The 57,671-nt window shown below is 52.3% G+C and carries 49 protein-coding genes, 4 tRNA genes, 2 rRNA genes and 1 other annotated feature (1 of these 56 running past the window's edge); of the genes, 27 read left to right on the top strand and 28 right to left on the bottom strand.

All coding sequences use genetic code 11. The features are described from left to right. The 5 genes from BH714_RS00280 to BH714_RS00260 all read right to left on the bottom strand — a co-directional run. Nucleotides 1-408, bottom strand: partial view of an ABC transporter ATP-binding protein gene (locus tag BH714_RS00280; RefSeq protein ID WP_040016759.1) — the beginning only. Its footprint begins 675 nt before the window's first position; 408 of the gene's 1,083 nt are visible here — the first part of the coding sequence; it begins with the start codon at nt 406-408; the stop codon falls past the left edge of the window. Beyond that, nucleotides 405-1,418, bottom strand: a complete 1,014-nt coding sequence (locus tag BH714_RS00275) for an ABC transporter ATP-binding protein (protein ID WP_040016758.1) — start codon at nt 1,416-1,418, stop codon at nt 405-407. Before BH714_RS00275 ends, BH714_RS00280 begins: the two co-directional genes overlap by 4 nt. Further along, entirely contained in the window at nt 1,415-2,134 is a 720-nt protein-coding gene (locus BH714_RS00270) for a FadR/GntR family transcriptional regulator (protein WP_014168746.1), read from the bottom strand. The genes BH714_RS00275 and BH714_RS00270 overlap by 4 nt, the downstream gene beginning before the upstream one ends. 339 nt (nt 2,135-2,473) lie before the next feature. Continuing rightward, nucleotides 2,474-2,845 (bottom strand): hypothetical protein, encoded by a 372-nt coding sequence (locus BH714_RS00265; protein WP_040016757.1) that lies wholly within the window; start codon nt 2,843-2,845, stop codon nt 2,474-2,476. A gap of 47 nt (nt 2,846-2,892) precedes the next feature. Continuing rightward, nucleotides 2,893-4,722, bottom strand: coding sequence for a glycosyl hydrolase family 18 protein (locus tag BH714_RS00260; RefSeq protein ID WP_040016756.1), 1,830 nt, complete (start codon nt 4,720-4,722; stop codon nt 2,893-2,895). A 387-nt stretch (nt 4,723-5,109) separates the two neighbouring features. Between BH714_RS00260 and gspG the strand changes: the two genes are divergently transcribed. From gspG to BH714_RS00195, 13 genes are all read left to right on the top strand, one after another. After that, a complete protein-coding gene (gspG, locus tag BH714_RS00255; RefSeq protein ID WP_040016754.1) occupies nt 5,110-5,529 on the top strand; it encodes a type II secretion system major pseudopilin GspG in 420 nt (139 codons plus the stop codon). A gap of 2 nt (nt 5,530-5,531) precedes the next feature. Further along, nucleotides 5,532-5,996, top strand: a complete 465-nt coding sequence (locus tag BH714_RS00250; RefSeq protein ID WP_040016753.1) for a lytic transglycosylase domain-containing protein — start codon at nt 5,532-5,534, stop codon at nt 5,994-5,996. Beyond that, nucleotides 5,993-7,162 (top strand): type II secretion system F family protein, encoded by a 1,170-nt coding sequence (locus tag BH714_RS00245; RefSeq protein WP_040016752.1) that lies wholly within the window; start codon nt 5,993-5,995, stop codon nt 7,160-7,162. The genes BH714_RS00250 and BH714_RS00245 overlap by 4 nt, the downstream gene beginning before the upstream one ends. Further along, the gene (locus BH714_RS00240; RefSeq protein WP_040016751.1) at nt 7,162-8,781 is read left to right on the top strand and encodes a GspE/PulE family protein; all 1,620 of its coding nucleotides are present in this window, start codon (nt 7,162-7,164) and stop codon (nt 8,779-8,781) included. The genes BH714_RS00245 and BH714_RS00240 overlap by 1 nt, the downstream gene beginning before the upstream one ends. After that, entirely contained in the window at nt 8,765-9,481 is a 717-nt protein-coding gene (locus BH714_RS00235; protein WP_040016750.1) for a hypothetical protein, read from the top strand. Before BH714_RS00240 ends, BH714_RS00235 begins: the two co-directional genes overlap by 17 nt. Continuing rightward, nucleotides 9,459-9,974 carry a hypothetical protein gene (locus BH714_RS00230; protein WP_040016749.1) on the top strand — a complete coding sequence of 172 codons (516 nt, stop codon included), beginning with the start codon at nt 9,459-9,461 and terminating at the stop codon, nt 9,972-9,974. The genes BH714_RS00235 and BH714_RS00230 overlap by 23 nt, the downstream gene beginning before the upstream one ends. Next, nucleotides 9,958-10,476 carry a hypothetical protein gene (locus BH714_RS00225; protein WP_040016748.1) on the top strand — a complete coding sequence of 173 codons (519 nt, stop codon included), beginning with the start codon at nt 9,958-9,960 and terminating at the stop codon, nt 10,474-10,476. The genes BH714_RS00230 and BH714_RS00225 overlap by 17 nt, the downstream gene beginning before the upstream one ends. Then, a complete protein-coding gene (locus BH714_RS00220) occupies nt 10,473-10,985 on the top strand; it encodes a hypothetical protein (RefSeq protein ID WP_040016747.1) in 513 nt (170 codons plus the stop codon). Before BH714_RS00225 ends, BH714_RS00220 begins: the two co-directional genes overlap by 4 nt. A 2-nt stretch (nt 10,986-10,987) precedes the next feature. After that, nucleotides 10,988-12,871, top strand: a complete 1,884-nt coding sequence (locus BH714_RS00215; protein ID WP_040016746.1) for a secretin N-terminal domain-containing protein — start codon at nt 10,988-10,990, stop codon at nt 12,869-12,871. After that, nucleotides 12,871-13,347, top strand: a complete 477-nt coding sequence (locus BH714_RS00210; protein ID WP_040016745.1) for a type II secretion system protein — start codon at nt 12,871-12,873, stop codon at nt 13,345-13,347. Before BH714_RS00215 ends, BH714_RS00210 begins: the two co-directional genes overlap by 1 nt. Further along, entirely contained in the window at nt 13,334-13,696 is a 363-nt protein-coding gene (locus BH714_RS00205) for a type II secretion system protein (protein ID WP_080765193.1), read from the top strand. The genes BH714_RS00210 and BH714_RS00205 overlap by 14 nt, the downstream gene beginning before the upstream one ends. Next, nucleotides 13,680-14,171 (top strand): type II secretion system protein, encoded by a 492-nt coding sequence (locus BH714_RS00200; protein WP_155397199.1) that lies wholly within the window; start codon nt 13,680-13,682, stop codon nt 14,169-14,171. The genes BH714_RS00205 and BH714_RS00200 overlap by 17 nt, the downstream gene beginning before the upstream one ends. A gap of 127 nt (nt 14,172-14,298) precedes the next feature. After that, nucleotides 14,299-15,852, top strand: a complete 1,554-nt coding sequence (locus BH714_RS00195; RefSeq protein ID WP_140418751.1) for a hypothetical protein — start codon at nt 14,299-14,301, stop codon at nt 15,850-15,852. Between the two features lie 80 nt (nt 15,853-15,932). On the opposite strand, the gene BH714_RS00190 is transcribed toward BH714_RS00195, so the two are convergent. Beyond that, entirely contained in the window at nt 15,933-16,847 is a 915-nt protein-coding gene (locus BH714_RS00190; protein ID WP_140418752.1) for a hypothetical protein, read from the bottom strand. A gap of 268 nt (nt 16,848-17,115) precedes the next feature. Between BH714_RS00190 and BH714_RS00185 the strand changes: the two genes are divergently transcribed. Continuing rightward, the gene (locus BH714_RS00185) at nt 17,116-17,535 is read left to right on the top strand and encodes a hypothetical protein (RefSeq protein ID WP_040016741.1); all 420 of its coding nucleotides are present in this window, start codon (nt 17,116-17,118) and stop codon (nt 17,533-17,535) included. After that, nucleotides 17,519-17,710 (top strand): hypothetical protein, encoded by a 192-nt coding sequence (locus BH714_RS00180; protein ID WP_040016740.1) that lies wholly within the window; start codon nt 17,519-17,521, stop codon nt 17,708-17,710. Before BH714_RS00185 ends, BH714_RS00180 begins: the two co-directional genes overlap by 17 nt. A gap of 12 nt (nt 17,711-17,722) precedes the next feature. Here BH714_RS00180 and BH714_RS00175 read toward each other — a convergent pair whose 3' ends face one another. Next, complete coding sequence (locus BH714_RS00175) at nt 17,723-17,983, bottom strand: hypothetical protein (RefSeq protein WP_040016739.1); 261 nt, start codon at nt 17,981-17,983, stop codon at nt 17,723-17,725. A gap of 287 nt (nt 17,984-18,270) precedes the next feature. Further along, on the bottom strand, nt 18,271-23,967 hold the full coding sequence (locus tag BH714_RS00170; protein WP_040016738.1) for an inverse autotransporter beta-barrel domain-containing protein: 5,697 nt from the start codon (nt 23,965-23,967) through the stop codon (nt 18,271-18,273). 639 nt (nt 23,968-24,606) lie between these two features. On the opposite strand from BH714_RS00170, the gene BH714_RS00165 reads away from it, so the two are divergent. The 3 genes from BH714_RS00165 (at nt 24,607) to BH714_RS00155 (ending at nt 28,861) form a co-directional block, all read left to right on the top strand. Continuing rightward, nucleotides 24,607-26,289 (top strand): endonuclease, encoded by a 1,683-nt coding sequence (locus BH714_RS00165; protein ID WP_052445436.1) that lies wholly within the window; start codon nt 24,607-24,609, stop codon nt 26,287-26,289. Between the two features lie 354 nt (nt 26,290-26,643). Then, nucleotides 26,644-27,081, top strand: coding sequence for a hypothetical protein (locus BH714_RS00160; protein WP_040016737.1), 438 nt, complete (start codon nt 26,644-26,646; stop codon nt 27,079-27,081). Nucleotides 27,082-27,097: 16 nt separating this feature from the next. Beyond that, entirely contained in the window at nt 27,098-28,861 is a 1,764-nt protein-coding gene (locus BH714_RS00155; protein ID WP_140418756.1) for a lytic polysaccharide monooxygenase, read from the top strand. Between the two features lie 117 nt (nt 28,862-28,978). Here the strand turns inward: BH714_RS00155 and BH714_RS24415 are convergent, their stop codons facing one another. After that, entirely contained in the window at nt 28,979-29,728 is a 750-nt protein-coding gene (locus BH714_RS24415; protein ID WP_052445435.1) for a prepilin peptidase, read from the bottom strand. 45 nt (nt 29,729-29,773) lie between these two features. Then, nucleotides 29,774-29,992 carry an ANR family transcriptional regulator gene (locus BH714_RS00145; RefSeq protein WP_040016735.1) on the bottom strand — a complete coding sequence of 73 codons (219 nt, stop codon included), beginning with the start codon at nt 29,990-29,992 and terminating at the stop codon, nt 29,774-29,776. Nucleotides 29,993-30,297: 305 nt separating this feature from the next. Here BH714_RS00145 and BH714_RS00140 point away from each other — a divergent pair, with 305 nt between their 5' ends. Beyond that, nucleotides 30,298-31,356 (top strand): hypothetical protein, encoded by a 1,059-nt coding sequence (locus BH714_RS00140; protein ID WP_040016734.1) that lies wholly within the window; start codon nt 30,298-30,300, stop codon nt 31,354-31,356. On the opposite strand, the gene BH714_RS00135 is transcribed toward BH714_RS00140, so the two are convergent. From BH714_RS00135 to BH714_RS00120, 4 genes are all read right to left on the bottom strand, one after another. Next, on the bottom strand, nt 31,319-31,846 hold the full coding sequence (locus BH714_RS00135; RefSeq protein ID WP_040016733.1) for a cytochrome b: 528 nt from the start codon (nt 31,844-31,846) through the stop codon (nt 31,319-31,321). The genes BH714_RS00140 and BH714_RS00135 overlap by 38 nt on opposite strands. A gap of 63 nt (nt 31,847-31,909) precedes the next feature. Further along, nucleotides 31,910-33,511 (bottom strand): glycosyl hydrolase family 18 protein, encoded by a 1,602-nt coding sequence (locus tag BH714_RS00130; protein ID WP_418251695.1) that lies wholly within the window; start codon nt 33,509-33,511, stop codon nt 31,910-31,912. 149 nt (nt 33,512-33,660) lie between these two features. Beyond that, nucleotides 33,661-34,140: a hypothetical protein gene (locus BH714_RS00125; RefSeq protein ID WP_140418757.1), complete on the bottom strand. Its 480-nt coding sequence runs from the start codon at nt 34,138-34,140 to the stop codon at nt 33,661-33,663. Further along, nucleotides 34,110-34,847, bottom strand: coding sequence for a winged helix-turn-helix domain-containing protein (locus tag BH714_RS00120; protein ID WP_040016731.1), 738 nt, complete (start codon nt 34,845-34,847; stop codon nt 34,110-34,112). Before BH714_RS00120 ends, BH714_RS00125 begins: the two co-directional genes overlap by 31 nt. A 596-nt stretch (nt 34,848-35,443) precedes the next feature. Between BH714_RS00120 and BH714_RS00115 the strand changes: the two genes are divergently transcribed. From BH714_RS00115 to BH714_RS00105, 3 genes are all read left to right on the top strand, one after another. Further along, complete coding sequence (locus BH714_RS00115) at nt 35,444-36,040, top strand: response regulator (RefSeq protein ID WP_040016730.1); 597 nt, start codon at nt 35,444-35,446, stop codon at nt 36,038-36,040. Between the two features lie 2 nt (nt 36,041-36,042). Continuing rightward, a complete protein-coding gene (locus BH714_RS00110; protein ID WP_040016729.1) occupies nt 36,043-39,375 on the top strand; it encodes an ATP-binding protein in 3,333 nt (1,110 codons plus the stop codon). An 84-nt stretch (nt 39,376-39,459) separates the two neighbouring features. Next, on the top strand, nt 39,460-40,146 hold the full coding sequence (locus BH714_RS00105) for a LuxR C-terminal-related transcriptional regulator (protein ID WP_040016728.1): 687 nt from the start codon (nt 39,460-39,462) through the stop codon (nt 40,144-40,146). A 78-nt stretch (nt 40,147-40,224) separates the two neighbouring features. Here the strand turns inward: BH714_RS00105 and BH714_RS00100 are convergent, their stop codons facing one another. Both BH714_RS00100 and BH714_RS00095 read right to left on the bottom strand, forming a co-directional pair. Continuing rightward, the gene (locus BH714_RS00100; protein WP_072040308.1) at nt 40,225-42,171 is read right to left on the bottom strand and encodes a TonB-dependent copper receptor; all 1,947 of its coding nucleotides are present in this window, start codon (nt 42,169-42,171) and stop codon (nt 40,225-40,227) included. A 151-nt stretch (nt 42,172-42,322) separates the two neighbouring features. Continuing rightward, entirely contained in the window at nt 42,323-43,231 is a 909-nt protein-coding gene (locus BH714_RS00095; RefSeq protein WP_040016726.1) for a LysR family transcriptional regulator, read from the bottom strand. 101 nt (nt 43,232-43,332) lie between these two features. Between BH714_RS00095 and BH714_RS00090 the strand changes: the two genes are divergently transcribed. After that, complete coding sequence (locus tag BH714_RS00090; RefSeq protein WP_040016725.1) at nt 43,333-44,265, top strand: DMT family transporter; 933 nt, start codon at nt 43,333-43,335, stop codon at nt 44,263-44,265. Nucleotides 44,266-44,302: 37 nt separating this feature from the next. On the opposite strand, the gene BH714_RS00085 is transcribed toward BH714_RS00090, so the two are convergent. Continuing rightward, nucleotides 44,303-44,379, bottom strand: a tRNA-Asp gene (locus BH714_RS00085). 132 nt (nt 44,380-44,511) lie between these two features. Continuing rightward, nucleotides 44,512-45,243: a DNA polymerase III subunit epsilon gene (dnaQ, locus tag BH714_RS00080; protein ID WP_032677465.1), complete on the bottom strand. Its 732-nt coding sequence runs from the start codon at nt 45,241-45,243 to the stop codon at nt 44,512-44,514. A gap of 64 nt (nt 45,244-45,307) precedes the next feature. Here dnaQ and rnhA point away from each other — a divergent pair, with 64 nt between their 5' ends. After that, nucleotides 45,308-45,775 carry a ribonuclease HI gene (rnhA, locus tag BH714_RS00075; RefSeq protein ID WP_014168741.1) on the top strand — a complete coding sequence of 156 codons (468 nt, stop codon included), beginning with the start codon at nt 45,308-45,310 and terminating at the stop codon, nt 45,773-45,775. Here the strand turns inward: rnhA and BH714_RS00070 are convergent, their stop codons facing one another. After that, on the bottom strand, nt 45,776-46,492 hold the full coding sequence (locus BH714_RS00070) for a class I SAM-dependent methyltransferase (protein WP_032681618.1): 717 nt from the start codon (nt 46,490-46,492) through the stop codon (nt 45,776-45,778). 32 nt (nt 46,493-46,524) lie between these two features. Between BH714_RS00070 and gloB the strand changes: the two genes are divergently transcribed. Together gloB and mltD are read left to right on the top strand one after the other, a co-directional pair. After that, nucleotides 46,525-47,283 (top strand): hydroxyacylglutathione hydrolase, encoded by a 759-nt coding sequence (gene gloB, locus BH714_RS00065; RefSeq protein ID WP_040016724.1) that lies wholly within the window; start codon nt 46,525-46,527, stop codon nt 47,281-47,283. 68 nt (nt 47,284-47,351) lie between these two features. Further along, nucleotides 47,352-48,716 (top strand): murein transglycosylase D, encoded by a 1,365-nt coding sequence (mltD, locus tag BH714_RS00060; RefSeq protein WP_014168738.1) that lies wholly within the window; start codon nt 47,352-47,354, stop codon nt 48,714-48,716. A 52-nt stretch (nt 48,717-48,768) separates the two neighbouring features. On the opposite strand, the gene BH714_RS00055 is transcribed toward mltD, so the two are convergent. The 3 genes from BH714_RS00055 to BH714_RS00045 form a co-directional block, all read right to left on the bottom strand. Next, nucleotides 48,769-49,542 (bottom strand): class I SAM-dependent methyltransferase, encoded by a 774-nt coding sequence (locus BH714_RS00055; protein WP_025205127.1) that lies wholly within the window; start codon nt 49,540-49,542, stop codon nt 48,769-48,771. A gap of 74 nt (nt 49,543-49,616) precedes the next feature. Continuing rightward, nucleotides 49,617-50,417, bottom strand: a complete 801-nt coding sequence (locus tag BH714_RS00050) for an endonuclease/exonuclease/phosphatase family protein (protein ID WP_025205128.1) — start codon at nt 50,415-50,417, stop codon at nt 49,617-49,619. Between the two features lie 136 nt (nt 50,418-50,553). Next, on the bottom strand, nt 50,554-51,729 hold the full coding sequence (locus BH714_RS00045) for an MFS transporter (protein WP_040016722.1): 1,176 nt from the start codon (nt 51,727-51,729) through the stop codon (nt 50,554-50,556). 104 nt (nt 51,730-51,833) lie between these two features. Between BH714_RS00045 and yafC the strand changes: the two genes are divergently transcribed. Beyond that, on the top strand, nt 51,834-52,739 hold the full coding sequence (gene yafC, locus BH714_RS00040) for a DNA-binding transcriptional regulator YafC (RefSeq protein WP_040016721.1): 906 nt from the start codon (nt 51,834-51,836) through the stop codon (nt 52,737-52,739). Between the two features lie 31 nt (nt 52,740-52,770). On the opposite strand, the gene dkgB is transcribed toward yafC, so the two are convergent. The 6 genes from dkgB to BH714_RS00010 all read right to left on the bottom strand — a co-directional run bounded on the left by dkgB (nt 52,771) and on the right by BH714_RS00010 (nt 57,325). Beyond that, nucleotides 52,771-53,574, bottom strand: coding sequence for a 2,5-didehydrogluconate reductase DkgB (gene dkgB / locus BH714_RS00035; protein WP_032679648.1), 804 nt, complete (start codon nt 53,572-53,574; stop codon nt 52,771-52,773). 162 nt (nt 53,575-53,736) lie between these two features. Beyond that, nucleotides 53,737-53,813, bottom strand: a tRNA-Asp gene (locus BH714_RS00030). Between the two features lie 55 nt (nt 53,814-53,868). Beyond that, nucleotides 53,869-53,984, bottom strand: a 5S ribosomal RNA gene (gene rrf / locus BH714_RS00025). Nucleotides 53,985-54,047: 63 nt separating this feature from the next. Beyond that, nucleotides 54,048-56,954: ribosomal RNA gene (locus BH714_RS00020) — 23S ribosomal RNA — on the bottom strand. Nucleotides 56,955-57,134: 180 nt separating this feature from the next. Further along, nucleotides 57,135-57,210: transfer RNA gene (locus BH714_RS00015), tRNA-Ala, on the bottom strand. 38 nt (nt 57,211-57,248) lie between these two features. Further along, a tRNA-Ile gene (locus BH714_RS00010) sits at nt 57,249-57,325 on the bottom strand. A gap of 70 nt (nt 57,326-57,395) precedes the next feature. Further along, nucleotides 57,396-57,671: a sequence feature (16S ribosomal RNA rRNA prediction is too short), on the bottom strand.

The following is a 57,671-nucleotide window of genomic DNA, read 5'->3' as shown; positions in this document are numbered from 1 at the left end:
TTCCGCCACCCGATATTGCCTGTCGGCTTTCTTCATCGACTGGTGTAGCCACAGCGGCTCACCGACGATCTGCTCGACTGTCATGCGCGGGTTTAACGATGCGAAAGGATCCTGAAAGATGATCTGCAGCTCCCGCCGCAGCTGGTTCAGACGCGCTCCCGAGGCATGAGTGATCTCTTCACCCTGATAAAATACGCGTCCTTCGCTGGCCGCCAGCAGCCGCAGAAGAAGACGGCCCAGCGTCGATTTTCCGGATCCGGACTCGCCCACAATCGCCAGCGTTTCACCAGGCATGACGGAGAGGGAGACGCGATCGACCGCGGTGACAAAACGTGCTGGGGTAAACAGTTTTTTAGGGCCGGGAAAAAGCTTGCTCAGGTCCCGGGCTTCAAGAATGGGCGTCGTCATGCAATTTCTCCCAGCGCAATATGTTGTTCCAGCGGCACGCGGAAGCAGGCCACCTGATGGTCGGTCCCCATCGCCGTCAGCGACGGCTTTTCGTCATGACACCGCGTTTGCGCGAAGGGGCAGCGGGTAGCGAACCGGCACCCTTTGGGCATGGATTCCGGCAGCGGAACGGCACCGGGAATAGTGGAAAGCGCGCTTTTACGTGCGCCGAGGGACGGAATCGAGCCCATCAGTCCTATGGTGTACGGGTGTTGCGGGTCGGCAAAAATGGCCTCCACGCTCCCCTGCTCTACCACCTGTCCGGCATACATTACCGCCACCTGCTGCGCGACTTCCGCCACCACGCCCAGATCGTGGGTGATCATTAACACCGCCGTACCGGTCTCTTCTTTGAGGGTATTAAGCAGCGCGAGGATCTGCGCCTGAATGGTCACATCCAGCGCGGTTGTCGGCTCGTCGGCAATCAGCAAACGTGGATGGTTAATCAGCGCCATCGCAATCATCACGCGCTGACGCATCCCCCCGGAAAGCTGGTGCGGATACGCTTTCAGGCGCATTTCTGCTGCCGGGATCTGCACCTTCTCCAGAATCTGCAGCGCAACCTTCATCGCCTCTGCACGAGAAAGTTTCTGATGGCGCATCACCGCTTCACTGAGCTGGTCTCCCAGCGTGAAGGCAGGGTTGAGCGAGGTCATTGGCTCCTGGAAAATCATTGCCAGTTCGCTGCCGCGAAGATCGGCATATTCCCGCGGTGAAAGCTTTCGTAAGTCGTGACGACGGAACTGCATCTCGCCGCTGACGATCTGTGCGCTGGCGGGCAGTAAGCCCATCAGCGCTAATGAGGTGATACTTTTCCCGCAGCCGGATTCCCCCACCAGCGCCAGCGTTTCTCCCGCGTTGACCGTCAGTGAAATACCATCAAGCACGCTCACCGGAGAGCCGGCGAACGTTACGTTAAGATTTTGCAGCCGCAGTACAGGCGTGGGGTCCTTAAACGGGATCGTCGTCATAGCGTGAAGTCGTCCTCAAGGTGAATAGCCTGAATCAGGGCTGACTGCAGGCTAAGCAGGTGTTCGCGCATGGCGGCCGCTGCTTCATTAGGCTGGCGATGGATAATCGCAGACATGATTTTTTGATGGTGGTCGTTGTAGTGATCAACCCGCTCGGGTGTACGGGCTAATTCGCGCAAATGCTGCCAGCCCGGTTCACGTCTGACGGCATCAATGGCATCAAACAGGCCAAGCATCAGGCGATTACCGGCAGCCTCGGCAATGGCGCGGTGAAATGCGCTATCCCAGAGTTCGTTGAGATCGCGGTCGTCCGGGCTGACCTTATCAATGCGTTCCAGCATGCGCTGCATAAGCGCGAGGTTTTCCCTGGTGGCACGCAGTGCCGCAAGCCGGGCTAAGCCGGGTTCGAGCTGTAGACGAGCTTCCATGACTTCCAGAAGGTTGGTTTGCTGAACCAATCCCTGAAGGGCCAGAGGTTCAACAGGTGCAGACGGGCCTATAAAGGTCCCTTTGCCCTGTTTACGCCAGATCCGCCCCTCCTCTTCCAGCACATCCAGCGCACGACGTACTTCACGTCGTCCTACGCCGAGAGTCTCCGACAGCTCACGTTCAGTGGGCAGCGGAGTGCCTGGTGTTGACTCATGCTGGTTGATCAGTCCGCGCAGCTGCTCAAGCGCGGTGCTGGAATTGGCCAGAAACCGTGACGGTTTTTCCATATTGGTTCGCTCGCTATCATCATTACTTTATTTTTATTAACGATAAGTTATTGATATGACGTGCTACTTACCGTGCTAATGATTAAGCAATAAACGAACCAATTATTTATTGGTTCATGAAATTTTCGGAAAAACGATAAGAAATGAAGGGGTTACCGTAATGAATTGTTACAGCCACAGTCGGCACACGAGGACGATCGCCAACAGAAAAGAACACAAAACGCACAACAACAGTGCAAATAATGCACCAAATTGGTTAATTTGTTAATTATTTGCACCTTTTATGATATATCAATGTTAACCAAAAGCAATAAACATTCTGTAATAAGTCGTACTCACTTAGTGATTCAATACCAGCCTGTGCGGTTCATCCGACGATTGCAGGTAAATGATGACCTCTTTCTGTAACGGCAAATGATGCGGACACGCCCCGAAGATCGGTAACGTTTCGCCCGGTAAAATGGTCTCCGTTTGCAGCATTAACGCCATTTCATCGGGCATCAGCATGATTGACTTTTTAAGGTGGACAGCGGTTGTTCCGGTGTTGGTGACCGTCAGTTTGTCCCCTTTTGCCAGCCATACCAGCGCCTTCCAGTTCTGTTTTTCTGCGGTATGCTGTTGCGCAATCTGCACAGCCTGCGCATTCGCCATCTGCGTTAGCGGGGCGGAAAAAAGCACAATCAGCGGCACGGTAATCAGTGTCCTTAACATTTCACTTTAGCTCCTGGAAATGGCCCCCTTGCGAGGGCCGCGAAAGATTAAGGAACAAGCTGCCATAGCGCCGGAACCTCAGAAGGTGCCCAGTGAGCCATAGAAGGATGTGCCTGCAGACAACGATACTGCTTGCCGTTATAGGTCACCACCTCTCCTGTTTTGTAGTTCACGCCGACCTTCCACTCGCCTTCCGGCTCAGGTGTCACAGACCCCTTGTCCGTCGTTGCCTTGAATGGCGTACTTGCCAGCGACTGCTGACCTTTGGCATTTTCTGCAATCACCTGGTAGGTGTAGGTTGTTCCCGCGCGAAGTCCCGTGTCGGTAATCTCTGTTCCGCTCACGGTGAGTAACTCGGCTCCATTGCGCAGTACGTGGTATTTCACTGCCTTATCTACCGCCCCCCATTTCACCTTCAGGCTGTTTTCCGTTGAAGAAACCAGGGTCAGATCGGTTGGCGTGCCCGGACGCCCTTCTTCAACCTGCACGGTTTCCACCTCAACCACATTGCTGCTTTCAGAGATATTCTCCGCTGCATCGAATGCCTTCACGCTGTAGCGATAAACCACACCGCCGGTTTCTACCGCATTATCGGTCCACTGAGTGTCCACTGAGGAGCCAACCTTGTCGTTATTGCGGTAAATTTCATATCGATCGACACCGACGTTATCGGTAGAGGGCTGCCAGGCGAGGGTGATCGTCAAACCATTGTTCAGAACTTTCAGGCCTGCTGGCGCGGTTGGTGCAACAGTATCTGTCGGGCGATCGGGCGACATCAGGTCCGCGCGCTCTTTCATCTCATTGAAATAGTCAACCTGCTGCGGCATGGACAGCTGTTGGTCGTTTGAACCCAATGTCCAGATAAAGAAGCCGCCGTAGCCATTCTGCGCCTGCCAGCCTGCACGGTTTACGTTGTTATGTCGGCTCTCAACAAAGCGACCTTCTGGTCCCCACTGGGAGTTAATGGTTTGACCGAGAACGATTTTGCTTTTATCACCCACCGCGCGGGCGTAGTTGGTCATCGCCACGTCATACTTAAAGCGCGGGCCGGCGTCATAGGCCATGACGTTGAAGAAATCGAAAACGTCTTTCCCCTGTTTCAGCAGCGGCAGAACTTCGCCGTGGTGTGAGGAGCGGGCAGACTCAACAAAGGAGCAATTTTCCGTTACCGCACTACTGGCGCAGTTCTCAGGATCCGCGCCAACGTGATAGGTGGTCAGACTCAGCAGCTTTTTGCTGCCGGACGCATTGAGCTTGCTACGTACCCGTTGAGCCAGATCCAGTAAGTTTTCATTTTCCTGCGGCGTGACGCGCTCTGGTTTTTCAAAGTCAAAATCAATGCCATCAAGCTGAACGGTACCGGCCTTCTGATAGTGCGCCATATTACACTTGCCGTCAGTGATAATACATTCGCCGACCATCTCGTCAGGCTTCATGTTCTTCTTATACACCGGGAAGTTTGTGTTCAGCAGATTCACCAGATTCTGCGCCAGCGTTTCTCGCGTTTGCGCGTTATTCAGATAAGACCACATGGATGAGTACGCCTCACCGCCAAGCGCCAGCATCATTTTTTTCTCAGGATGGGCCAGCTTCAACTGACTCCAGACCACATAAACTGGCGCATTGATGTAATACGGATCATATTGAGGTATCGCGACAATACTATTATTGTCTGAGCTGAAAATTTTACCGTTCTCATCCCAGCCACCAAATGAAAGCAGGAACGTATCCGCTTTTACTTCTTTCATATCCTCAACGGAATCGGCTGAAACGCCCCAGGAGGTCAGATACGTAACCGCTCGCGGTGCCTGCGCCGCAAAAGCCGACTGCGCCATTAATGCACTACCAATTAATAGAGATAATGTAAGTTTTTTCATCGAAGTTCCTTATTACTTTGTGATGATAGTCCTGTGGATTACCTCTCAAATTGTCTTTTTTTTTAGCACTGAGATCGTTGGGGATAAAGAGAAAAGGATCAGGAAACCATCCGCATTACATAAGAAATATCTTTTAATAAAAAAACACACTACTTACACCTATTACAGCACTTTCAAAATAGAAAATTTCGTTCAGAAATATCTCCTGTATTTATAATAAGTCCCTCAACGACAACCCAGGAAAATTCCCGCATCCTGTAAGACGCTTCTTTATTTAACCTTCCCATCTTCACTAATTAAAAAAGATGGCATACCTGTGTGCCAACGCTTTTTTCAGGGAAAATTCAGGAATTAATCACAACTATTATCCAACAAGGGACGCTCACAATGAAATATGCAAGTAACGTGATGAGAAAACAGGGTGGCTTCACCCTGCTTGAATTGCTGGTCGTGCTGATGATTATTGCGCTGCTGGCAGGATTTGTCGGGCCAAAAGTCTTTTCTAATGTCGACTCGGCTAAAGAGAAAACCGCCATGCGCCAGATGCGCTCACTCGCTGAGGCTCTCGGGCAATATCGCCTTGATACCGGTAGCTACCCAAGCGAAACGCAAGGTTTGAAAGCACTTACTGAAAAGCCTTCCAACGCGCAAAACTGGAATGGCCCTTATCTCAGCCAGCATGTGCCGTTAGATCCCTGGGGCAATCCTTATCAATGGCATAACCCCTCCCGGACAAAAGACGCCATTAATGAAGTCGAAATTACGTCCGGCGGTAAAGACGGTAAGCCTGTCACTTACGGGTTCTGAATATGCTGCGCCTGTCTTTATATTCGCTGTTTATTTTCAGCGTATTTTCTTGTCGGGCTGATTGCTGGCAACTGGCGGGAGAGCGTTACGGCATTGAGCCAGAGCTATTACAGGCGATAGCGATAGTGGAGTCCAATGGTAATACCCAGGCCATCAATAAAAACCCTGATGGTTCAATGGATGTCGGGCTGATGCAGATCAACAGCATTCACTTCGATACGCTACGTAAATTTCGTATTAGTCAAAAAGATCTGCTTACCGACCCTTGCCAAAGTGTCATGACCGGCGCCTGGATCCTGGCAGGTCAAATCCAGCGCTTTGGTTATACCTGGGACGCGGTGGGAGCGTATAACGCCGGAACGGCAAATACGCCCCAGCGCCGCGCGCTTCGTCAACAATATATAAAAAAAGTGGCTCCGCATTATGCCCGTCTTAAAAGGCGGAGCCATACACTGTCGCCAAAATGAAACCATATATCGTCACCATCCTCCAGGGGGGGAAACGCGTCAACCAGACCGTGCTTGCCGCGTCGCCTGACGATGCCAGCGCCCGCGTTATTGCCGGCGGCGGCATCGTTTTGCAGGTACAGGAACGCCCCGCCCGTAAAGAGAAACGCTTTCCATTGAATCTGTTCCTGCAGGAGCTTATCGCCCTGCTTGAGGCCGGGCTGGTCGTGGTTGAGGCCGTCGAAGCGCTGCGTGAAAGCAGCCGTGACGCGGGTACTTCACTGGTTCTGGATACCCTGGTTAAAAAGCTCTACGAAGGAGCACAGCTCTCCCAGGCAATGATGGCGCTACCGGCGCTGTTTCCGCCGCTGCTGATTAACACCGTTGCCTCTTCTGAGCAAACCGGGCACTTACCCGAAGCGCTAAAGCGTTTTCAGTTTTACGAATCAAGAATGGAAATTCTGCGCAAGCGGATTAAATCAACCCTGCTCTATCCGACAATTGTCATCGCCGCCGGCGGGGTCATTCTGTTCTTTCTGCTCGGCTTTATTATTCCACGTTTTTCCGTGGTGTTTGATGGGATGAAGAACCCGTCAGCCAGCGCACAGCTGATCCTCTGGTGGGGACGCCTGACGCAGACCCATGGGTCACTGCTGCTAGCCGGCTGCGTGGCCGCGGTCGCAGGGGTCGTGATGGCCGTGCGTAGCCCACGCCTGCGCCAACGTGCGCTCGGCCTGCTGCTGCGCATTCCCGCCTTACGTCAGCAGCATCAGCTTTCTGTGCTGGTGCGTTTCTACCGCACGCTGGGCCTGCTGTTACAGGGCGGCCTTCCCGCGCCTGAGGCATTAATGCTTAGCCGGGAGATCCTGCCCGCCACGCATCGTCAGCAGGTTGAACAGGTTATCCGCGACGTCGCCGCCGGCGAATCGCTCTCCCGCATGCTGGAAGCTCAAAAGATGACGACCCCTATCGCCAGCCGCCTGTTACAGGTCGGCGAGCGCAGCGGCGAACTGCCTGCCATGTGCGAACGGATCGCGGCTTTTTATGATGAATCGCTGGAACGCGCGATTGAAACCTTTAGCAAAATTTTTGAACCGATTCTGATGATGGTCGTTGGCGGCATCGTTGGGCTCGTCGTGTTTTTACTATACATGCCCATTTTTGAACTGGCAGGAGGATTGCAATAATGTCTCACTCACCATCTGTAGAACCCCTTTTCGACCTGCCAGACGAGCTGCGCTGCCAGGCGCTGGCAGAACTGCTGGACAGTTTTCCCTGTGCGTTAGAAGAAGCCGCGGGCTCTCTCGGACTCACGCCTCTCTCCCCCGCTCAACTCGCCGAAAGTGAAGAGGATTTTAACAGCGTACCGTTGACCGAATCGCTCAGCCAGCGAGCATTGCCGCTGCGTGTTAACGGACAACTCCACGTAGCGCTGGGCGATCCGTTTTCGCTGGCGCTGCGCCAGTGGGCCTATAACATGAATGCCCTTCCCGCGCTGGCCCCGCTCTCTCAACTCAATGCCCGGCTTAGTGAGCTGGCAAAACAACAGCGCACCCTCGATCAGCTAGAACAGCAGCAGAGCGAAGAGAATAAAGAGGCCCGGTGGCTGGAGATAACCCCAGCGGCTATTGCCAGTGAGCCCCACGCCGTCATTAAGCTGGTTAACGCCACGCTGTTTGATGCCCTGCAAAGCCGCGCCAGCGATATTCATCTTTGCGCCGTGGCAGATGGGTTGATGGTGAAGTACCGCATCGACGGTGTCTTGCACAGTATTCGCCACTGCGCCGGGCTACAGCAGGCGGAACAGGTGATCTCCCGCCTCAAGGTATTAAGTTGCATGGATATTTCCGAACGGCGCACGCCTCAGGATGGACGCTTCAAGGCGTTAATCCTCCAGCGTCCCGTCGATTTTCGCGTGTCCATTATGCCGGGCGTCTATGGTGAGGATGCCGTACTGCGCGTGCTGGATAAATCACACGATCAAAACCTGCGTCTGGAGACGCTCGGATTTGATGCGCACACGCTGGATGCCATTCGCCAGTTAACCCATCTACCCCACGGTATGGTGCTCGTGACCGGGCCAACCGGGAGCGGGAAATCCACCACCCTCTACTCGGCACTCAGCGAACTCAACAGCGGTGAAAGTAAAATTATCACCATTGAAGATCCCGTGGAGTACCAGCTCAACAGCGTGTTGCAAATTCCTGTCAACGATAAAAAAGGGCTCACCTTCGCCCGGGGATTGCGCGCCATTTTACGTCATGATCCGGACATCATCCTGGTCGGTGAAATCCGCGATGGTGAAACCGCCGGCATTGCCGTGCAGGCGGCGCTCACCGGCCACGTGGTGCTCTCCTCGGTTCACGCCAATGATGTCTTTAGCGTACTGGAACGTTTTTTATATATGCAGGTAGAACCCGCCAGCCTGATCACCGCCCTCAACGGTGTCGTGGCGCAGCGGCTGGTTCGCCAGATTTGCCCGGACTGTATAGATGACACCACGCCCACAGATGACCTTCTCGCGGCGTGGCAATCCGGACCGCTGCAGCAGCTCCCCCCCCGATGGCGACGAGGAAGAGGTTGTGATACCTGCCGCGACAGCGGTTTTCGCGGCAGGCTGGCGCTGGCGGAAGTGCTGCATTTCAGCGATGCCATGAAAGAGGCGATGCTGGCGCGATCGCCCCGGCGCAAATTAAAGGAAGTGGCGCTTAATGACGGTTTTGTTCCGCTCTCAACCATCGCGCTGCGCGCTGTGGTTGAAGGTAAAACCACCTGGGAGGAGGTGAAGCGTGTTATCACTCACTAATACCTGGCAGTGCGACATTTGGCCTCATGCCGTGCGATTGCGCCGTCACAACGTGGTTCTTGCCACACATGAACGCCAGCCAGATCAACCTCTCGACGTCGCGCTCGAATCGCTGCTGCGCATGCGCCCTTCCGTCTTACCATGGCGTGACGCAGTGGAGTTTCACCTCGATACCGACGATCTGACGTTTTTTATTCAGCCCTGGCATGACGGCGTGAGCACACCGCAGGAACTGCTTCAGCTCGCTCGCCAGCAGGCGGTGCATCGAATGAATCCGCCCGTCGACTGGCAGGTACGCTTTGAGACCCTCAACTGGCAGCAGTCAGCGCTGATCGCGTGCCTGAAACAACCTTGCTGGCACCTGCTTGCCGCACTGGCGCGCCGGGAACGGCTGCGTTTTCGTGGGGTAGTCACACCTTTTCAGAAGCTGTTTAGCCACTTCGGCAGCACGCTGCCGGAAAACGGCCTGTTTGTGGCGATGAGCCCCCACCATAGCCGGATTGCCAGTCGTCAGGATCACTGCTGGCGTGACGTCTGGACATTCACTTTGCCACAGCAGGAGATGGACGCCCAACTGCGGGTTATCGCCCGGCTTAGCGGAATGCAGGAATGTCCTGGCTACGTCATTCATACCGACGGAGAGCATCATCAGGAAGTCGCGCTACAGGAGAGTCTCCATGACACCGCTGTTTACGCGTAGCTCTCCGTGGGCCTCACGCACGCTGCTGATAACCGGACTCCTCTGTTTACCGCTCACCGCCGTCGTGGTGTATGGCCTGTTCGGGCACCGACATATTGAGCTTGAGACATCGCAGGTACAGCAGCAGCTTGCAAAACGACAACAGGTGATGCGCCAGCTACGTGAAGCAGAGCAGCGCCGGTTGCGTCAGTCTCAGCAACTGCAGGCCGTCCCACCGGCCATCAAACTACTGGACAACATCGGCAGCGTACTGACGCCTGATATTGCGCTACTGAGCATTGACGTCACGGCCAGTAAAGGCGATGCGCGACTTACGGTGAATGCAAGCAATCTTGACGCCCTCCTCGCCTTCAGCGAGCGGCTACAGCAGTTACCCGCGCATGTGGTGCTCGAGAATCATCGCCAGGCGGCGAAGGGCGATCCCGCCTGGCCGATTAACGCGGTACTCGACGTCAAGGTTACGACGGAGGAGCACCATGCGGCTTCAGAATAAACCCGCCGTGCTGCGCTGGCAGGCGGCATGGCTTGCCGGACGCATCGGGACGGTTCCGCTCGTCCTCGCCGGGCTTCCCGCAGGACTGCTGGTGTTATGGCTGGGTGCTATTCGGCCGCACACCGTTCAGTTGCAGGAAAACCTTGTCCGGCTCCAGGCGCAGCTACACACCGCGCTGCCGCTGGATAAACAACAGCCGGAACTGCAAAGCCACGTCAGCCTCGGTGAATATCAGCAGGTGAGGCTCATTTTTGAGCAGTTCAGAAACCGGGGGATGCAGGTCGATGCCAGTCGCTATCAGCTGGAAAAAGACGACGGTAAAACCGCGCTACGCCTGGATATTCCCCTGCGCGGTGAATATCTGCCGCTTATGGACGCTCTGGAAACGCTAGGCCGCACTCTGCCATTACGCATTGAGCAGCTAAGCCTGCGGCGCGCCGGTCCATCGGAAAGCCAGCTCAGCGCCACCGTGCAACTTCGTCTGTTGAAGGAGTCGCCATGAAACTGCCGCGCTATTTACAACTGGCGCTGGTGCTAACCGCCGGTGCAGCGATCTGGAGCCAGTTTGCCGATGAAGAGATATCGCAGGCGCCGCTTGAGGTGCAGCCTGTCTCGCGCCCACGGCCCGCGCCGGCAAAAAAGGAGACGGCTCATTCAACGCGCGTCGATCTCTTTTCAACCCCGCATAGCAGGGCGCGTGACCTGACAGAAACGCAGCCGGAAAGCGAGCAGCCTGAAAAGGCAGCACCGACCGCACCGCCGATACCGCTACAGGTACTCGGTGCCTGGTGGGAAAACCGTCAGCGGATCATTGTGCTGACGGATGGCAAAGAGACCTGGCCGGTCTGCGAGCGCTGCAAAGCGGACGGCAGGATCTGGATCGGCAGTTCGCCGGTCGACAACTGGATTTTAAAAACGGTGGCGAACGACCACCTCCTGTTTGAATGGCAGCCCAGCCACATCCAGCAGCGGCTGGAACTGGATGAGCTGCAATCGGAACCGACACATTAATCATGAAAAAAACAATTGCTCTCACTTTTTTGTTGTCATGCGCGCTACTGAGCGGCTGTGCACAACGTACGGCACCGCCGGTCCGGGAATCGGTGACCGCCTCTCCGCAGGTACTGGTTAAGCGGCTGAAGGAAATTGACCAACAACGCGTCGCTAATCCGCAGGATGTTGCGCTTCGCGCCGAGCAGGCTGACATCAGTAAAAAACTGGTCAATGACTATCTGAAAAATGCCGATCTCGCAGTGCGTCAAAACAACTACACCCTGGCGACGCAAATGTGGCGCGATGCGCTTACCTATGAGCCCGGCAATCTGCGCGCTCTGCAGGGATTACGCAAACTCGATGCCCGTCGGGCGCTGGACACGTTGTACAGGGAGGCGGTGGCGAACAGCACTCGCGACCCGGCGCGCGCGTTGCACAAAGTCCAGCAGGTGCTGGAAGAAGATCCCAACTGGCCCCAGGCGCGCGCGCTGCGCGATCATCTGATGCGTGAGGTTTCGCGGATCAACCAGCCGGAGCAGCGCCTGAACCGGGAGCTACAAAAAACGATAGCGCTTAATTTTCGCGAACACAGTCTGATGGCCATCTTTAACACCATCAGCCAGATGACCGGCGTAAATATCATCTTCGATAAAGATATTTCCTCCAGCACTACTGGCAGCCTGATTGCCAAACGCACCACCGCGGAAGATGCCATCAACGTGCTGCTTTTGTCGAATAACCTGCGTAAAAAAGTGTTGAACAGCAATACCTTGCTGATTTACCCGGCAACCGCGCAAAAAGAGAAGATCTACCGCGATGTGGTCGTTAAAACCATCTTCCTGGGCTATGCGAAAGCGAAAGAGGTCAATGTTGCCCTGCGCAATATGGTCAAGCTGAAGGATGTGCACGTGGATGAGCGAACCAACTCCGTCACCCTGCGCGGGCCAAAAGAGAGCGTGGAAAAAGCGGAGCGCCTGTTAGTGACGCTCGATCGTCCCGAAGCGGAGGTCACGCTGGCCGTCGAGGTGCTGGAAGTGAATACCAACGATCTTGAAGCGCTGGGCGTGAAGCTGCCGCAAACCATCAGCGCGGGCTTTGCCAAAAGTAAAGAAGGTGAGCTTGAGGGCGGCGGGATCCCGGTAGGCGATCTCTCCGCCAAAAATATCATGGTTAATGTCGACAATCTGAGCATTGACATGAAAAAGGTGCTGAGCAACGCCAGAGTCCTGGCAAATCCGCGCATTCGGGTGAAAAACAATAAAAAAGCGCTGGTTGATATCGGTCAAACCATTCCGGTGTTGACCAACACCACGAATGAGGGCGTCACACAACAGAAGGTGGATTATCAGGATGTGGGCCTGAAACTGGAAGTCACGCCGGAAGTGAGCATGGACGACAACATCTCAATGGAGGTGAAGTTCACGCTCAGTAGCCTGGGTGCCGAAGAACCTGGTGAGAACGGCGCAAAATATTACCGCACCACGAAACGCGAAGCTAATACCACGCTCAGCAGTATGAATGGCGAGACCCAGATGCTGGCAGGACTGATTAAACAGGATGAAACCAGCACCCAAAAAGGGACGCCAATATTAAGTGACATTCCAGGGCTGGGCCGCCTGTTTAGCAGCAACGCCGAGAATAAAGAACGCACCGAGGTTGTGCTGTTGATTACGCCGACTATTGAACGCAACCTCGATTTACCGGGAAGCCACGTCAGTACCATTGAGATGGGGAGCGACGATTTAACGGGTGACAGCATTCAACTGCGTGACCTGCAGCGTGACGAACCGGGCAGCGGGTTCACCGCCCCCGCTCTCGCGCCGCCAGCCCATTTCCCTGACCGGGCGGCAACGCTGCCGCCCCCCATTCTCGATGAATCAGAAACGGAAAACGGAGCATCGTAATGCAGCGCCAGCGCGGATTTACCTTGATTGAGATGATCGTCACGCTGGCATTACTCGCCACCCTTGCTGCCGCCGCTGCGCCGTTGATGCGTAACTTTCACCAGCGGCAGCAGGAGACGCAGTTACGCGAGTCGCTGCGCACGCTGCGAGACGCCATTGACCGCTATCACCAGGCAAGCGTGGAAGGAAGCATAGAGAAGAAGACCAACGAATCTGGATATCCGCCGTCACTAAAAAGCCTTGTTGAAGGCGTGCGGGATAAGACGTCGCCCACCGGCGCGATGATCTACTTTCTGCGTCAAATTCCGCGCGATCCGATGTGCGATTGTGAGGGAAAAAATAATGAAGAGACCTGGCGGTTACGCGCATCCACGCAGCCACCCGGCGATTTCAGCGGCGGAGGGAAAGACGTGTTTGATGTCAGTAGTACCAATACAGCCAGCGGTCTGAATGGAGTGCCCTATGCGCAATGGTGAAAAAGGTTTTACGCTCATTGAGCTGCTGGTGGTGATGGCGATCATCGCGACATTGATGACCCTGGTGGCTCCACGATTTTTCCAGCACGCGGATAGAGCCAAAGAGGTGGTGCGCGAACATAACCTGCAAACGCTGCGCAGCGCGATCGATCACTACCGTCGCGATCGCCTGGTGGGGCCATACAGCCTGGAGGATCTGGTCGAAGCCGGTTATCTGCGCCAGATGCCGCTGGACCCGATGACCAATCGCCGCGACATCTGGGAAGCGAAGACCGATGAAGAAGGGCAAATTATTGACGTCGAGACGCCACCGAAAGCCGGTCTGGATCAGAATGATGCGTTCGATTAAACAACAAGGCGGTTTTACCTATCTTTTGCTGCTGATTGCGCTCTCCACGCTGGCGTTGTCGCTGCTAAAAAGCCGTGACGAAGTGCAGATGCGTTATCAGGAGCAGCAGGAGGCTGAGCTTTTATCACGCGGTGAACAAATCCGTGCGGCGATACAAGCCTACCGCAGAAACGGTGATGGCTGTTTTCCGGTGCGTTTTGAACAGTTGCTTATCGATAAACGTGGACGAAAACCGCTCTATCACCTGCGACAGCATTACGCCGATCCGCTCACGGGGAGTAAAAACTGGGGCATGATTCTCGATCCTCAGGGGCGCTGGATTGGCGTGCGCAGTCTCGGAAAAGGCATGCCGCGAAAAAAAACCGGCTTTCGTCGTGATCCAAAACAGTTTGCTAAAGCAAAAACATATTACGACTGGAAATTTCAGGTAGAGAGCGATCTGCAGGCCCCGCTGCCTGTTGCCTGTGGGCGTTAATGAAATAATAAGGTGGTAGCCATAATATCATAAAAATATGTCTTTTTCTTACCAGCGGGGCCAGGACGGATATGTTATTGATCGTCACTTCGGACGTGCGGAAATACACAAACTGGAGAGTGCACATATGCAAATAAAACGACTAACTTATCTTCTTATTTCACTGACCGCGGTATCGCAAAGCATTATTCCTGTATTTGCAGGCGAGCAGGCAATAACAGTAAATAATCATGCAAAGGATACCTCACTCGAAGCAGCTGATAATTATCTTAATCAAAATAAAACGCAGGAGACGGTTTTTATTGAAGATGCGGCGCTGCTTGATGTCCATATCTCGTATGCTAACCTGCCCGCCGATACGATAGTGGAAATTGCAGGTAAAAATAACAACGAAGTTTACCGTTATGCGGCTGAGAAAATCCTGAGCGGCTCGGATGAGCACCATGTAAGTTTCGATGCATTATCCGTTTTTGGTGATAGCGTAACGGTACGCCTGTTAGCTGCCGATGGTTCTACACTTCCCTCTTCCCGACAGGCCGAAATTGCCTTCCAGGTCAGGGGCGAGCCAGCGCTTCAGGATAGGTCATTGTTTAATATCATTCCGGGTGACAAAAACCCGCTCCCGCACTCCTGCTTTAAAGACTCAACTTTTATCTATAACTATACAAAACCCGTCGCGGTGATCCGCGATACTTATGACCGGGAAAAACCGCATTACAATACCGGATGGCGCATCGGCGAAAAAGGGGTTGATGGCGATCTGCTGGTATTGAGCAGTTTCCCGTTAAAAGAAGATAAAAAGGTAAGAAGCACAGAGGTCTGGTTTGTTCAGGAGGTTGAGGTCAATCCAAATGATTGCGCCAGTTATCAGATAAAGAAAACGACCAAAGTGAAAGCATTTGGCAAGTCATCCAGCAGAGAGGGTAAATATCGTTTATTGTCGTTAGATTTTGCAGGTGATAAAGCGCAAGAAGATTTCGTCAAATCCCTGGGTTATTTAGGGATTGATCCACGAGATGAGACGAAGGCTAACGACATTGCTACCCAAAAAACGGAATTTTATCTGCCGCAGGCGCAGTTTAAAAAAGATAATGCGCGTTTGTATGTTGCAGCACAAAAGTCAGATGGCTCCCACTGTGCTATTGAGCTATACGACCGCGAAGCAGGTCAATTCCGGCATCGTTGTAGCACGTACAATAACGATATGGATAATAAGAACAACCCTATGAAGCCGGGCGTGGGTGCGCCGCTGATCGATAACTACACGCAGCGCGTTCTGGCTCTCAGTACCAGCGGTGAACTGGTGAATGGTTATAATCAGGCAATGCCGATTGCCCGGATCTGGCCGCAGATTAAAGAATTCTTTCCTGATGGCGCGATCCCCGATACGTCTTTTGTCATTAACGACCAGGTGGCTGCCGCTCAGAAATCATTGAAAGGCTATGCGAGCGTCAGTGTTGTGCAGATCCTGCCAGACTTACACTATTCTGGAATTTCACAATATGCCTGTAAATGGCGGCTACCCACCGGGGTCAAGGCATCAAAACCCAACCCGGATGGCAGTGGAATGCTGATCTATGAAAAGACAGGTACCGTTACCGACCCGCTTCTTGCCTGGTGTGGTGTCGAAGGTGGAGAGCAAAAATATCGGCCACAATGGGTCATGACCGCCATTCCATAAGTCTCTGACACGTCAGGCAACATGCTCTTTGAGATGTTGCCTGACGATTTTGTTAGCTTTTCGCTAATGTATTTCCGTTTTTACTGCGCGATGGGAATGGTTCCTTTGATAACCACTAACGTGATCGTCGCTTTTGCATCCCCTGCTTTCAGTGGGATTTTATATTCATCCGGCTGGGTATAAAGTGCCATGTATTTATCATCAGGCATATCAATAATGACCTCATCGTCTGCGGCGGTTGCGTCGATCCTTTGCAGCAGTTCTGCTTTGGTCAGGGGTTTATTCCATCCGGCGACAATACGATCGTTTTTGATGTGAATGTCATTACTTTCAAGGACACAGAGTGCATTTTGCTCTCCGCCCTGTAGGCGATAAAGTCGGTTTTCCGTTAATGTATCCAGTGACGGACAGACAACTTCTTTTTGCAATCCCGATTCTGCCAACTTATAGCTAAACTTTACTTTAAGGTTATCACCATGACGAACGCCCTGTTTTTTCCATTCGCCACTGTCTCCGGTAAACATGCGGATCCCATTGGCGATGATGTTGAAGCTGTCAGAAAAAAAGTCGCTCCCATTAACAGAAAAATAGGGCCTCACACTTAAAGAGGAATCATTAATAACAGTGACCACCGGAGAGTTAATGGAGCGGTAATCCTTTTTCTTAAAATTATAATTTTTTCCATTTGCCTGTAAGTTAACACCGTTATCTTTACTGACAATCATGGCATAGTTACAGTTAAGGCCATTTTCGATAGATTCGTTCAGTACCCTGCCGTTATCAACGGCAACCTTCATCACGCCATTATCATCTTTACCCCACCATAAATGCGAAATAAAATCGCTACTGTACCCCTCATTATAGTCAACGCCATTAATCGTGATTTTCAGACGATCAGGATTTTCAATATTCATCGAGCGCGCGTAATCACTAGCATATACTGACGCTGTTGAAAAAATACTAAGCATGGCTAAAGCAACGACTGTCTTTGTCATGAAAAAATCCTCTTTGATGAAATAGAAATAACAGGCTTGCGCAACAATGACCATACCTGAACGCCCCAGACAGTAAAACAGGACTCCGAATAAAATCATAGTTTGTTAATTTTTAGCTTATGATCATTAAGAAAACCCTCGACAATAAGTCAACTATTCTCCCTCATTTTGTTCTGAGGAATGAATATAATACCTTGTCATTATTCAGACTAAAATAGTAGGCTTGAAAGCCATCTTATATATTGAATTTTGTTGAGCGAGACACAGGATGGAACAATCAGCTAAACAAACTTATGAAAAAATTCGGGTGTGCGTGCGGACGAACTCTTTTTTATTCGAAAAGGGGCTTACAGAAATCTCCCACCATTACTTTATCGCCAGAGACAAAATGCTCTGCATTATCGATGCAGACACGTTTGGTACAAACACGCACCTGGTGAAGTATCTGGCATTCATCAGAAGAATTAAACCCGACATGCTTGTTTTGATCACGGGTCATCACCCCCAAAGCGAGCAGCATACATGGTATGTAAAAGCAAATGAATCCCTGTCTGGCTGGCGTGAAACCATTGATGCCATGAACTTTATGCTACCCAACATCGACAACATTATTGATTTTTACAACAGGAGGAAGGTAAGTGAAATTAAGTTTTTGTATCAGGACGGATATTATGGCGAAGATGGCTGATGTGAGTGAGGCTGAATTAGTTTATGCACTTATGACGACGGGAGAGCTGTTCGGCGTGAAAATACCTGCACCGTTACCCGGGAGACATAATGCAAAAACGCGTCGATTTGATTATAAAGCGGCGTTAGATTTTGCTGAGGAAGTGAAAATTGCACGAAGCAGTAAAACGTCATAAAGAGATATACGTTTAATCAATAGACGCCTTAAGCCACTCCTTATATTTACAGCAGCATTTCCCTGAGGGCTTAGCGTTTTCCTTCAACATTGAAAGTGCAATACAGATCACCTCAGCATATAAGCAATCATCAATACTCCTGGCATACTCTAGTTTTTTACCCAGGTAATAACTGAGAGAAACATGATCAACATTAATGCCTTGTAAGGATAAATGCATGGCTGCATCACCAATGAGTATTGATGCTTGCTTTTCAGGATAGACATTATTCATGGAAGTTAGCTTCCTTGTCGTAAAGAACGATAAGACTATGTTGTAGAGAAACCCTCATCACATATTTCCTTGCCATTCCAGTGTGGGGGCATGAAGAAGGTAAGGTTACAACTACCCCTTAGCCCGTCAGTTTATTTAACCATGATGCAGCACAGTTTCCAAAGCGGAAAGGACCGACAAGGAGACCATTCAGTGGTAAAGCAAACTGCAGGTCCCGTTTCCGGGAACCTGCAAGAGAGGAATTAATTCACACTGCTATAAACGTTAATATTTAACACTGGTAACGTTTATTTGACGATATTAACTGGGTCGGAATAGGCTGTATCGCCTTTTCTTTGCGACCCCAGAGTCCCGCGTGGAGTGACACTTACCCGGATATTTTTCAAAAATCCATAGGCTTCTTTTATGTATAACGTTTTACCGTTCTCTCCATCTAAATCCCGGTAACGGCCGCTAAATTCATCCCATGAAGCCCATTGATACAACGAGTTATCCTCACCACTGCCATTAGCATTAAAGATATAACTGGCCTCAATGGTATTACCCACCCGGGCTTCATTCTTAATATGAAGTTGGCTAACAGAAGGGGTACCCGCATCTGTAACTCTGAAATACCCGTCGTTAAATACCTTAACGCCTGAGCCGCCAGCGCTGCCCCCTGGCGTGACCGAGACATACAGGTATAACCCGTACTGGCCACGATCGGTCTTCAGTGTTCTTCCGGTTGCTCCGGGAATAGGTGTCGGAGATTTATCGTAAATGTTCTGAGACCAGTACCATTGATACTGAGTCCCGCTCTCATCGCCTCCGCCGTTGGCATGATAATCATAGTCCACCGATATTTGGTTTCCATATACTGAATCGCCCTTAATTTTCACATTGCTCACGGAAGGTGTCCCCCGAATCGTGACCGAATCGGATTCAAGCCGCAGTGATGAGTTTTGGCTATCGATAATTTCTACGCTCACTTTTTGGTTGACGAGGGTGATGTCTGTCAACTCCAGTGATGCGTTGTCCACCGCGATATTGGTGCTAGAACGGTAGATCGAGCCATTAACCTTCCAGTTGACTGTTGCCGTACTAAACCCGGAACCTTTGCCTATCGTGAGGGTGTAACCTATTTGTGGCGTACCCACGATCCAGGGTTTTTGCGCCATCACCTTAACGGTCGCTTTAAGCGCGCTTAACTCAACCCGGTCAACAATAGGAGTGACAGAATAGATATCAGCACGTGTACCTTTTACGTTGAACGGATAGTTTCCTTTTTCAGTCTCTGCAATTCCCCCGCTATTAGTATGGATCAATCCTCCATTGTTTCTCCCCTGGCTATCTGCCAGCACGGCGCCGATCCGTCCCGTCAGGCCAGTGATAGGGTTACCAAACTTATCCTTCATCGCTATCAGCATAGATAACTGGTTGCCAACAACTATCGTGTCACTGACGGGTGTCAGACTCGACTGCGCATGATCGATTTGTCCTACACTGAGCTGTAACGTTTTTGAATCCTTCACTGACTCGCTAACTTTCGCTGTGAGGGTATACCCCCCCATCGCACCAAACCCTTTCTCCGGTCTGATGGTAGCCACTGCGGTGGCTACACCGTTGCTGCCCGTTGTTGCGCTTTCCGGCGTTATCACCATCCAGTCCGGATGGTTGCTGCTAAACGCGACTACGGCTCCAGGCATCAGTATTCCCCCTTTATCCTTTGCCGTTACCGTGAGTGTGACAGGTTCATCCACTCGAGCAGTTGATGCCATCGAAAGTTCAACGCTACCAGCAACCGGCGACAGTGCAATGGAGGAGGAATTTTCTATGTTGTTTTCCGATTTCGCGGTCACGACCAGATTTTCCGCTTTTAATGTCCCCATTTGTAGCGTCAACTTAGCCACCCCAGTGTCATTGGTCATCGTATCGCTCTGGCTGTCGATTTTTGTCGCCAGTAACTCAGAGAAACTCCAGTTTACAGCCGTATTTGGCACCGGATTATTAAAGCTGTCGAACATAGCTATCTGCCAGGTGGCATGAGTGACACCGTCTGCCTGAACACTTTCCGGCACGTCGATAAAGGTCACTCGGTTTACCTTTCCTGGCACGAAGTTAACCAGCACAGATTTTGCGTGCGTCCAGTTGTCGCCAGTGACTGCATCCACCCGGAACTCCCCGGCTTTCTGGCTGGTCTGGGTGACGGTGACGGTGCCGTCCTGCTCAGTCGTTGCCGTTGCCGGAACGACAATACCGGCGCCTGCCCTGAAATTCACCACCTGCCCGGCAACCGGGTTCTCATGGGCGTCCTTCACCGTCACCCTGACACTGGTGGTGTCCGTCCCGTCTGCCACCGCGCTATTGTCGACCACCTCCAGCGTGCTGACTTTCGCCGTGCTGTTGTCCGGATCGAAGTTCACCAGGCCATACTTCGCTTGCGTCCAGTCGTTGCCAGTGACTGCATCCACCCGGAACTCCCCGGCCTTCAGGCTGGTCTGGGTGACGGTGACGGTACCGTCCTGCTCAGTCGTTGCCGTTGCCGGAATGACAATACCGGCGCCTGCCCTGAAATTCACCACCTGCCCGGCAACCGGGTTCTCATGGGCGTCCTTCACCGTCACCCTGACACTGGTGGTGTCCGTCCCGTCTGCCACCGCGCTATTGTCGACCACCTCCAGCGTGCTGACTTTCGCCGTGCTATTGTCCGGATCGAAGTTCACCAGGCCATACTTCGCTTGCGTCCAGTCGTTGCCAGTGACTGCATCCACCCGGAACTCCCCGGCCTTCAGGCTGGTCTGGGTGACTGTGACGGTACCGTCCTGCTCAGTCGTTGCCGTTGCCGGAATGACAATACCGGCGCCTGCCCTGAAATTCACCACCTGCCCGGCAACCGGGTTCTCATGGGCGTCCTTCACCGTCACCCTGACACTGGTGGTGTCCGTCCCGTCTGCCACCGCGCTATTGTCGACCACCTCCAGCGCGCTGACTTTCGCCGTGCTGTTGTCCGGATCGAAGTTCACCAGGCCATACTTCGCTTGCGTCCAGTCGTTGCCAGTGACTGCATCCACCCGGAACTCCCCGGCCTTCAGGCTGGTCTGGGTGACGGTGACGGTACCGTCCTGCTCAGTCGTTGCCGTTGCCGGAATGACAATACCGGCGCCTGCCCTGAAATTCACCACCTGCCCGGCAACCGGGTTCTCATGGGCGTCCTTCACCGTCACCCTGACACTGGTGGTGTCCGTCCCGTCTGCCACCGCGCTATTGTCGACCACCTCCAGCGTGCTGACTTTCGCCGTGCTGTTGTCCGGATCGAAGTTCACCAGGCCATACTTCGCTTGCGTCCAGTCGTTGCCAGTGACTGCATCCACCCGGAACTCCCCGGCCTTCAGGCTGGTCTGGGTGACGGTGACGGTACCGTCCTGCTCAGTCGTTGCCGTTGCCGGAATGACAATACCGGCGCCTGCCCTGAAATTCACCACCTGCCCGGCAACCGGGTTCTCATGGGCGTCCTTCACCGTCACCCTGACACTGGTGGTGTCCGTCCCGTCTGCCACCGCGCTATTGTCGACCACCTCCAGAGTGCTGACTTTCGCCGTGCTGTTGTCCGGATCGAAGTTCACCAGGCCATACTTCGCTTGCGTCCAGTCGTTGCCAGTGACTGCATCCACCCGGAACTCCCCGGCCTTCAGGCTGGTCTGGGTGACGGTGACGGTACCGTCCTGCTCAGTCGTTGCCGTTGCCGGAATGACAATACCGGCGCCTGCCCTGAAATTCACCACCTGCCCGGCAACCGGGTTCTCATGGGCGTCCTTCACCGTCACCCTGACACTGGTGGTGTCCGTCCCGTCTGCCACCGCGCTATTGTCGACCACCTCCAGCGCGCTGACTTTTGCCGTTGCAACATCAGCCACCAGGGGAATTTTTGCCGTCACAGGGTTGCCACCCTCTACGCTCGCGGTTACCTCCCAGTCTGTTCCCACCAGCGTTGGGGCTGTCAGCGAAATACTTGCTTCTCCTTGATTGTTGGTGTGGGTCGGCTGGTCTATCGGCTGACCGTTGCTTTGCCAAACGATATCAACGCTCGTTTTAAAGTCCTCGCCATCCTGATCCGTGACTTTCACTGTAAATGGCTGGACAGCGCCCACCAAAACGTGCTCAGGAGGCTGAATGAAGGTCAGACTGCTGGCTTTGGCAAAATTGACGTTCAACTTCATATGGCTATGTCTGCCATCATCTTCGGCAGCGTTACCGCTATAGCCTGCGACAAGCGGGGAGAGCGAGGCGGTGATCTGATCCTGACCGCTGCTCAAAATCTCTTCCAGATTCACCGACGTTTGGCCTTTAGAGTCGGTTTGCGTCACGCGTTGTGACAGATGGCCCAATGCATTCTGACTTGCCCAGTAGACAATCAGCCCTTCCAGCGCCTCCTCTTTATCGTTTTTTACTTCAGTGAGTAGTTGCAGAGCGCCATTGCTCTGAACATAAAACTTCACACTGCCGTCCGGACGCACTTCGCCCGGAGCCATCAAACCAACATGAAGTGTGCCTAGCTTCGCGCTACCATTAACCTTTGCCGAGCCACTTTTACCCTCGGTACCTTTTTTATTGAACGGAGTGACTTCAAAAGCCACGCTGCGAGCCATGTCACGCGTTTTCACCTCATACTCCGCGCTGTCCTTCTCAGCTGCATGCCCTTCCTTCAGCACCTCGCCTGAGTCCGCGTCATACCACCGCAGCCGGGTTTGCTTAAGATCCTCATCTTCCCCTTCATTGGATTTATAGAGGTAACTCCCCGTCAGAGTCTGGCCGGGTGACATATCCCCCTGAATGGCAACACCCTCGACGGAAGGCGCAAAATCGCCCGGCGTCACGGTCAGGTGGTAGCTGGCGGAACTCAGTACATGCTCAGGATCGACAGGTGACGTTTCCGTCGCCGTGATGGTGACATCCCCGCGATGCGTCGGGTTCACCAGGCCACTGCCCGGCTCCACGGTAGCAATCGTCGTACTGGAGGAGCTGTAGCGTATGATGCCCCCTTGCCCCCCTTTCACGGCATGAAGCAGAGGCACGCCAGCCTGCGTTATTTTTTCCGTTGGGCTGAAATAGAGGCGTCTGTCTTTTTCTTCCTGCTTATACGCAAGAACAATGTTGTTATTACGGGTGACAAACTCCGTGCGGGACTGCATCAGCGATGGCAGCGCTACCGCATTTTCACTTGCCAGCATCTCGGAAAGCTTGCGACCAAACTCCCAGTGGAAATTCAATCCGACAGAGAAGTTATCCCGCTGGCCGCTGATCATGCTCTGCTCCGCACTCACCCCCACCAGCGGCACGGGTTGCCACTTGAGCCCCAGATTAAGCCCGTGCGGATTGTGGCTGGCCTCGCTGCGGCTGCCGTTGACATCCACTTTATCGCCATACCACTGGAACCAGCCCATTTTGAGCGCGACGTGCTGAGAGAGCGCCGTCTCCAGATTGAGATCCCAGCCGCGGGCGGCACGTTCATACAGTTCATAACGGTCGGGATCGTCATTAAACATGCTGTCGTCAGAATGACGCCAGCCGCTCAGGGGCAGATAGTAGTTCGCCGAGGTGCGAATACTGTCGCTCCACAGCTCGCCGCCTATCCCCATCCGGTTATGGTGACGCGTGACATCCTGATCGAAAAAGAGGTTCCCACCCGCCATCAGGTGCGGGTTAAAGGTGTGCCGCCAGCCAAGGCCAACGTTAAGAATATCGCGATCGTTCCAGCGGTGTGCGCTCATCTGAGTGAACAGAATGTCGTGTTGCCAGATTTTAACCGGCCACAGATAGTCCAGCCCAAAGTCGCGGCTATCGCTTCCGCCGATACCAACATCTGCCGTAACGCGTGCTTTCCCGCCGGTATGGTTTAACCACGCCTCAACTTCCTGCGTTAATGCGGCATTCACTTCACTGTTTGCCACGCCGCGTAGCGCATCACCTGCACCGTTTTGCTGTGCACTTCCCCACACGCCTGCCATTCTATCCCGCAGGGGTTGATTGCTTTCCGTTTCAACCTGTTCACGGGGTTCAGTTTGCGCCCGCGTGACAGGGGGCACCGTGAGTAAAAAGATGGAAAATAAATAATGTAAGAGGATTACCCATACTGATAATTTTTGACGTAAAGAAAAACACGAAGCACCGGGCATTGTGACTCATCCCTTATTAATTAAAATCCCTGGTTATGGATATTAAGCTTCAGATAAATCCCAAACTCCATAAAGCGCTCAGGATATGTTCATGAAATTCCTCACACCTCATTAAACCCAGTGCTTATACGATAATTTTTTAAAAGCACGCACCAGCCACTCATGAATCACTCAGAGTATTTTCAGACTTATACTTTCCAGAGCAGACCGTTCTTAACGCAGGAGAGATTCGTCCAGGTATAAACGAACAAAAATCTTTAAACGTGCATACTCGCGGTAAATACCAGCCTCGTTATTCAATCAGATTAAAATCAGAAAATACAGGACGACCCATTATTTTTTCGAACAATCGTGCATGTTATCGTCATCAATCTATTTAACATCAATTAGACACGCCAGCAGACAATAAGATAGTAATAATTTTTTGCAGACATCAATTCATCTTATCATACAAATCAAAAGGAAAAAGAAATGCAAAAAAAAGCAACGTCCTGTAGGGCAAAAAAACGCCACTACATAGCGGCGTTTTTTTTGGCATTACCTGGGTATTGTTTTTCCAGTGAATCCATAACTGCCCCTGCGCTGATATTAAGTGAAGTACTTTATGATTCACCATTATCTTCTTTGCCCGCAGGTGGTGAGCGAGGAGAATTTATTGAAATCTACAACCCCAGCTGCTCTGTCATTGCCCTGGCGGAATATCGTATCAGGGATAATAATGGCGATAAAGACGCGTATCGTTTAAGCGGAGAGATATCGCCGGGACAGTATAAGACGATGACTAACGATCGTGATGGTTTTATAAAACTCTTCGGTCGGCTACCTGACATGGATAACATGAAAGTAAAATTGGGTAACTCAGGAGATTTCGTTGAGCTTTTGCACAATAATAAATCTGTTGACATGGTCTCCTGGGAAAAAGCCAAGCCAGGCTGGAATCTGGTGGCTAAAAATACCTCGCTTATCCGAAAAAATATCACAATACCCGGTTTACCCACTGACTGGGCTGCCTACTCTGGTGGCAATAATACATTTGGCACACCGGGCACAGGTAATCTCCCCCCGCCACGCTGTGATGATGCTCCAGTTGAAGGAGATTTACATCTGGAAGTGAGCAATCTTGATAAAACAGTATGGATTAACCGTGAAGGCAAATTTAGCTACACCTTTACCGTTACAACCTCAAAGGAAGCGGCAATTACCTCAACACTTCACTGTGACAGGCTAAATCCAGAAGAGTGTAGTGGACCGAACGTGATCGCATCAACGCTGTCGCAGCCTAACGTGCCGGCGGTGGTAAATCTGGATTATCAACATGGAATAGAAGTTATTCCCGGAAAATATAAACTGTCTATCGTGGCGCGAACGAAAACCGGGGAAGAAATACAGGAAGAGCACCTTATTACGCTCAATGAAGACTATTATGATAATGCAAAAGGAAAAACGGGACCGGAACTGCATGAAGCGCTAAATGCCATTATTCGTAATCAGGTCGTTTTTCGCTATAACGAGTTGTGGGATCAATTAGGGTTTACCGACGAAGATCTCGATGATAGCAGAAATATCATTGTGCTATATGCTGGCGAATCAGTGCTCAAGCAATATCGGGTTGGTGGTGATGGAAACAATGACCCCGAAGCTTGGAATCGTGAGCATACATGGCCAAAAAGTCATGGTTTTAGTAAGGAAAACATGACTGCCTATACGGATCTTCACCACCTTCGTCCCAGTTATCGTATTATTAATGAGAGAAGAGGAAACCTGGATTTTGACACGGTTTCTTCACCCGTTTCGGTATATAAAAATAATAAGGTCGGAAAACTGGCGTTTGAACCTGCAGATGTCGCTAAAGGTGCAGTGGCCCGTATGATGATGTATATGGATGTTCGCTATGACGGTAATGATGCTTCAAAAGTACCCGACCTGGAATTGGTTGATAAAACTGCCACAAAAGGCAGTGAAATGGGCAAGCTTTGTACATTACTGCAATGGCACAACGATCATCCGGTTTCAGTACGCGAGCGTGAGCGCAACGACCGGATTTATGAACGACAAGGGAATCGCAACCCCTTTATTGATCATCCGGAATTTGCGCAAAGCATTTATGGTGACAGATGTCCGGAGGTGGTAATGGGAAGAGCATTTCGTCAATAAAACCGTAAGATTCCCGTCCGTGAGCCCTATAATCCTGGCCATTGCACTGTCGGCAACCTGTCTTTCAATTTATTACGCTGTTTCATTCCTGGAAGAAGGAAAGCCCCGTGCAATGGCCCATGATAATACTATTCCAGCCCATATCGCGATCTGAACGCCCTTTACAATATGGCAGGTCGCACTTCTCTTCCTGAATTCCCCGACTCTTAATGCCTCAGAGAAGTCTCTTATTCAAGCCGGTTATCTCCTCCCGTTACTATTCCCCCTTGTTATCACACGGTAATAACGCTTTTCCACCTGCGCCACAGGTGAGAATTACCTCTAGTTATTATTTAGTCATTAATAAGGGAACTTATGAAATTAACAGGATCTGCTTTTGTCCTTGCCTCTTTACTGGCAGGGGCGGGCGTCAGCGTTTCAGCCAACGCCGCCACGACCTCGCCAGCGGCAAACTGCGAACAGGGTCACCAGAACTGCATGAAAGAACTTGGCTCACTGGAACGCGCCGTCAACGGTGAGAAAGTGAAGGTCGTCGAAGGGCAAACAATTCGTGCGCGCTTCTTTAACGATGCCACCGAACTGCCAGCCATGGAAACCCACGTCACCATCCTTGCGGGTGAAGAGGCTCACTGGTCCTACGTCCTCGCCCAGGCTATCAACCAGCAGCACCCCGATCTGCGTGCCGGGTTCAAGCACAGCAACGGCGAGATTTCGCCCGATGAATCACACTCGAACAGCGTTTACGCCAAAGAGAGCAACCCCCTCAGTCACGTAGAAGTGTCCTTCAATTAATTCAGGGAAGATTATTTTGAAACTACTCAAGATGAATAGCATTACGTCGGCTTTAGCCGTGGCATTAGTTGGCCTGTACTCCACGGGCGCGCTTGCGCATGGCTATGTGTTTGAACCCAAATCCCGTTCAGTGATCCATTTCCCGCCGATGAATGATAAAGGCGAGCACAGTAACGTCTGGCCAGCTGACGCCGTTGAAGCTCCGAAGCTCCCGGCGGGCAACGATATGAGCCCAACGCCGATCGCCAATGAACAGCTGTTCCAGTTCCCACCGGACGGCAAGCTGGCCAGCGGTGGCTCAACGGCAACCCCTGCATTCAGCAAGCTTGATGATGAAAAACAAAACACCTATAACAACCCGATGTCTGCGGGCCCGCATCAGTTTAAATGGCATTTGCCGGCAAAACACCGCACCACCTATTTTACCTATTACATTACCAAGCCGGACTGGCAGTCATATCCGGGAGCGGATTCCCGCCTGACCCGAGCGATGTTTGAAGATAAACCTTTCTGCCACGAGGTTTATACCTACGCGCCAGGCAACCCGTCGGCGGATATTTCGATCCCGACAGGCTTTGAAACCCACACCTGTAACGTACCGGCACGCGAAGGTAAGCAGAAAATTTATGCCGTCTGGCGCGTACGTGATACCGATAACGCATTTTATCAGATGATCGACGTCGATTTCGGCGGTGAAGTCGTCACCAAACCGGTGGCCAGCGTCTCTCCATCCAGCCATAACCTGTCAACCAGCACGCTGTCGCTGGACGGTAGCGCCTCTACGGGGAAAGAGCTGAAGTACAGCTGGGCTGTGACCAGCAATGCAGACAAGGTTATTCTGGAAAACAGTACCAGTGCCAAAGCCAGCATTCGCCTGAAGGCTAAACCTGACAGTGACTTCAGCGTTAATGTAAAACTGACCGTCACCAACGACAAAGACGAGAGTGATTCCAAAACCGTCACCCTGAATGCCAAAGCAGAAGCGGATAGCACGGCACCTGAGGCGAAGGCAGGCAGTGATTTCACCGTGATCAGCAACAGTGAATCCCGTGGATATGACCTCAACGGTTCTGCAAGCCTCAGGGCTGAAAAATATCAATGGACTATTGTCTCAGGTCAGGACATTGGTGCATTGCAGATCGCGGATAAAGGCGATTGGGTTTCAACCGTCCACGCGGCAAAAGCCCGTGCGTTAATCAAACCTGGCAAAATCGGTACAGTGACCTATCGTCTGACGGTTACCGCTAAAAATGGCAAAACCAGCACCGACGATATCAAGGTGACCGTGAAGGAAGCGCAACAGGCTTCCGATGTGCAGATCAATACGGGCAACAGCCAGGACACCATTGTTGGCGGTGCTGTTCTCTCTGCTGCAGTAGCTTCTAAAAACAATGACTCCTTACAGGGATCTACGTTTGAATGGTCCGCATTGACGCATGCCGATAAAATTCAGATCTCTTCACCGACCAGCTTCAGCACAATCCTCAAAGGTAAACATCCGTATACCGACAATGTGGATGTCATGCTGCAGGTGAAAGTGACGGCACCAACCGGTAAAGTCTCCACGGCAACGAAGCTGATTAAACTGCGCCCGGCGCAAACCGATGCCAAAGCATGGGATCAGAACAAGACCTACAAGACACCTTGTGAAAAAGTGAGCTATGAGGGCAACATCTGGCTGAACAGCTGGGAAACCCGTGGCGATAAGCCTGGCGCCGGTGGTGAATGGGGCGTCTGGAAGAAAGAAGGTGCGGCAAACATGCCTAAAGAATGTAAATAATACAGTAAGTTAATTCTGGCCTGGTCTTCGCTGACCCGCGCCTGAAACAGTAATCATACTGGTACACTCCCGTTATCATTTTTGCGCCGGATATCGCCCCTTCGTTCCGGCGCTTTTTTATCGGTATAACATCACCCACCCCATCGCCGCGATAATCGGGTAAGGGCCGAAGGGAAACGGTTGACCGGGTTTTATCCGCAGAAAAATCAACGCGGTAATCAACGCTAAAAGCGTAGAAGCAACAAACACATCCAGCAGTGCCAGTGGTCCAAGCCACGCCCCGAGCGCCGCCAACAGTTTCATATCTCCCATCCCCATGCCTTCATGACCGCGAAACAAACGAAACAGCAAAGAGAGCGACCAGGGCACACCAAATCCCAGCAGCGCGGCTATTAATGCCTGCAACGGATCCACCCGGCTATAGCCGCTGATGGCAAACAAGAGCGACAACGCCAGTAGCGGGAGCGTCAGACGATCGGGCAAGAGCATGGTGCGCAGGTCAATAAACAGCAGCGGCAGCAAAAATGTCACAGCCAGCACATCAAACAGACTTTGTGGCGTGATGCCCTGCTGCCAGATAATCACGCCATACAGCAGTGCCATCAGCCCTTCAACCAGCGTATAGCGCCATGATATCGCCTGACCACAGCTGGCACAGCGCCCGCGCAGCAGTATCCAGCCAAGTAGTGGAACATTATGGCGAAATTTAATGGGGTGTTTGCAGTGAGGACAATGGGAAGCAGGCCACGATAAAGAGAGGGCTTTACCATGGAGAATCAAGGGGAGCCGATAAATGATGACATTGCAAAAGCTGCCGATGACGGCACCCAGTAAAACACTAAAAACGAGTATGACACTCTCTACCATGGTTCAACGCTCTGAGGGACATGCAATACCCGATAATAGCAGAGACTACTCATTATATTTAGGCAGCCTGTTCGCGCGTAAGGCACAAAAGTTTCCGCGCGAGTTTGCCCATTCAATATTCATATGCACCTTTGCATATTGCGCAGCCTCTTTCCACAATATTGCCGCGTTATGCCATTCCTTTCCCTGCTCATGCTCTGCCGCACGTGAAGAAAGTGAAAACCACAGGATTGCAGGATCATGTTTGTCGCTTTGCCAGTCCATCGTTAAGCCCTTCTGAAAAAATCCCAGCGTAGCAATGGCGACGATAAAATAATTGAGATTAAAATGATAAATACCTGAATAATGCTGAACGCCTCAGAGGGAGAATAACGCTGATTACCTATATTATCCGCTGGCTGGCCTTTTCAGGTCTCTATACCCTGCTGGCACTCCTGAGCTTTCACACGCGGGATAGCTGGAGCCTCTCCACTACGCTCTGGCTCCCGGCGCCGTTACTCTTCGCCGCATTATGGCTGACTGCTCCGCGAGAGTGGCCGCTATGGCTGGCGACCGCTGGTTTGTTGCACGTGTTTGTTGGCGTCTGGATAGGTCGCCCGCTGGCGCTGGCGAGCCTGTTCGCCCTCTTCGACGTCGCGATTTTTCCGTTATGCGTTGCCGTCTTTCGTCTGAATGCGCAACTGCCTGCGCTACGTTTTGCACGCCACCCCATTATTCGAGAACTGATTTATCCCCTGCAATTAACATTCAGTATTTTTTGTGGCAGTTTGCTGCTTAATCTGGCGCTGTTACTGTCAGGCTATCCGATTGCGCCACTGCATTTTTTTTCCTGGGTGCTGGCGGCGTTAACCGGCATTCTCGCCATCTTGCCGCTGTTGCGGGAGAGCAAAACGCCTGCACGTCAGCAATTTAACCGGCGGGACGGTCTGCTCCTTGCCGCGAATACGCTTGTGCTGATGACAGGCTACTTTTTCCTGCCACCGCTCTGGCAGGGGCTAAACCTTCTGCTGGTACAAACAACAGTGGTATTGCTGAGCGTGTTTACGCTCTCCGGACGTGGCGTTGGCATTCTGCTGCTTATTCAATACCTGATTGTGATGCTGGCAACCCAGCAGCGGGAAGGGATTTTTTACACACTGACACCCGATCTGATCCCCGCTATCTGGCAGGCACAGTGGTATCTGGTATTTTCGGCGATTTTTGCCAACTGTTTATCGCAGTATCGCCACTGGATCCAACTGCAACAGGCTCATGCGGCCAGCACTAATGCCATCATTAATCGCCTTTCGCAAACTGGTGCGAGCGTCGTGTTTCGTCTCTCGATGCCGGAGGAGGAGATCCACTGGCAAGGTAGCACGCAAGCGCTGTTCCCCGATGAGGAAAAGACGCTGAGCACCCTGACGCTACTGGACGCCCATTGCGATACGCCATTCCTGCCCTATTTTCGCACCTGGTATTCACAGCAATCCGGAAACAGCTTTACCCGGGATATTGTCCTGCAAACGCTGCATGGGGGGAAGATGCGCGGGAGGGTGATGTTTCAAAGGATTGGCAACACCGCGCATCTGATGGGAGGAGTGAGCCTCTCTCTTACAGCATCCGCTGCAGGATCTCCCGCTGCCCGCTAAAGGTGTATTTTAACACCGCCGCGACATGTCCAAGCAAAATCACGCCCAGCAGAATGCAGCTGTAGCGATGCACCTGGAAGAAAAACGCATTGACTTGGGCGACCGTAATCGGGCGAGAAACCGGCACCAGACCAAACAGGTTGTAATCTTTTTGTAGCATCAGAAAACCGCTGATCAGCACCACCATAATAGTCAGATAAAACAGCTCATGAATAAATACCACCAGCTGCTTTTTACGTCCGGCTACCGTTGCCGGATAGGGTACCGAAGGGCGGAAGAAACGCCAGACGAACCGCACCAGCATGATAGGTGTAGCGATGGTGCCAAGCGACATATTCAGCACAGAAAAGAAGGTAAACCACTGGGTCCCTTCCAGCACGTGCAGAATATAACCCATGCACATCGCGTAGATAATGACCGCGGCGACCACCCAGTGCAGAAGGCGAGAAAAGAGGTCATATCGTTTGGCTGTAACCAGAGAAGTTTGCATCGTTGTTGTCCTGTAAACACAACAGCATGGCTCCCTGAGAAGCCATGCTGTTTAGAAAACCTGTTATTCCGCTTTCCACAAGCTGTTTGCCCGATCCGGCGACCAGTGGCTGGCTGCGGTATGGCCATTCAGGCAGCGGTAAACTTTGCCGCCGTAGAGCACTTTATCCCCCACCGCGTAGCCTTTACCTGGGGTGAACGCGGCGACGTTGCCATCCTGACCGCCCTCTTCTCCCGTCCCATCGTCACTGTCAGGCACGGTGATGGTCACCGGCTGGCTTGGCACGGCGAAGTTGTTCGCTGCATCATAGGCAATTACGGTATAGCGGTAGCTCATGCCCGGCTGAGTTTGGCTGTCGGTTAAGCCGAGTTCACGGGTATCGCCAATCTTTTCCAGATCACGCCAGATGGCGTACCCCGCCACGCCAGTATTATCCTGAGCAGGCTGCCAGCTAAGCGAAACAGCCGTTCCCGTCAGTGTTGCCTGTACGCCCTGCACCTGCGTTGGCGCCTGGCTATCCGTTTCATCGCCCCCATCTGGCAAACTGCCATCAAGGATGCTCTGATAGCGGGTCAGAAATTCATAGCCGTAATGCTGACCGTTTTTCTTGTTCCCGTTATCCCAATTAACTGACCAGGTCATGAGGCCTTTTATCGCTTCATTTTTTGCTTCCAGACGCGAAAGCGCGTTAAAGACACTCTGCGCATCTCTCACATAACCGGTTCCTGCGGCATCCGGGTTGGCAGGAAGACCAATCACCAGCTTATTCGCCGGGATCTTCACATACCCGCGCGTGCCGTTTGCGAGGCTGTCGGTGAGATAGTAAAGGAATAGTTCTTTTTGGCGGTCGCTGTAGCCTTTCCCCCACTCCTGAGGCAGCCACCACTCGCCCACTTCTTCCTTCTCTTCAGGCGTCATCATATTCACGCCGTCGCCCGCCTGGTTGTAGTATTGAGGGGCAATAAAGTCATACACACCCTCAAGATTTTGCAGATAGGCTTTGTAGTTCACGCCGCGATCGGCCTGAAGATAAGGAAATTCTGGCGCCATACTGATGATGAAATGTTTACCTTGCTGCTGATAGTGGGCTCGCACCATTTTCAGCGCCGCCGGTATCACCGTACTGTTATCAGCGGCAGTGATGGCCGACTGTTCCAGGTCGATATCAAGACCGTCAAAACCGTATTGTTCGGTCAGACGAATGATCTCATCCGCGAGCGCCTGTTCCTGGCCTTTGTGCAGTTCAATGTGCGCGTCAGCGCCGCCCAGTGAAATTAACACCGCGCGCCCCTGCTCGTTCAGCTCAGCAATCTGAGCGCGAAAATCTTCATCAGTCGCATTGTAGGGTTTGAAGGTAGGAATATTACCGCTCTGCCCGTCCATGACTTTCATAAATGAAACGCTGACGACGTTGTAGCCTTTCGGCACTTCACGCAGCGACATATCAGAAGGTAGTCCCCCCTGATACCCGCGCGCTTTGTCTATCTCTTCCGGGTTGATTCCCCAGTTATGCCAGTAACCCACAAGGATTTTTTTCTGACTGATATCTGGCATCAGTGAGGCGGTATCTGTTACAGCCGCATGGCTAAACGTGCTGACCAGCAATCCACTTAACGCCAGGCCAGCGGCAATTGCGCTCAGAGATATTTTCTTTTGCTTTGACATGGGAGATATCCTGCTCCAGGTTTAATAATGAAATCCTGTTCCGCAAGATAGGATATTCATCAGCCTGTAAACAGGAGAATGGCTAACAACTTCGGCAGATTTAAAACCTTGTCAACCTGGATATTTCTTACAACAAAATCAGCGTGCAATTATTTATACTCACACATCGCTACCCAGTTATCATTCACTTTCATTAGCCAGCTATTCTTATTAATCGGTTTGAATAACAGATTCATATACTGATTATCCTCGCTGATCAGAAAGGTCTTCTCCGGGAGTTGATCGCCAACGGCGATTTTTAATTCTGCCACCCGTCCATTGATGACATTTCCTTTCTGGGTCACCGATGTTAACTGTAAGGTTCGATTAAAGACCCGATTTCCGGCCTCATCCGTTTTTACACCAAATAACGTTAGCCGGTGTAGCTTTGGCCACCAGGTGATCATGCCATTAAACTGATAATGCTGCAGGGTTTCATCGATAAATTTGCCATTACGAATGACGCTGCTGCATGGCTCGATGGGCACCTCTTTACTTTCCAGGTAGTCGCTGGTCAGGTAAGCCAATGCACCTCCCAGCAAAACGCTGATGCAAACCATCAATATGACGAATAGTATTCGTAACTGCATTTTCCCTCCTTAGATAGTTCACCTTCACATTGCGCAACAAACACTTTCGGACCGTTCGAGGCGATGTAAACATTATTAATGCCCTTAGGCAGCGCATGCCGCTTTCGCGCCAGCGCCTGCTGATCGGCACTACGCAGAGAAGAGAGATGAAACGTCACTCCATCCACGTAAATATTTTCCTGAAAGGCCTGCGGCATGTCCGTCGTCCAGACGACTACCAGCGCTGGCAGGATAATCAACAAACTGCACAGCACCGCCAGCAGCCCCCCGTTTTTACGCGACGGCGTTGTCATCGGCCCCGCCGGGATAGCAGGCAATGACGAGCAGTCAACGGCTGTAGGACAAGGCGCCTTATCAGGCTCTTCTGGCAGGCATGCAGCCTTATTGTCCAGGGTTTCACAGGGTGCCAACACCACACCATAACGGGGAATGGTTTTAATGATCGTGCCTGGCAGGCCGGCATTTTGTAGCTTGCGGCGCAGCATTTTTATCAACTGGTGATAACTGGATTCGCTAACAATCATCCCCTGGTTGAGCCATATTTCTTCAAATATGGTCTCTTTTTTACATTTGCCGCTGAGGATCAACTCCAGCAAACGACGCTCGTTGGGTGTCAGGTGTATATCACCATGATCCACGGTTGCCAGAGATGATTTTTCCGGTACGAACGTTACTGACGCTGAAAGAGAGATTTCTTCGCTATTCACGGGTAGGTCCTGGGTGATAAAATTACAGCGTTCAAATTGTTATGACGAAACAGTGCAGGTATTAACACATCAGGAATAAGCTGAATGCTGCGTTAATACATTGACAGTTACGTATCTGTTGTCTACAGGCACAAATTAACAATGTATCCCTGTAAATGATAGTACCCTCTCCATTTGCTCTATTTTTCTGCCCTGATTTTTCGCGTTCCATTCATGATTTCAGAAAGTTTATTCTGAGCGACACCTGAGCAATACCTGATATTCAGCCTGAACAATAAGAAATGCCTTGCTGATCCCGAGAAATATCGCTCTCCATGCCGCTATTTCGTGATAAATAATCCTTTATTCAGCTGCTCAGAAAAAAATCCATTTTGTAAAATGTGAAATTTTGGATACTTCGGTTTTCGGTTTTCGGTTTTCGGTTTTCGGTTTCAATCAGAATCGACTTATCTTCCTTACAGCTATACAGCCCACCACTTTTTAGCTACTCTTTTTTACTTCACTCTGCTCTACACTTTAAGAGTGAAGCTGAAGCGCCATTCGCGTCGCGAAGACGTGCTGAGAATACCTGTTTTTCCCTTACCGGATCGGATGTCATGCAAAAAACCGTTCTGATTGCCGACGACCACCCTGTCTATTTATTAGGCTTGCGCACATTGCTGCTGACGCGCCCGGACCTTTATCAGGTCGTTCACGAAGCGCTTAGTTCTGATGAACTCATGGACAAACTCGCACGCGAACCTGTCGATATCATCATCACTGACCTGAGTATGCCCGGCACGAGCAACCCGGACGGATTATCCATGATCCGCTCGCTGATTCGCCATTATCCACAGAGCAAGATAGTGGTCGTCACGATGATCACCAATCCTGAGCTTCTGGACTCGTTGCGTCGCAGCGGGGTACATGCCGTCCTTAACAAAGCCAGTTTGTCCAACAATTTGCTGCAGACACTGCGCAGCGCCCTACGGGGGCATGTCGAACCGTTGAAGCCCCAGACGCAATTGACCGAACGGGAAACAGAAGTGCTGCGCCTGCTGGTGCGCGGTTTCACCGTGAACGAGATCAGCGCTCAGCTTAACCGTACGAAACAAACCATTAGCACGCAAAAAAAGAGTGCCATGAGCAAACTCAACGCCAGAAATGATTTTGAGTTGCTCCAGTGCGCACAAAGTCTGGGACTGGTTAGCTGAGCATGCACAGAGGTTGGCTGGCGACATTATTTATCTTCGTGCTGATAAGCGGACATGCAGCGGCGAATGTGCTACGCGTTGGCCTGCTGAGCGCCGCGCCGCCTTTTCTCGTTATCGATCGGCCGCCGGGGATTCTGGATGATGAACTCAGCATATTATTTAGCAATACGACGCTGCCGCATGTTCAGCGCTTTAGCGACCCGGCATCGGCGCTGGATGCGTTGAAGCGGCATCGCATTGATGTGGTAATTGCCGCCCAGCGTCCAGCCGCTGGGCTGGTATCCAGCGAGCCGATGCTTACATTCCCGCTGGCCTCCTTGAGCATAAAAGAGGGACGCGGCGGTACGTTGTGCTTTCCGGAATTACCGCCAGAGGTCACGACCCGCTGCTCTGCGGCAGGTTCAGCCTCACCGGGAGAAGACGTCAGGCAGTTGGCTGCCGGGAAAGCGCAAGAACTCATCGCTCCGGCATTTATTCTGCGTAACTGGCTGACCCATTCCCCCGCCACCACGTTAACCCTGACGCCGCTGGATGATACTCCACCGCTACATTTTCGTGCCTGGGCACTGCCTGAGCAGGCAAACACGCTGGAAATATTCAACGAGCGCATTCACACCATTAATCCAGAAGACGCTGAATGGCTGGAGCAAAAGTGGCTTTTGCCAGATGGTAGCGTCTTTGACGCCCGTCATTCCCCCGTTCAGGAAGATGCGCCAAAAATCGCGCTGCATGTTTTGCTTCCAGCCATTGCATCGCCAATGGTAACACTCACGTCTGACGGGCATATTCAGGGCGTATGGCGCGATCTGTTGCTCAATCTGTTTCCGTCCAACCTGTTTAGCCTAACCTTCAACCTTGATACGCCTCCGCTTCGGTATGCGCAGAACACGTTGCGCATTGCCGCCAGTGCGACGCCACCTTCAAAGAATGCCATCACATTTGACTCACTGAGCTGGGCCCTGCTCAGCAACGACAGCGACCCGCTTTCCGCCACCTTGTCCGCATTGCGGCATAAGCGAATTGCCGTCATGCGCCTCTCGCCACTCGCCACGTCACTGCGTCAGCTGTTACCGGCAGATAACCTGGTGCTGGTTGACTCGCTTAATCAAGGATATGAGTTACTCAAAGCCGGAGGGGCTGATGGCCTTGCTGGCGATGCCTTTATACTCCATCACCTGCTGCGCCAGCATAACGCCAGTAACCTGTCACTGACGCCACTGGCGCTGCCGGAAGTGCCATTATGGTTTGTACCAGATATCTCTGATCCGACGGATGCCAAAAGAGTTAGCGCGGTCCTGGCGTCCGTGACGCAGGCGGATATTTACGCAAGCCTTAACCTGTCGCTGACTGAACAGACGCCAGCTTCTGCCCCAGTGCGCTCGCTATGGCTGGTGATGCTCGCCGTAGTGGCAATTTGTGCGGCATTGGTCGCCCTACTGACCTTTAGCGCCGCGCAGAATCAGCGCCGCCAGCGCGAGCGGGACACGGCAGAGTTACACAACGCGCTTTCCCTGTGGCAAACCCTGATGAACAATGTCCCGGTGCCGCTGTTTGTCTGCGATCCGGCCGGACGCCTGACGCGCTATAACGATACCTTTACGCACTCCCCTCTGCTCACAACATTGCCCGAAGAGGGATCGCACTTTTCCTGCCTGCCGCTGGGCGAACTTGCTCAACGGTTTACGTTGCCGCATCGCCTCTCGCTGCTCCACACTGCGACACCGTTGACGGGTGAAACCACTCAGGGCAATACCACCCTCTACTGGTGGCTTTGTCGCTATACCGATACGCGCGGTAGGCCTCAGGGCATTGTCGGGGGGTGGGTCGACATCACTGAAAAAGCCGCGCTGACCGCTGCGCTCAACCAGGCTCTGGCGCAGGCGGAGCAGGCCAGTATCGAAAAATCGAACTTTCTAGCCCGCATGAGCCATGACATTCGCACGCCGCTTAATGCCATGCTGGGCCTGCTGGAGATGGAGCACGACAAAAGCGAATCTCTCAATATCGCCTGGCAGGCAGCGGGGTCATTGCGTGACGTGATTGGCGGCGTACTGGATTTGTCGCGCATTGAAGCAGGCGAGTTAAGACTGGAGCCACAACCCTGGCCACTGTGGCAGACGCTCAACGCCAGCACGAAGATTTTTGCCACTAGCGCGAAAGCTAAAGGTCTGCACTGGCGCAGCGAACTGAACGTGCCGCGCGAAGGTTGGTTCCTGTTCGATAAAGCGCGGCTGAATCAGATCATCGCCAATCTATCAGGTAACGCCATTAAATATACGCCGCAGGGAGAAATTACGTTCCAGGCTCAACTCCATGGAGAACATTTGCAGCTGCTGATTCGTGACACAGGCATTGGTATCCCGGCCGAGGCCCTGCCACACCTTGGTCAGCCCTGGTTTCAGACTGACAGCAGTACACCGCTAAGTAGCGGACTGGGCTTGGCGATCTGTTATCAGTTAGTCGAATTGATGGGAGGGACGTTGACGATCACCAGCGAAGTGGGGAGCGGTACACAGGTGACGGTGAGCATACCGTTGCCCCCCACCAACGCTGCCGCGACTGCCGATGAGACGCCTGTCTTTACGCCGCTCCCGCCGCACCGCATCCTGGTTGTCGATGATTTTCCGGCTAACCTGACAGTGTTAGCGCTTCAGCTGCAGGAGTTGGGTCAGGAGGTTATTCCTTGCGCAAGCGCAAGCGAGGCACTCGCGAGCCTGGAAAACAAGCCGGTTGATATCCTGATTACCGACTGCCAGATGCCCCTCATGGACGGCTATCAACTCACATCGTTGATACTTTTACGCGATATTGCCGGTACTATCAGCGCGCCCGCAGCTATCCTCGGCTACACAGCCAGCGCGCTGCAGGGAGAGGACGATCGGGCAAAACATGCTGGGATGGATGCGTTATTACGAAAACCGCTCACGCTCAATGCCCTGCATCAGGCGCTGGCGCATCATCACAACCTGCACAAGCAGGCGCCAGATCTCAGCGAGCTACGGCGTCTGGCCAATGGTCAACCGGAGATCATGACCCTGATGCGCCAGCAACTGCACGATGCCATTACCCTTGATATCCGACAGCTACAGGAAAACGCCCCGTCACCGCAAACGCTCAGCCAGCTCGCTCATCGTCTGAAGGCCTCCTGGAGTCTCTTTGCCATGCACAACGCCACTCGCAGCTGTCAGGGTATTGAAGTTCTGCCTGAGATGCTGGCGGCAGGGATTATAACGCCTGATATCCTGCCTGCGCTGACATCGCGTTTCTGTGCGCGAATGGAAGCGAACCTGCAGCAACTCGATGCCGCACTGAAGGAATTATCTGACAAGTACTAAAGAATGCTCTGCATAAGGTCTGTATCTTTCTGGTCATCCGGCGACGTTATCCCTACCGGCGCCCTCATTTTCGAAGGAGAAACCATGAAAGTTCGTATCGCTATTGCCGATGAGCATACCATTATTCGTCGTGGCGTCTTATCCATGATCACTAATATGCCGTCTCTTTCCAGCGACGGTTCCCCCCGCCCGGAATTTTGTATTCAGGGCGATACGGCGTCGCCGTCTGAACTGCTGTCATTGCTAGCTCAATATCCTGTCGACATTCTGTTTCTTGGCTTTTCTCTGGCCACCAGCCAAACCATTAATCCGCTCAACGGTATGGACGGCGTATTGTTGATTAAATGGCTCAGTCGTAAATATCCACAACTTAAAATCATTGTGCTTTCGCCCTATAAAAACACACAACTTATCCGTATGTCTCTGGAGGCAGGAGCCAAAGCCTATATCAGCCGGGATACCTGTGAGAAAACCCTGAGCAGAACGCTTGCGTCGGTAATCAATGGAGAAGTCTATATTGAGCGCGAGCTAATGCACTCCCTGTTCCAGACTGGCGGGCAAACGAGGCAAGAGCTTTCGCCCCGTGAAATTGATGTGTTACGCATGCTCTGCAAAGGAATGAGCCTGACAGAAATCGCCAGACAGCTGCATTTGAGTAATAAAACCGTCAGCGCCCATAAATTGCGCGCGATGGAAAAACTGGGGGTAAATAGCGACTGTCAGCTCTATTGCCTGCTCGCCAAAACGCAGATGTTCGATATTGCTATCTAAGATAAAAAAACCGCCTGTAAACAGGCGGTAGAGGTCAACGAACGCCTCAACTGTCGCTCTCTGCAATTAAACTCAGACTCAGAAATGGTATGTCATGGCTAACCACCAGATACGGCCCGGCTCAGGAATTTGCTGATTTGCCGCGTAGCCGAACTGGCTGGCACCTGCCAGATTGAGGTGCTCGCTGTAGTATTTATTGAACAGATTCTCGATTCCCACGCGGGATTCAAAATGGTCGTTAAATGTGTAGCCAGCACTCCATGAAAGCACGCCAAATCCTGCGCTCGGGCCGAGGTCCTGGCCGGTGACGTTACCTTTGTTTTGCGCCACACGATGCTGAGGCGCAACCACACGCCACAGTAATCCCGTGCGCCATTTTTGCCCGGTATAGTCTAGCGCCAGTCGCCCCTCCAGCGGTGGCATCTGTGGCAGCGGCTGTTTATCGGTACGATCCTCGCCCCAGGCGTAGCTCAGGCTCCCCGTCAGTGCCCAGTTCGGCATCAGGCTCCAGTTTGCGCCCGTCTCCGCGCCCATTACGGCGGCATTGATATTGCTGGCCTGCGACGGTGTGCGGCTATAATCAAACAAAATGTAATCGGCAGTCCGCCCGACATAGGCCGAAGCCCAGGCGCTGACCTTATCGCCGTGTAACTGCACGCCGCTATCCCACTGCAGGGTCTTTTCTGTTTTCAACTTACGAAAACTTTGCTGTCCGGCCTTACCGGAAAAAAGCTCCCAGTAGTCAGGAAAACGTTCGGTATAGCCTATGCCGCTATAAAACATGACGGGAGCATCTGGCACGCGATACTCATAGCGGGTAAACACGCCCGGTAGGAGGCTGTGTCGAGAGGCATTCTGTGCGCTACGCCTGTCGTCCGCGCGGAAGCTATCTATTCTCGCCCCCACGATGATCGTGTCGTCCGCCGTGACGGACTGGTGCCATTCACTAAACACACCCGCCTGGGTAAAACGGGCATCGTCACGCCACGTTCCGGCACTTTTTTTACGGTGGCTTTTGCGCATCACGTCTGCTCCGGCGGTAAGCGTAGTGGTCTCATCCTCCCACACGCCGCTCAACCGGCTACCCGTGACCACGCCACCAACTTCAGATTTACGCTTAGGTCCTACGGGCTGACGCAGGCTGTAGTTATCCATGATGTGGTCAGTATCATCGGTATAGAGCTGCCAACTGATCTTGCTGACATGCTCGCTCAAGTGGTGTTTTTCCAGTTTGAGCGCCGCGCTTTTATGGGCAAAGCGGCTGCCATCCATCATCCGCCCGACGTAGCGGGCTTTTCCGTCGCTGGCCCCCACGCTTAGCTCTGCCAGTGTGTCATCATCAGGCGTCAGCCCTACCGTGACGCCACTATTCCATTTGCGCCACAGCCCCGGTACGCGATTGCCGTGACCATCCTGGTAGTCATCCGCGATCGAATGATTACCGTCAAGACGGACATAGCCATGCGGGTTGCCAAATGCGAGATTAAGGTTTTGATCCGCGCGTCCGTTAGCGCCTTGCAGCAACTCTGCGCTTCCTTTGAGATCTGGCGCGCTGAAATAGTCCGGCTGGCGTTCAAAAAGCAGCGTTCCGGCGGACCCCATAGGCCCCCAAATCACACTTTGTGGGCCTTTAATGAGGGTTATCGTGTCGTAACTTTGCGGGGTAATATAGGCCGTTGGGCTATCCATGCGCGAGCCGCACCCCCCCTGGGTGCTGACGCCATCCGTAAGCAACGTCAGGCGGGAGCCGAACATCCCACGCAATACCGGATCGCCGTTACTCCCGCCGCTGCGTAGTATAGAAAAACCCGGTATGTTTTTTAGTGCGTCCGCGCCATCGCTGGCTGGCAATTGTTGCTCTGGGGTATGAGCTGGGGCGATAAATGACGCGGGATCGCGATAATGCCCCTCAACGGTTATCGACTCTTCAGCGTAGGTCGGCAAAGCGGCCGCACAACTGAGGACTAACAACAATGGACGGGAGGTTATCAGGGAGCGAATATCGCTCGCGGTGATACCAGACATAACACAATTCCGTTTCGATAAAGATAAATAAGCAAGGCGCTTATTGTCATCCTCCCCGGCAACGGAATACACGACCTGCGGGCAAGAATACCTTCAGGGAGATCAGGAAATATCTGGCGGACAACGGAAATCTCAGGCGCGTCATTCAGAGTTATTCGCCCAGGCGCGCCGTTTGCTGTCGCAAAAAATCCATCAACCTCAAACAGGCCGCTGAGAGCGGTAGTCCAACATTTTTGACGATGCCCACATCCATATAGGTAATGCAATCATCTATAGTTCGTCGGATCACGCGCTGACCATTGAGTGCCCATGGGCGATAGACCAGATCGGAAAGGATCGTAACGCCCTTTCCCTGCGCGACCAGACTTCGAATCGCTTCAAAGGAGTTGGTGCGAAAATGAATGTCAGGCTGACAACCCCGGCTTTGCCAGTAGTCGGCTATCACATCGGGATAGTCATCTGTTACCAGCAATAAAAACGGTTCCTTCTCCACCTCTTTTAGTCGAAGCTCCGGCCCGCTGAGGAGAGGGTGACCAATGGAGGTCCATAACCGGCGCGGCGAACGGATCCACGTTTCGACCTCAAGCGTACTATCGTGGCTAATGTTAGAGGTCAGCAGAAGACAAAAATCGAGCTCTCCCTGACGCAGAGCCTGAAGCAGTTGCGATGCAGGAGCTTCATGAAACACCGTCCCCAGCAGCGGAAAACGCTGTGCGATATCACCCCAGAGATCCGGCAACAGATAAGCGGAAAGGGTTTCGGCAATACCAATACGCACGATGCCGTTAATCGCCTCAGGCTGCTGATGGAGATCCTCCACTGCCACGTGGCTATCGTGAAGGATCTTGCGGGCATGGTTCAAAAATCGCTCACCGACTGGAGTTAACTGAATTCCCTTTGCATGGCGGATAAAGAGAGGGGCATTAACTGCGTCTTCCAGATTACGCATGGAAACCGTCATGGAGGATTGCGAAATATGACAACGGCTGGCCGCTTTGGAAATTTGTAATGTTTCCGCTAACGCAATGTAGAACTCAAGTTGCCTGAGAGTAAACTTCATAGTTTCAGCCGATACTGTGAGATGAAAATATTATATTAGCATTTAATTCCACCCCGGCAGTACTCTTACCGCAGACAAAACGCTTATTATCAGGAGTATTCATGCCCTATTTTTTGCTCAGTCTCGCGGCCTGTTTTTGGGGCGGGAATTATGTTGTCGGTCATATACTGGTGGCACATGCTGACCCGATTATATTATCCGCCGCACGCTGGATATTTACGGCCCTTCTCTTATCTTTGCTTTATATAAGACAAATTCGCGCCCAGTGGCCGATGATGATAAAGGCGAGCGGCACGATTATTTTTCTTGCGCTGTGCGGCCAGGTTCTGTTCCCACTCACGCTGTATATCGGCTTGCAATATACCTCATCACTTAACGCGGCTATTTATTTATCAACGACACCGGCGCTGGTTTTATTGATAAATAAGCTCGTATTTAAAGAAAAAATATCGACACAGAATATTGTCGGGGTGGTTCTCAGTTCGCTGGGCGTCGTCTGGCTGGTAATGCAGGGCGATCTTCTGCATCTGGATACGCTTAAGAACCTGAATCGCGGCGATATCTGGACCATGGGTTCTGCCGCCAGCTGGGCGGTTTATTGTGCCTTCTTGCGGATGAAACCGCGTAACGTGGGGGGAAATGCCTTTGTCGCGGTAAGCGCAGTTTTCGGCACACTGGTGCTACTACCGGTACTGGCGATATCGGTAATGAATACCGGCTTACCTGACTGGAGAGCCTATACCGCTCCGGGCTTTTTGAGCGGCCTGCTATACCTGGTGGTGTTTCCTTCCTGGCTCTCTTACCTGCTGTGGAATAAAGGCATTGCGGCTATCGGAGCAACCCGCGGGGAGATTTATTCCCACCTCATTCCGCTGAGCGGCGGTTTATTCAGCGTGATGTTCCTGCACGTTACGTTGCATTCGTATCATCTGATCAGTACGGTATTGATTCTGTGTGGCATTGCGCTCTGTTCTCGCGCCTCACAAAGCAAAGATATGAAGGACGAACGCGCAGACGGAAAGATACAGATATGAAAAAGGCCCACGTTATAAATAACGTGGGCCTGAATAGTGGCGGAACGGACGGGACTCGAACCCGCGACCCCCTGCGTGACAGGCAGGTATTCTAACCGACTGAACTACCGCTCCACTGTTCCCGCTGGGGGAACGAGGCGCATATTACGGTTTGCCTCCGGACTCGTCAACGCTTTTTCTCACGTTTTGAATCGTTTGCTGCAAAATTCACCCAAACGATGATTTTACAGGCATTCTGGCCCTTTTTCAGGCCCGCCACATGCAGCTTCCGCCTTTCTTCTGCACTAAATCAAGACGGGATTCATGGTTAAGTAACTCTTCATCACTGGCTAAAACCACCCGCAAACGACTGGCCTGGCGAACAACACGTTGAATCCCCGCTTCCCCCTGCGTCTGCTGGGATTCATTTTCCATGCTGAACTTCATGGACGTCTGACCACCGGTCATCGCCAGGTAGACATCCGCCAGGATCTGGGCATCGAGCAATGCGCCGTGCAGCGTTCGCTTGGTGTTATCTATTTCATAGCGAGAACAGAGCGCATCCAGGCTGTTACGCTTGCCAGGAAACATTTTCCTCGCCAGCGCCAGGCTATCGGTCACCTTACAGAACGTGTTCGTTTTCGGAATATCACGATGGAGCTTACTGAACTCATAGTCCATAAAGCCGATATCGAACGACGCGTTGTGAATGATAAGCTCGGCGCCTTTGATATATTCCAGAAACTCATCTGCCACTTCCGCGAAGGTCGGTTTATCCAGCAAGAACTCATCGGCGATACCGTGCACGCCGAACGCTTCTGGGTCCACCAGTCGGTCGGGTTTGAGGTAGACATGGAAGTTGTTCCCCGTAAGACGACGGTTCACCACTTCAACGGCACCGATCTCGATGATCTTGTGCCCTTCGTAGTGCGCGCCGATCTGGTTCATACCGGTGGTTTCGGTATCGAGGACAATCTGGCGAGTAATTGCAGTGCTCATAGCGGTCATTTATGTCAGACTTATCGTTTAACTGAACGTTTCAAATACAGGAAGTCTACCAGAGATGCGTAAACAGGTAGAAATTTTCACCGATGGATCTTGCCTCGGCAACCCAGGGCCTGGCGGTTATGGCGCGATTATGCGCTATCGTGAGCATGAAAAAACTTTTAGCGAAGGCTATTTTCTGACCACCAACAACCGCATGGAGTTGATGGCCGCCATTGTGGCGCTGGAAGCGCTAAAAGAACACTGCGATGTGGTGTTGAGCACTGACAGTCAGTACGTACGCCAGGGGATCACCCAGTGGATCCACAACTGGAAAAAACGCGGCTGGAAAACGGCAGATAAAAAGCCGGTCAAAAACGTCGATCTCTGGAAACGTCTTGATGCTGCGCTGGGCCAGCACGAGATTAAATGGGAATGGGTTAAAGGTCACGCAGGCCACCCCGAAAACGAACGATGTGACGAACTGGCACGGGCAGCAGCATCCAACCCCGCTCATGAAGACACAGGCTATCAGCCCGAATCCTGATCAGGGTTTTCTGTACTGTCGCGTGGCGCCCACGGTCTGGCGAATGGGCGATTTCGATTTACTCTGCTTCATCGGATTAAGCGTAAGGGGGATGGTTCGCTTACGCGCGACAATAAACTGCATGCAGCCTAATGCCGGCAGATGGGTGCTCAGAACAACGCCCCCCTGCCGCGCCCAGGGAAGTACCTGAAAACCGCCCGAGCAGAGCACCTCAAAATTCAGCAGTGAAAGCCAGTCAAGCTGGCGCATCATCGTGAACATCCTGCTGTTATACGGCGGTGTCCGGCGAAGCACCGGAACCAGCTTGCGCAGCCCCATCAGACTCAGCGGATTGAACCCGCTGAGTATCAGCCAGCCATCATCAATCAGGACGCGGTCGGCCTCGCGCAGCAGGCGATGAGGATCGCTGCACCAGGGCAACGTGTGTGTCAGCAGGCAGGCATCAACGGACTTTTCCGCAAACGGCAGATGTAAAGGATCCGCTTTCACCTGAACCGGCGATGCGCCAAGAGAGACATTAACCTGATGTGAGATAGCGCAGCTTTCGGTATTGATTTCCGCGCTGAGATTGCCAATCTTAAGCAAGTGAAAACCATACATTTTCGCGAGCCAGGGTTTAAGCTGCTGTTCCAGGTTCTCGCGATAGTATTCACCCCAGGGCAATTCGGCCCAACGTTCAGGTGCCGGGACAATCTGAGGTATCCTTGCCGGTTTCATCAACACACCCACCACGCTATAAGAGGTAATTTATGAATCTTATCAGTATTTCCGCCTTTCAGGACAATTACATCTGGGTTTTAGTCGATGACGAGCGTCGGTGCGTCATTGTCGATCCTGGAGAATCGGCTCCTGTATCAGATGCGATAAAAGAGAACGGCTGGCAACCAGAGGCCATCCTTCTGACCCATCATCATAACGATCACACCGGCGGCGTTGCTTACCTTCGTGCCCAATTCCCGCATCTGGTGGTTTACGGACCGGCAGAGACACAAGATAAGGGAACAACGCAGGTAGTCGAAGAAGGTGAAAATATCCTCATACGCGAGTGGGAGTTTTCTGTATTTGCTACACCAGGTCACACTTTGGGACATCTTTGTTTCTACAGCAAACCTTATCTTTTTTGCGGCGACACGCTGTTCTCCGGCGGCTGTGGAAGACTTTTTGAGGGCACCCCAGCCCAGATGTACCAGTCATTACAGAAGATTAGCGCATTACCTGACGATACCCTTATTTGTTGCGCACATGAGTATACATTAGGAAATATGAAGTTTGCGGCGAGCATCTTGCCAGAGGATCGGGCGATTCAAGATTATTATCACAAAGTGAAGGAGTTACGTGCAAAAAACCAAAAAACACTCCCCGTAATTCTGAAAAATGAGCGTAAAACTAATTTATTTTTACGAACAGATGATATTGATTTAATTGATGAAATTAACAAAGAAACAAATTTGTCACAACCAGAACAACGATTTGCATGGTTAAGGTCAAAGAAAGATAACTTCAGATAATTGCGGGTTGCCTTTTCAAAATTTCGCCGTTATCATCGCTCGTCTTTTAAGCAACTATTGACACACACATGAAGGCAAAAGCGATATTACTCGCCTCTGTCCTGCTTGTAGGTTGCCAGTCGCAGAACGGCAGCAACGTACAACAGCACGCACAGAGCCTTTCTGCAGCTGGTCAAGGGGAAGCAGGGAAGTTTACAAGTTCAGCGCGATGGATGGACGATGGGACGTCTTTCGCACAGGATGAAGACTTGTGGACCTCTATTGGCGACGAGCTAAAGATGGGAATTCCGGAAAACAACCGGATTCGCGAACAGAAGCAAAAGTATTTAAGAAATAAGAGCTATCTCCACGATGTAACTTTACGGGCAGAGCCGTATATGTACTGGATAGCCGGGCAAGTTAAGAAACGTAACATGCCGATGGAGCTGGTACTCCTACCCATAGTGGAGAGCGCTTTTGACCCACACGCGACGTCTGGCGCCAATGCCGCAGGCATTTGGCAGATCATTCCGAGCACCGGGCGAAACTATGGTTTGAAACAGACCCGCAACTATGATGCGCGTCGTGATGTTGTCGCTTCAACGACAGCCGCTCTCGACATGATGGAACGTCTTAATAAGATGTTCGACGGCGACTGGCTGTTAACGGTCGCAGCGTATAACAGTGGCGAAGGTCGTGTACTGAAGGCAATGAAAGCGAATAAAGCACGGGGTAAATCCACCGATTTTTGGTCGCTCTCACTGCCACAGGAAACGAAGATTTACGTACCGAAAATGCTGGCATTGAGTGATATTCTCAAGAACAGCAAGCGTTACGGTGTACAACTGCCAACACCAGACGAAAGTCGTGCACTGGCGCGTGTTCGCCTCAGCAATCCGGTTGATATTCAACAGGTTGCTGATATGACGGGTATGTCGGTAAGTAAACTGAAAACCTTTAATGCTGGCGTTAAAGGCTCAACGCTGGGGGCCAGTGGTCCGCAGTATGTAATGGTTCCGCAGAAACATGCTGAGCAGTTACGTGAGTCTTTAGCATCGGGTGAAATTGCCGCTGTTCAGTCAACACTGATCGCGGATGCATCATCCGTGAACAGCCGCAGCTATAAGGTTCGGTCAGGTGATACGCTTTCGGGCATTGCCTCACGTCTTGGCGTGACGGCAAACGATCTTCAGCAGTGGAATAATCTGCGCAGCTCAGGCCTGAAAGTGGGTCAGACTCTGACGGTGGGTGCAGGTAACAGTGCACAGCGTCTCGCCAGCAACAGCGATAGCATTACCTATCGTGTGCGTAAAGGTGATTCACTGTCCAGTATCGCAAAACGACACGGCGTAAATATCAAGGATGTGATGCGCTGGAACAATGATACTGACAATCTGAAACCAGGCGACCAGCTAACGTTGTTTGTGAAAAACAGCGCCACGCCAGACTCCTGATGACACGACCTAACGATAAAAAGGCACCGATTCCCCTCGGTGCCTTTTTTCTTTACGCTGCTTTTTGCGCTTCAGCCATGATGGTATCGCTGGTGAATGATCCATCATCCTGCAATTCAAAGTACGCCTTCACTTCCGCCGACGCGCTATCCTGATACAACCGAATGGCCTGGCTTAACGCTTCCGGCGTGCGCATACGGGCAATCCACGAGCTGAACTCCAGCGGCAAGCGGTCCGTTATCAATGCACGTGTGATCAGCCCCGCTTCAGTAATCAGCGCTAACCACTCCCCGCTGGAGTAGTTTTGCACATGCGAGGTGTCGCGCAGCGCTTCAACCGTTTGCAGCCAGATATTACGCACCGGATGTCCCGGCGACATCACATCCATAATGATAAAGACCCCGCCCGGCTTCAGAACGCGTTTAACTTCACGTAATGCCTGGCCGACATCATGCCAGTGATGCGCAGAATAACGGCTGATAACAACTTCAAACGAGGCATCTTCAAAGGGTAAGGATTCGGCATAGCCCTGGCGCGTTGCGATGTTGTTCAGCCCTTTGGCTTTTGCGGCCTCTGCAACCACCTCCAGCATCTGACTGGATAAATCATAGGCCGTGACCTGCGCCACCTGCTGTGCTGCCGTGAAGCTGGCATGCCCGGCACCACAGCCTAAGTCCAGAACGTGCGCGTGCGGCACTGCCGCCAGGCGTTCACCGAGACGGACCAGATCACGGCCAGACGCGTGCACGGCACTGCTCAGATAAGCATTTGCCTGGGAGCCAAACTGTTTTTCTACGTTGTCATGATGGGAGTGTGTTGTTGTCATCGTACTGTCCTTTTGTTGTTTAAAATAAAGGGCAGCACCCGAATGGCCTGCCCCACGGCAGACCTGACATACCATTATTTATCAGGTTTGCCGGGACTAAATTCAACGAGTAGAGGATTGTGATCGGAGGCACGCGTCACCAGAACAGAGGCGTCGTGAACGTTCAGACCACGATAGAAGACAAAATCGAGAGGACGGCCAAACGCTTTCTTGCGCTGGTCATCGCTAAAACGAACTTCACGCAGCGACATTTCGCGTGCAAAGCGATACAGCGCATTCATGCGTGGACGGCTCCAGGCATTAAAATCCCCGGCCATAATGATGGGCCCGCTGTGATGGGCGATCTGATCACCGATCGGAAGTAACTGCTTACTATATACATCCACGCCCAGGCTGAAGTTGACCGCGTGGATATTCACAACCATCAGCATGCGCGTGTCCGGCAGTGGGTAGACCGTTACCAGCGCCGATTTCGCCAGACGCAGAATCGGCTCGCGTTCGCGCAGCGGGCAGCAATAGACCGGATGAGCCGAAGAGAGAGTCATCACGCCAGAAGGATGTTGCGGCAAGACAAACGCGGGGACCTGGTCAGCAGCAAGGTAGTGAGTCGTAGCAAACCTTACCAGCTCGGGGGTGGTTTGCGCCTCCTGCAACAGCACCAGATGGGCGTCTTTCCCAAAATTCTTGAGTACCGATAACCACTCAGCGCGCTGTTGTTTAAAGATGTTCCACACCAGCACCCGGATTTTTTCATCGCTGCTTAAGGGTGTCCCGGCAGGTAATGCCTGACTTATGCTCGCAAACGACCCCGGAGGCAAGATCCTCTCCGCGGGCATTCCGGCAACATAACGCATGGCATAAGTATTTTTTCGCACTTTTGGAAACGGCCTCTGTAACATGAACCAGCCCGGAAAACGGACTGGTTCTAATGTTATAGGGACTTTAGGTTACACTTTCAACGCAATTTCAGATAAACCGCTTTCCAGTTTTGTAAGCAAGCACTTACTGATGTTATCCCAGCACTACACGAGCGGGTTTATCAAGGCGTCCACTCAGGCTAATCAGCAGGAAAGCGACCAGAACAATCACCGCACCAATCCATGGCGTTTGGGTTAATCCGAAATGTTCAACGGTTTGCCCACCAATGATGGAACCCAGCGCAATCCCAATATTGAACGCGGCAATATTCAGGCCCGATGAGACATCTACCGCGTTGGGTGTATAAAGTTCGGCTTTTTGTACCACGTAAACCTGCAGGCCTGGCACGTTACCAAAGGCGAAGATCCCCATCACCATTACCGTTATCAGCGCGGCGTATTGCATCGATGCCGTGAACTGGAAAATCATCAGCAGAACAACCAGTGCTACGAAGATAAACTTCAGGGCCGGCACTGCACCATGTTTGTCCGCAAGCTTCCCTCCCCAGATATTACCGATGGCGACGGAGATACCATACCCCAGCAAAATCCAGCTCACTGCACTGGGTGAGAAGCCTGCCAGGTCCTGCATCATCGGAGCCAGGAAGGTGAAAGCCGTGAATACCCCTCCATAGCCGAGCGCTGTGACGGCGTAGATGATCAGCAAACGCGGATGCGTGAGTACCTTCAGCTGATCGCTCAGGCTGGCACTCGCACGTCCTGCAATAGTCGACGGTACCAACAGCAGGCTGGCAACCAGGGCAATCACCCCCAGTAAAGAGACGGCAAGGAAGGTTTCGCGCCAGCCAAAGTGCTGTCCGATAAACGTTCCTAACGGTACACCCGTGACAAGAGCTACAGTCAGACCACCGAACATAATCGCGATGGCGGATGCTGCTTTCTCTTTTGGTACCAGGCTGGTTGCAATAGTTGAACCAATGGAGAAGAACACACCGTGAGCGAGACCGGTCAGCAGCCGGGCAATCACCAGCGTGGTGTAGTCCGGCGCCTGCCAGGCCAGAATATTGCCAGCGGTGAATAACACCATCAGCGCAACCAACAGCGGCTTACGCGGGAAACGTCCCGTCAACGCGGTCAGGACGGGGGCGCCGATGGCAACCCCGAGCGCATAGATAGAAACCAACAGGCCGGCAGAGGGCAGCGAGATTGAAAGCTGGTTAGCTATCGTAGGCACCAGTCCTACGATAACAAATTCGGTCGTGCCAATTGCAAAGGCACTGATCGTCAGGGCAAGTAGCGCCAGTGGCATAAATAACTCCATATCATCAGGATTAAGATGACAGGCAGTATGCGCCAGTGCTTAAATAACAAAAATGGTCAAAATATCAATAGAATTTTGCAGGTGGTGCAACAATGAAAGCAACGTCGGAAGAGCTGACAATTTTTGTCGCCGTCGTCGAAAGCGGCAGTTTTAGCCGTGCGGCCGAGCAGCTGGGGCAGGCTAATTCAGCCATCAGCCGCTCGGTGAAAAAACTGGAGATGAAGCTCGGCGTCAGTCTTCTCAACCGAACGACGCGTCAGCTGAGCCTGACGGAGGAAGGCGAGCGTTACTTCCGCCGTGTGCAGTCCGTCCTGCAGGAGATGGCGGCGGCAGAAACAGAGATTATGGAAACCCGTAGTACGCCGCGCGGATTGCTGCGCATTGATGCGGCAACACCAGTTGTTCTTCATTTTCTGATGCCGCTGATCAAGCCTTTCCGCGAACGCTATCCGGAGATGACGCTCTCGTTAGTTTCCTCAGAGACGTTTATCAATCTCATCGAGCGGAAAGTGGATGTGGCGATCCGGGCCGGCACGCTGACCGACTCGAGCTTGCGGGCCCGCCCTCTTTTTGCCAGCTACCGCAAGATAGTCGCATCACCGCAATACATCGCAGAGCATGGCAAACCAGAGACGGTTGAAAAGCTGAATCAGCACCTGTGCCTGGGCTTCACGGAGCCCGTATCGCTGAACACCTGGCCTGTGGCCTGTCATGATGGTCAACTGCATGAAATCACCAGTGGGTTATCGTCCAACAGTGGAGAAACGCTGAAGCAGCTTTGCCTCGAAGGGAATGGGATCGCCTGTTTGTCGGACTATATGATTGATAAAGAAATTGCACGCGGTGAGCTTGTAGAGCTGATGGCAGATAAACGTCTGCCTGTGGAGATGCCTTTTAGTGCAGTTTATTACAGTGACAGAGCGGTAAGTACGCGCATACGCGCCTTTATCGATTTCCTGAGCGAACATATAAAAACAGCTCCCGGGGGAGCTGTGTGAGGGTTTCAGGCTACAGAGGAAAGGGTCAATATTAATCCCAGTCAGGTGCCAAACCTTCAGGGCTGACCAGACGATCGTTGCATTCCAGGGCAGCGATCGCTTTTTTGTCTTCGTCGTCCAGCTGGAGATCCCTCGCTAACAGGTTGCTGGCCAGGTTTTCACGTCGGGTTGAAGAGGGGATCACGGCGTAACCTTCACCCATCGCCCATGCCAGAATCACCTGTGCAGCCGTTGCGCTATGTTTCTCTGCGATACGATTAATCACGTCATCTTTCAGTGCTTTACCGTAGGCCAGGGTCATATATGAGGTGATGTGGATGCCGTGCTGTTTTGCCCAGTCCACGACTTTGCGGTTTTGCAGGTAGGGAGAGAGTTCAATCTGATTGGTTGCAATGTTTTCTGCCCCCACGGCGGCAATGGCTTTTTCCATCAGCGGGATGGTGAAATTAGAAATACCTATTTCACGCGTTAAGCCCTGCTCTTTCGCTTCAAGCAATGCCTGCATGAACTCCTCGACTGACACGGCATCGTTCGGTGATGGCCAGTGGATCAACGTCAGATCCACATAGTCGGTACGCAGTTTTTCCAGGCTCTCTTTCAGGCTGGGGATCAATTTGTCTTTGCTGAGGTTTTCAGTCCAGATTTTGGTGGTGATGAAAAGCTCGCTGCGCGCTACGCCGCTCTCTTCGATAGCCTGACCAACGGCAGCTTCGTTATCATAAATCTGCGCCGTATCAATTGCGCGATAGCCAAGCTCAAGTGCAGTTTTAACAGATGCGATAACAACGTCGTCTTTCAGGCGGAAAGTGCCCAGACCCAGTGCAGGGATAGTCATGTAATCCTCGTTATTCATAATGATTGTTAACTGAGGAGGATTATCGCTGCTGCCGTTATGCAGAAAAAGAGTGTTTAACGCAGAGGATTTTTGCTGATTTGGCAATAATGATACGACAGATATGAAAAAAGCCCTGAGCGTTAACTCAGGGCTTTTAATAAGTGGCGGAACGGACGGGACTCGAACCCGCGACCCCCTGCGTGACAGGCAGGTATTCTAACCGACTGAACTACCGCTCCACCGAAGACTGCTGTAACCACCGGATTTATGCACCGGCTTACTACGTAATTTGATGCCTGGCAGTTCCCTACTCTCACATGGGGAGACCCCACACTACCATCGGCGCTACGGCGTTTCACTTCTGAGTTCGGCATGGGGTCAGGTGGGACCACCGCGCTAAAGCCGCCAGGCAAATTCTGTTATCTGTATCAGCTGAAAATCGTCTCTCATCGCCAAAACATCTTCGGCGTTGTAAGGTTAAGCCTCACGGTTCATTAGTATCGGTTAGCTCAACGCATCGCTGCGCTTACACACCCGACCTATCAACGTCGTAGTCTTCAACGTTCCTTCAGGAGACTTAAAGTCTCAGGGAGAACTCATCTCGGGGCAAGTTTCGTGCTTAGATGCTTTCAGCACTTATCTCTTCCGCATTTAGCTACCGGGCAGTGCCATTGGCATGACAACCCGAACACCAGTGATGCGTCCACTCCGGTCCTCTCGTACTAGGAGCAGCCCCCCTCAATTCTCCAGCGCCCACGGCAGATAGGGACCGAACTGTCTCACGACGTTCTAAACCCAGCTCGCGTACCACTTTAAATGGCGAACAGCCATACCCTTGGGACCTACTTCAGCCCCAGGATGTGATGAGCCGACATCGAGGTGCCAAACACCGCCGTCGATATGAACTCTTGGGCGGTATCAGCCTGTTATCCCCGGAGTACCTTTTATCCGTTGAGCGATGGCCCTTCCATTCAGAACCACCGGATCACTATGACCTGCTTTCGCACCTGCTCGAGCCGTCACTCTCGCAGTCAAGCTAGCTTATGCCATTGCACTAACCTCCTGATGTCCGACCAGGATTAGCTAACCTTCGTGCTCCTCCGTTACTCTTTGGGAGGAGACCGCCCCAGTCAAACTACCCACCAGACACTGTCCGCAACCCGGATCACGGGTCTACGTTAGAACACCAGCCATTAAAGGGTGGTATTTCAAGGTTGGCTCCACGCAGACTGGCGTCCACGCTTCAAAGCCTCCCACCTATCCTACACATCAAGGACCAGTGTTCAGTGTCAAGCTATAGTAAAGGTTCACGGGGTCTTTCCGTCTTGCCGCGGGTACACTGCATCTTCACAGCGAGTTCAATTTCACTGAGTCTCGGGTGGAGACAGCCTGGCCATCATTACGCCATTCGTGCAGGTCGGAACTTACCCGACAAGGAATTTCGCTACCTTAGGACCGTTATAGTTACGGCCGCCGTTTACCGGGGCTTCGATCAAGAGCTTCGCGTTACCGCTAACCCCATCAATTAACCTTCCGGCACCGGGCAGGCGTCACACCGTATACGTCCACTTTCGTGTTTGCACAGTGCTGTGTTTTTAATAAACAGTTGCAGCCAGCTGGTATCTTCGACTGATTTCAGCTCCACCCGCAGGGGCTTCACCTACATATCAGCGTGCCTTCTCCCGAAGTTACGGCACCATTTTGCCTAGTTCCTTCACCCGAGTTCTCTCAAGCGCCTTGGTATTCTCTACCTGACCACCTGTGTCGGTTTGGGGTACGATTTGATGTTACCTGATGCTTAGAGGCTTTTCCTGGAAGCAGGGCATTTGTTACTTCAGCACCGTAGTGCCTCGTCATCACACCTCAGCGTTAACAAGGAACCGGATTTACCTGGAACCTCCGCCTACATGCTTAAACCGGGACAACCGTCGCCCGGCTAACATAGCCTTCTCCGTCCCCCCTTCGCAGTAACACCAAGTACAGGAATATTAACCTGTTTCCCATCGACTACGCCTTTCGGCCTCGCCTTAGGGGTCGACTCACCCTGCCCCGATTAACGTTGGACAGGAACCCTTGGTCTTCCGGCGAGCGGGCTTTTCACCCGCTTTATCGTTACTTATGTCAGCATTCGCACTTCTGATACCTCCAGCACCCCTCACAGGACACCTTCAACGGCTTACAGAACGCTCCCCTACCCAACAACGCATAAGCGTCGCTGCCGCAGCTTCGGTGCATGGTTTAGCCCCGTTACATCTTCCGCGCAGGCCGACTCGACCAGTGAGCTATTACGCTTTCTTTAAATGATGGCTGCTTCTAAGCCAACATCCTGGCTGTCTGTGCCTTCCCACATCGTTTCCCACTTAACCATGACTTTGGGACCTTAGCTGGCGGTCTGGGTTGTTTCCCTCTTCACGACGGACGTTAGCACCCGCCGTGTGTCTCCCGTGATAACATTCTTCGGTATTCGTAGTTTGCATCGGGTTGGTAAGCCGGGATGGCCCCCTAGCCGAAACAGTGCTCTACCCCCGAAGATGAGTTCACGAGGCGCTACCTAAATAGCTTTCGGGGAGAACCAGCTATCTCCCGGTTTGATTGGCCTTTCACCCCCAGCCACAAGTCATCCGCTAATTTTTCAACATTAGTCGGTTCGGTCCTCCAGTTAGTGTTACCCAACCTTCAACCTGCCCATGGCTAGATCACCGGGTTTCGGGTCTATACCCTGCAACTTAACGCCCAGTTAAGACTCGGTTTCCCTTCGGCTCCCCTATACGGTTAACCTTGCTACAGAATATAAGTCGCTGACCCATTATACAAAAGGTACGCAGTCACCCCATAAAAGAGGCTCCCACTGCTTGTACGTACACGGTTTCAGGTTCTTTTTCACTCCCCTCGCCGGGGTTCTTTTCGCCTTTCCCTCACGGTACTGGTTCACTATCGGTCAGTCAGGAGTATTTAGCCTTGGAGGATGGTCCCCCCATATTCAGACAGGATACCACGTGTCCCGCCCTACTCTTCGAGTTCACAGCCTGTGTGCTTTCGTGTACGGGACTTTCACCCTGTACCGTGCGACTTTCCAGACGCTTCCACTAACACACAAGCTGATTCAGACTCTGGGCTGCTCCCCGTTCGCTCGCCGCTACTGGGGGAATCTCGGTTGATTTCTTTTCCTCGGGGTACTTAGATGTTTCAGTTCCCCCGGTTCGCCTCGTTAACCTATGTATTCAGTTAACGATAGTGTGTCGGAACACACTGGGTTTCCCCATTCGGACATCGCCGGGTCAAAGGTTCATATCACCTCGCCGGCGCTTTTCGCAGATTAGCACGTCCTTCATCGCCTCTGACTGCCAGGGCATCCACCGTGTACGCTTAGTCGCTTAACCTCACAACCCGAAGATGTTTCTTTCGATTCATCACCGGTTTGCGAAAATTTGAGAGACTCGAACACACATTAACTGTGTGTCGTTTCAATTTTCAGCTTGATCCAGATTTTTAAAGAGCAAAACTTCGCAGTGCACCTTTTCAGGTTCACTCTGAAGTTTTCTTGTTTTCGCAGTAAAAGATGGTGGAGCTATGCGGGATCGAACCGCAGACCTCCTGCGTGCAAAGCAGGCGCTCTCCCAGCTGAGCTATAGCCCCATCGTATGACCAACCTCTTCAAATCTGCATGACAGATTTGGTAGGCCTGAGTGGACTTGAACCACCGACCTCACCCTTATCAGGGGTGCGCTCTAACCACCTGAGCTACAAGCCTGTAGAGGTTTTTTACTGCTGTTTTTCATCAGACAATCTGTGTGAGCACTACAAAGGCAGGTTCTTTAAGGTAAGGAGGTGATCCAACCGCAGGTTCCCCTACGGTTACCTTGTTACGACTTCACCCCAGTCATGAATCACAAAGTGGTAAGCGCCCTCCCGAAGGTTAAGCTACCTACTTCTTTTGCAACCCACTCCCATGGTGTGACGGGCGGTGTGTACAAGGCCCGGGAACGTATTCACCGTAGCATTCTGATCTACGATTACTAGCGATTCCGACTTCATGGAGTCGAGTTGCAGACTCCAATCCGGACTACGACGCACTTTATGAGGTCCGCTTGCTCTCG

The sequence above is a fragment of the Enterobacter ludwigii genome (assembly GCF_001750725.1).
GTDB classification, from domain to species: domain Bacteria; phylum Pseudomonadota; class Gammaproteobacteria; order Enterobacterales; family Enterobacteriaceae; genus Enterobacter; species Enterobacter ludwigii.
Note: the sequence above shows the minus strand (reverse complement) of the source record. Positions and strands in the feature narration are given on the sequence as shown.

What these genes read in the sequence shown, in the direction of transcription:
- BH714_RS00180 (WP_040016740.1), top strand. Translation starts at nt 17,519, where the DNA reads ATGGCGAAGATGGCTGATGTGAGTGAGGCTGAATTAGTTTATGCACTT.
- dnaQ (WP_032677465.1), bottom strand. Translation starts at nt 45,243, where the DNA reads ATGAGCACTGCAATTACTCGCCAGATTGTCCTCGATACCGAAACCACC.
- BH714_RS00095 (WP_040016726.1), bottom strand. Translation starts at nt 43,231, where the DNA reads ATGAAGTTTACTCTCAGGCAACTTGAGTTCTACATTGCGTTAGCGGAA.
- gspG (WP_040016754.1), top strand. Translation starts at nt 5,110, where the DNA reads ATGAAATATGCAAGTAACGTGATGAGAAAACAGGGTGGCTTCACCCTG.
- BH714_RS00245 (WP_040016752.1), top strand. Translation starts at nt 5,993, where the DNA reads ATGAAACCATATATCGTCACCATCCTCCAGGGGGGGAAACGCGTCAAC.
- BH714_RS00110 (WP_040016729.1), top strand. Translation starts at nt 36,043, where the DNA reads ATGCACAGAGGTTGGCTGGCGACATTATTTATCTTCGTGCTGATAAGC.
- BH714_RS00055 (WP_025205127.1), bottom strand. Translation starts at nt 49,542, where the DNA reads ATGACAACAACACACTCCCATCATGACAACGTAGAAAAACAGTTTGGC.
- BH714_RS00125 (WP_140418757.1), bottom strand. Translation starts at nt 34,140, where the DNA reads ATGCAGTTACGAATACTATTCGTCATATTGATGGTTTGCATCAGCGTT.
- dkgB (WP_032679648.1), bottom strand. Translation starts at nt 53,574, where the DNA reads ATGACTATCCCTGCACTGGGTCTGGGCACTTTCCGCCTGAAAGACGAC.
- BH714_RS00265 (WP_040016757.1), bottom strand. Translation starts at nt 2,845, where the DNA reads ATGTTAAGGACACTGATTACCGTGCCGCTGATTGTGCTTTTTTCCGCC.
- BH714_RS00135 (WP_040016733.1), bottom strand. Translation starts at nt 31,846, where the DNA reads ATGCAAACTTCTCTGGTTACAGCCAAACGATATGACCTCTTTTCTCGC.
- BH714_RS00090 (WP_040016725.1), top strand. Translation starts at nt 43,333, where the DNA reads ATGCCCTATTTTTTGCTCAGTCTCGCGGCCTGTTTTTGGGGCGGGAAT.
- BH714_RS00185 (WP_040016741.1), top strand. Translation starts at nt 17,116, where the DNA reads ATGGAACAATCAGCTAAACAAACTTATGAAAAAATTCGGGTGTGCGTG.
- BH714_RS00160 (WP_040016737.1), top strand. Translation starts at nt 26,644, where the DNA reads ATGAAATTAACAGGATCTGCTTTTGTCCTTGCCTCTTTACTGGCAGGG.
- BH714_RS00250 (WP_040016753.1), top strand. Translation starts at nt 5,532, where the DNA reads ATGCTGCGCCTGTCTTTATATTCGCTGTTTATTTTCAGCGTATTTTCT.
- BH714_RS00190 (WP_140418752.1), bottom strand. Translation starts at nt 16,847, where the DNA reads ATGACAAAGACAGTCGTTGCTTTAGCCATGCTTAGTATTTTTTCAACA.
- BH714_RS00115 (WP_040016730.1), top strand. Translation starts at nt 35,444, where the DNA reads ATGCAAAAAACCGTTCTGATTGCCGACGACCACCCTGTCTATTTATTA.
- gloB (WP_040016724.1), top strand. Translation starts at nt 46,525, where the DNA reads ATGAATCTTATCAGTATTTCCGCCTTTCAGGACAATTACATCTGGGTT.
- BH714_RS00270 (WP_014168746.1), bottom strand. Translation starts at nt 2,134, where the DNA reads ATGGAAAAACCGTCACGGTTTCTGGCCAATTCCAGCACCGCGCTTGAG.
- BH714_RS00210 (WP_040016745.1), top strand. Translation starts at nt 12,871, where the DNA reads ATGCAGCGCCAGCGCGGATTTACCTTGATTGAGATGATCGTCACGCTG.
- BH714_RS00240 (WP_040016751.1), top strand. Translation starts at nt 7,162, where the DNA reads ATGTCTCACTCACCATCTGTAGAACCCCTTTTCGACCTGCCAGACGAG.
- BH714_RS00165 (WP_052445436.1), top strand. Translation starts at nt 24,607, where the DNA reads ATGCAAAAAAAAGCAACGTCCTGTAGGGCAAAAAAACGCCACTACATA.
- BH714_RS00275 (WP_040016758.1), bottom strand. Translation starts at nt 1,418, where the DNA reads ATGACGACGATCCCGTTTAAGGACCCCACGCCTGTACTGCGGCTGCAA.
- BH714_RS00225 (WP_040016748.1), top strand. Translation starts at nt 9,958, where the DNA reads ATGCGGCTTCAGAATAAACCCGCCGTGCTGCGCTGGCAGGCGGCATGG.
- BH714_RS00175 (WP_040016739.1), bottom strand. Translation starts at nt 17,983, where the DNA reads ATGAATAATGTCTATCCTGAAAAGCAAGCATCAATACTCATTGGTGAT.
- BH714_RS00205 (WP_080765193.1), top strand. Translation starts at nt 13,334, where the DNA reads ATGCGCAATGGTGAAAAAGGTTTTACGCTCATTGAGCTGCTGGTGGTG.
- BH714_RS00200 (WP_155397199.1), top strand. Translation starts at nt 13,680, where the DNA reads ATGATGCGTTCGATTAAACAACAAGGCGGTTTTACCTATCTTTTGCTG.
- BH714_RS00105 (WP_040016728.1), top strand. Translation starts at nt 39,460, where the DNA reads ATGAAAGTTCGTATCGCTATTGCCGATGAGCATACCATTATTCGTCGT.
- rnhA (WP_014168741.1), top strand. Translation starts at nt 45,308, where the DNA reads ATGCGTAAACAGGTAGAAATTTTCACCGATGGATCTTGCCTCGGCAAC.
- BH714_RS00170 (WP_040016738.1), bottom strand. Translation starts at nt 23,967, where the DNA reads ATGGCAGGCGTGTGGGGAAGTGCACAGCAAAACGGTGCAGGTGATGCG.
- BH714_RS00045 (WP_040016722.1), bottom strand. Translation starts at nt 51,729, where the DNA reads ATGCCACTGGCGCTACTTGCCCTGACGATCAGTGCCTTTGCAATTGGC.
- BH714_RS00215 (WP_040016746.1), top strand. Translation starts at nt 10,988, where the DNA reads ATGAAAAAAACAATTGCTCTCACTTTTTTGTTGTCATGCGCGCTACTG.
- BH714_RS24415 (WP_052445435.1), bottom strand. Translation starts at nt 29,728, where the DNA reads ATGGTAGAGAGTGTCATACTCGTTTTTAGTGTTTTACTGGGTGCCGTC.
- BH714_RS00220 (WP_040016747.1), top strand. Translation starts at nt 10,473, where the DNA reads ATGAAACTGCCGCGCTATTTACAACTGGCGCTGGTGCTAACCGCCGGT.
- BH714_RS00145 (WP_040016735.1), bottom strand. Translation starts at nt 29,992, where the DNA reads ATGGACTGGCAAAGCGACAAACATGATCCTGCAATCCTGTGGTTTTCA.
- BH714_RS00130 (WP_418251695.1), bottom strand. Translation starts at nt 33,511, where the DNA reads ATGTCAAAGCAAAAGAAAATATCTCTGAGCGCAATTGCCGCTGGCCTG.
- BH714_RS00195 (WP_140418751.1), top strand. Translation starts at nt 14,299, where the DNA reads ATGCAAATAAAACGACTAACTTATCTTCTTATTTCACTGACCGCGGTA.
- BH714_RS00230 (WP_040016749.1), top strand. Translation starts at nt 9,459, where the DNA reads ATGACACCGCTGTTTACGCGTAGCTCTCCGTGGGCCTCACGCACGCTG.
- BH714_RS00100 (WP_072040308.1), bottom strand. Translation starts at nt 42,171, where the DNA reads ATGTCTGGTATCACCGCGAGCGATATTCGCTCCCTGATAACCTCCCGT.
- BH714_RS00260 (WP_040016756.1), bottom strand. Translation starts at nt 4,722, where the DNA reads ATGAAAAAACTTACATTATCTCTATTAATTGGTAGTGCATTAATGGCG.
- yafC (WP_040016721.1), top strand. Translation starts at nt 51,834, where the DNA reads ATGAAAGCAACGTCGGAAGAGCTGACAATTTTTGTCGCCGTCGTCGAA.
- BH714_RS00070 (WP_032681618.1), bottom strand. Translation starts at nt 46,492, where the DNA reads ATGAAACCGGCAAGGATACCTCAGATTGTCCCGGCACCTGAACGTTGG.
- mltD (WP_014168738.1), top strand. Translation starts at nt 47,352, where the DNA reads ATGAAGGCAAAAGCGATATTACTCGCCTCTGTCCTGCTTGTAGGTTGC.